This is a genomic window from Prevotella sp. P5-92 (assembly GCF_002251245.1).
GTDB lineage: Bacteria > Bacteroidota > Bacteroidia > Bacteroidales > Bacteroidaceae > Prevotella.
In genome coordinates this window covers 57,672-115,342 of sequence record NZ_NPJG01000068.1, presented here as the reverse complement: position 1 = coordinate 115,342, position 57,671 = coordinate 57,672, and the positions used below count along the sequence as shown (strand labels likewise).

39 protein-coding genes (2 of these 39 cut by a window edge) are annotated in these 57,671 nt (G+C 48.8%); 12 read left to right on the top strand and 27 right to left on the bottom strand.

The window, feature by feature from the left end; genetic code table 11:
- The 8 genes from ftsH to CIK99_RS07100 form a co-directional block, all read right to left on the bottom strand.
- A protein-coding gene (gene ftsH, locus CIK99_RS07135; RefSeq protein ID WP_094380845.1) for an ATP-dependent zinc metalloprotease FtsH crosses the window boundary here: on the bottom strand, nucleotides 1-1,019 show its 5' portion. Its footprint begins 1,009 nt before the window's first position; only the first 1,019 of its 2,028 coding nucleotides appear in the window; its start codon is at nucleotides 1,017-1,019; its stop codon lies off the left edge, out of view.
- A 39-nt stretch (nucleotides 1,020-1,058) separates the two neighbouring features.
- A complete protein-coding gene (rsfS, locus tag CIK99_RS07130) occupies nucleotides 1,059-1,418 on the bottom strand; it encodes a ribosome silencing factor (protein WP_094380844.1) in 360 nt (119 codons plus the stop codon).
- 161 nt (nucleotides 1,419-1,579) lie between these two features.
- Nucleotides 1,580-2,989 (bottom strand): chromosomal replication initiator protein DnaA, encoded by a 1,410-nt coding sequence (gene dnaA, locus CIK99_RS07125; protein WP_094380843.1) that lies wholly within the window; start codon nucleotides 2,987-2,989, stop codon nucleotides 1,580-1,582.
- 387 nt (nucleotides 2,990-3,376) lie between these two features.
- Entirely contained in the window at nucleotides 3,377-4,282 is a 906-nt protein-coding gene (locus tag CIK99_RS07120) for an MlaD family protein (protein WP_094380842.1), read from the bottom strand.
- A gap of 12 nt (nucleotides 4,283-4,294) precedes the next feature.
- The gene (locus CIK99_RS07115; RefSeq protein ID WP_094380841.1) at nucleotides 4,295-5,518 is read right to left on the bottom strand and encodes an N-acetylmuramoyl-L-alanine amidase; all 1,224 of its coding nucleotides are present in this window, start codon (nucleotides 5,516-5,518) and stop codon (nucleotides 4,295-4,297) included.
- A gap of 52 nt (nucleotides 5,519-5,570) precedes the next feature.
- A complete protein-coding gene (gene folB / locus CIK99_RS07110; protein ID WP_254047749.1) occupies nucleotides 5,571-5,936 on the bottom strand; it encodes a dihydroneopterin aldolase in 366 nt (121 codons plus the stop codon).
- A gap of 29 nt (nucleotides 5,937-5,965) precedes the next feature.
- Entirely contained in the window at nucleotides 5,966-8,524 is a 2,559-nt protein-coding gene (locus CIK99_RS07105; RefSeq protein ID WP_094380840.1) for an adenosylcobalamin-dependent ribonucleoside-diphosphate reductase, read from the bottom strand.
- A gap of 249 nt (nucleotides 8,525-8,773) precedes the next feature.
- Nucleotides 8,774-11,254 (bottom strand): YfhO family protein, encoded by a 2,481-nt coding sequence (locus CIK99_RS07100; protein WP_094380839.1) that lies wholly within the window; start codon nucleotides 11,252-11,254, stop codon nucleotides 8,774-8,776.
- Between the two features lie 127 nt (nucleotides 11,255-11,381).
- Between CIK99_RS07100 and CIK99_RS07095 the strand changes: the two genes are divergently transcribed.
- Both CIK99_RS07095 and CIK99_RS07090 read left to right on the top strand, forming a co-directional pair.
- A complete protein-coding gene (locus CIK99_RS07095; RefSeq protein ID WP_094380838.1) occupies nucleotides 11,382-12,074 on the top strand; it encodes a 5'-methylthioadenosine/adenosylhomocysteine nucleosidase in 693 nt (230 codons plus the stop codon).
- A gap of 62 nt (nucleotides 12,075-12,136) precedes the next feature.
- The gene (locus CIK99_RS07090; RefSeq protein WP_094380837.1) at nucleotides 12,137-12,619 is read left to right on the top strand and encodes an S-ribosylhomocysteine lyase; all 483 of its coding nucleotides are present in this window, start codon (nucleotides 12,137-12,139) and stop codon (nucleotides 12,617-12,619) included.
- Nucleotides 12,620-12,940: 321 nt separating this feature from the next.
- Here the strand turns inward: CIK99_RS07090 and CIK99_RS07085 are convergent, their stop codons facing one another.
- The 16 genes from CIK99_RS07085 to CIK99_RS07010 form a co-directional block, all read right to left on the bottom strand.
- The gene (locus CIK99_RS07085) at nucleotides 12,941-13,720 is read right to left on the bottom strand and encodes a porin family protein (protein WP_094380836.1); all 780 of its coding nucleotides are present in this window, start codon (nucleotides 13,718-13,720) and stop codon (nucleotides 12,941-12,943) included.
- A 28-nt stretch (nucleotides 13,721-13,748) separates the two neighbouring features.
- Complete coding sequence (gene typA / locus CIK99_RS07080; RefSeq protein WP_094380835.1) at nucleotides 13,749-15,548, bottom strand: translational GTPase TypA; 1,800 nt, start codon at nucleotides 15,546-15,548, stop codon at nucleotides 13,749-13,751.
- Nucleotides 15,549-15,644: 96 nt separating this feature from the next.
- Nucleotides 15,645-15,914 carry a 30S ribosomal protein S15 gene (gene rpsO, locus CIK99_RS07075; RefSeq protein WP_094380834.1) on the bottom strand — a complete coding sequence of 90 codons (270 nt, stop codon included), beginning with the start codon at nucleotides 15,912-15,914 and terminating at the stop codon, nucleotides 15,645-15,647.
- A gap of 273 nt (nucleotides 15,915-16,187) precedes the next feature.
- A complete protein-coding gene (locus tag CIK99_RS07070) occupies nucleotides 16,188-19,778 on the bottom strand; it encodes a leucine-rich repeat domain-containing protein (protein WP_144007929.1) in 3,591 nt (1,196 codons plus the stop codon).
- A 16-nt stretch (nucleotides 19,779-19,794) separates the two neighbouring features.
- Complete coding sequence (locus CIK99_RS07065) at nucleotides 19,795-22,134, bottom strand: S8 family peptidase (RefSeq protein ID WP_094380832.1); 2,340 nt, start codon at nucleotides 22,132-22,134, stop codon at nucleotides 19,795-19,797.
- A gap of 43 nt (nucleotides 22,135-22,177) precedes the next feature.
- Complete coding sequence (locus CIK99_RS07060; RefSeq protein ID WP_144007928.1) at nucleotides 22,178-24,037, bottom strand: hypothetical protein; 1,860 nt, start codon at nucleotides 24,035-24,037, stop codon at nucleotides 22,178-22,180.
- Nucleotides 24,038-24,235: 198 nt separating this feature from the next.
- Entirely contained in the window at nucleotides 24,236-25,531 is a 1,296-nt protein-coding gene (locus CIK99_RS07055) for a DUF4302 domain-containing protein (RefSeq protein ID WP_094380830.1), read from the bottom strand.
- A gap of 21 nt (nucleotides 25,532-25,552) precedes the next feature.
- A complete protein-coding gene (locus CIK99_RS07050; RefSeq protein ID WP_094380829.1) occupies nucleotides 25,553-26,431 on the bottom strand; it encodes a putative zinc-binding metallopeptidase in 879 nt (292 codons plus the stop codon).
- Between the two features lie 40 nt (nucleotides 26,432-26,471).
- On the bottom strand, nucleotides 26,472-28,049 hold the full coding sequence (locus CIK99_RS07045) for a RagB/SusD family nutrient uptake outer membrane protein (RefSeq protein ID WP_094380828.1): 1,578 nt from the start codon (nucleotides 28,047-28,049) through the stop codon (nucleotides 26,472-26,474).
- Between the two features lie 44 nt (nucleotides 28,050-28,093).
- Nucleotides 28,094-31,408 carry a SusC/RagA family TonB-linked outer membrane protein gene (locus CIK99_RS07040; RefSeq protein WP_094380827.1) on the bottom strand — a complete coding sequence of 1,105 codons (3,315 nt, stop codon included), beginning with the start codon at nucleotides 31,406-31,408 and terminating at the stop codon, nucleotides 28,094-28,096.
- Nucleotides 31,409-31,575: 167 nt separating this feature from the next.
- The gene (gene folK / locus CIK99_RS07035) at nucleotides 31,576-31,983 is read right to left on the bottom strand and encodes a 2-amino-4-hydroxy-6-hydroxymethyldihydropteridine diphosphokinase (RefSeq protein ID WP_254047748.1); all 408 of its coding nucleotides are present in this window, start codon (nucleotides 31,981-31,983) and stop codon (nucleotides 31,576-31,578) included.
- 187 nt (nucleotides 31,984-32,170) lie between these two features.
- Complete coding sequence (gene queA / locus CIK99_RS07030; RefSeq protein WP_094380861.1) at nucleotides 32,171-33,361, bottom strand: tRNA preQ1(34) S-adenosylmethionine ribosyltransferase-isomerase QueA; 1,191 nt, start codon at nucleotides 33,359-33,361, stop codon at nucleotides 32,171-32,173.
- A gap of 84 nt (nucleotides 33,362-33,445) precedes the next feature.
- A complete protein-coding gene (truB, locus tag CIK99_RS07025; RefSeq protein ID WP_094380825.1) occupies nucleotides 33,446-34,165 on the bottom strand; it encodes a tRNA pseudouridine(55) synthase TruB in 720 nt (239 codons plus the stop codon).
- A complete protein-coding gene (locus CIK99_RS07020; protein WP_094380824.1) occupies nucleotides 34,162-34,959 on the bottom strand; it encodes an undecaprenyl-diphosphate phosphatase in 798 nt (265 codons plus the stop codon). The genes truB and CIK99_RS07020 overlap by 4 nt, the downstream gene beginning before the upstream one ends.
- 3 nt (nucleotides 34,960-34,962) lie before the next feature.
- The gene (locus tag CIK99_RS07015; protein ID WP_094380823.1) at nucleotides 34,963-35,187 is read right to left on the bottom strand and encodes a DUF3098 domain-containing protein; all 225 of its coding nucleotides are present in this window, start codon (nucleotides 35,185-35,187) and stop codon (nucleotides 34,963-34,965) included.
- Nucleotides 35,188-35,245: 58 nt separating this feature from the next.
- Nucleotides 35,246-36,124, bottom strand: coding sequence for an ABC transporter permease (locus CIK99_RS07010; RefSeq protein WP_094380822.1), 879 nt, complete (start codon nucleotides 36,122-36,124; stop codon nucleotides 35,246-35,248).
- 143 nt (nucleotides 36,125-36,267) lie between these two features.
- Here CIK99_RS07010 and CIK99_RS07005 point away from each other — a divergent pair, with 143 nt between their 5' ends.
- The 3 genes from CIK99_RS07005 to aroB all read left to right on the top strand — a co-directional run bounded on the left by CIK99_RS07005 (nucleotide 36,268) and on the right by aroB (nucleotide 39,626).
- Entirely contained in the window at nucleotides 36,268-37,044 is a 777-nt protein-coding gene (locus tag CIK99_RS07005) for a radical SAM protein (protein WP_094380821.1), read from the top strand.
- A gap of 95 nt (nucleotides 37,045-37,139) precedes the next feature.
- Complete coding sequence (locus CIK99_RS07000) at nucleotides 37,140-38,558, top strand: amidophosphoribosyltransferase (protein ID WP_094380820.1); 1,419 nt, start codon at nucleotides 37,140-37,142, stop codon at nucleotides 38,556-38,558.
- Between the two features lie 18 nt (nucleotides 38,559-38,576).
- Nucleotides 38,577-39,626 carry a 3-dehydroquinate synthase gene (gene aroB / locus CIK99_RS06995; RefSeq protein ID WP_094380819.1) on the top strand — a complete coding sequence of 350 codons (1,050 nt, stop codon included), beginning with the start codon at nucleotides 38,577-38,579 and terminating at the stop codon, nucleotides 39,624-39,626.
- A 41-nt stretch (nucleotides 39,627-39,667) separates the two neighbouring features.
- Here aroB and CIK99_RS06990 read toward each other — a convergent pair whose 3' ends face one another.
- The 3 genes from CIK99_RS06990 to CIK99_RS06980 form a co-directional block, all read right to left on the bottom strand.
- Nucleotides 39,668-40,948, bottom strand: a complete 1,281-nt coding sequence (locus CIK99_RS06990) for a hypothetical protein (protein WP_144007927.1) — start codon at nucleotides 40,946-40,948, stop codon at nucleotides 39,668-39,670.
- A 773-nt stretch (nucleotides 40,949-41,721) separates the two neighbouring features.
- Nucleotides 41,722-42,783: a helix-hairpin-helix domain-containing protein gene (locus CIK99_RS06985; protein ID WP_094380817.1), complete on the bottom strand. Its 1,062-nt coding sequence runs from the start codon at nucleotides 42,781-42,783 to the stop codon at nucleotides 41,722-41,724.
- A gap of 67 nt (nucleotides 42,784-42,850) precedes the next feature.
- Nucleotides 42,851-44,320 (bottom strand): substrate-binding domain-containing protein, encoded by a 1,470-nt coding sequence (locus CIK99_RS06980; protein ID WP_094380816.1) that lies wholly within the window; start codon nucleotides 44,318-44,320, stop codon nucleotides 42,851-42,853.
- Between the two features lie 245 nt (nucleotides 44,321-44,565).
- On the opposite strand from CIK99_RS06980, the gene CIK99_RS06975 reads away from it, so the two are divergent.
- The 7 genes from CIK99_RS06975 to CIK99_RS06945 form a co-directional block, all read left to right on the top strand.
- The gene (locus tag CIK99_RS06975; protein WP_094380815.1) at nucleotides 44,566-47,085 is read left to right on the top strand and encodes a glycosyl hydrolase family 8; all 2,520 of its coding nucleotides are present in this window, start codon (nucleotides 44,566-44,568) and stop codon (nucleotides 47,083-47,085) included.
- A 503-nt stretch (nucleotides 47,086-47,588) separates the two neighbouring features.
- Nucleotides 47,589-50,690 carry a TonB-dependent receptor gene (locus CIK99_RS06970; protein ID WP_094380814.1) on the top strand — a complete coding sequence of 1,034 codons (3,102 nt, stop codon included), beginning with the start codon at nucleotides 47,589-47,591 and terminating at the stop codon, nucleotides 50,688-50,690.
- Nucleotides 50,691-50,697: 7 nt separating this feature from the next.
- The gene (locus CIK99_RS06965; protein ID WP_094380813.1) at nucleotides 50,698-52,431 is read left to right on the top strand and encodes a RagB/SusD family nutrient uptake outer membrane protein; all 1,734 of its coding nucleotides are present in this window, start codon (nucleotides 50,698-50,700) and stop codon (nucleotides 52,429-52,431) included.
- Nucleotides 52,432-52,447: 16 nt separating this feature from the next.
- Nucleotides 52,448-53,854, top strand: a complete 1,407-nt coding sequence (locus CIK99_RS06960; protein ID WP_094380812.1) for a DUF4960 domain-containing protein — start codon at nucleotides 52,448-52,450, stop codon at nucleotides 53,852-53,854.
- A gap of 21 nt (nucleotides 53,855-53,875) precedes the next feature.
- Nucleotides 53,876-55,438 (top strand): glycoside hydrolase family 32 protein, encoded by a 1,563-nt coding sequence (locus CIK99_RS06955; RefSeq protein WP_094380811.1) that lies wholly within the window; start codon nucleotides 53,876-53,878, stop codon nucleotides 55,436-55,438.
- An 18-nt stretch (nucleotides 55,439-55,456) separates the two neighbouring features.
- Complete coding sequence (locus CIK99_RS06950; RefSeq protein ID WP_254047747.1) at nucleotides 55,457-57,187, top strand: GH32 C-terminal domain-containing protein; 1,731 nt, start codon at nucleotides 55,457-55,459, stop codon at nucleotides 57,185-57,187.
- A gap of 350 nt (nucleotides 57,188-57,537) precedes the next feature.
- Nucleotides 57,538-57,671: the 5' end (the start) of an MFS transporter gene (locus tag CIK99_RS06945; protein WP_094380810.1), read on the top strand. Its footprint extends 1,027 nt past the window's final position; 134 of the gene's 1,161 nt are visible here — the first part of the coding sequence; the start codon lies at nucleotides 57,538-57,540; the stop codon falls past the right edge of the window.

Sequence of the window (57,671 nt, the reverse complement as noted above, 5' to 3'; positions counted from 1 at the left end):
TTAGTGGCAGCAAGGATGATAACGCCACTGTTTGTGCCGAAGCCGTCCATCTCTGTGAGGAGGGCATTAAGAGTATTCTCACGCTCGTCGTTTCCGCCCATGGCAGGATTCTTTGAACGGGCGCGTCCCACGGCATCGATCTCGTCGATGAAGATGATACACGGCGACTTCTCCTTTGCCTGACGGAACAGGTCGCGCACACGACTGGCTCCGACGCCGACAAACATCTCCACGAAGTCGCTTCCGCTCATGGAGAAGAAAGGCACACCAGCCTCGCCCGCCACTGCCTTGGCAAGCAGGGTCTTACCCGTTCCCGGAGGTCCAACAAGCAGTGCTCCCTTAGGAATTTTTCCTCCTAATTCGGTATATTTTCCAGGATTTTTCAGGAAATCGACAATCTCCTGTACCTCTTGCTTGGCGCCAGCCTGCCCTGCAACATCTTTGAACGTGACATTTGTAGGGTTTCCCTTCTCGTACATCTTCGCGCGGCTCTTGCCCACGTTAAAGATGCCAGAAGCACCGCCCATGCCTCCCCCGCCCATGCGTCTCATAATGAATATCCATATTCCTATGATAAAGACAAACGGCAAGACATTGTAAAGAATCATACCGAAGAAATCGTTGTCACGCGAGTTCTCGTAGCTGTAATCGCCCACAAACTGTTTCTTCTGTTTTGCATCATCAACAAACTTCTCCACCTGATCGACAGAACCGAACTGCACTTCCACAGACGGTTCCTTGCCGGTCTTGTCGATACCTTGTTGGAAGACGTCGCGCACATGTTCGGGCTTGACATACATGTGAAGAATATTCTTGTCCTTGTTGACCACGATTTTTGAGGCATAGCCTTTGACGACCATACTCTTAAACTGATCGTATGATGCCTCGGTGCGCAAACTCGAATTAGAGTTGCCACTTGTAAAATAAAGTACTCCGATTGTAAAAAGAGCGAGAATATATATCCAATTCATATTGAATTTTGGCATTCTCATCTCCGGTCCCTGTTGGGGATTACTCATAATCAATTATTAATTAAGAATTTGTAACTTCAAATAATATTATTCCTCGTCTGGCACACGCTCCATCTTGGCATCTTCCCAAAGATGTTCGAGATCATAATACTCGCGCACGTCGGGCAAGAAGATGTGTACCATGGCGTCGGTGTAGTCCATAGCCACCCATTGGGCATTCTCCAGGCCCACCACTTTAACAGGTTTCTCTCCAGCAAACACTCTCACCACGTCGGTGACCGAGTCGGCAATGGCCTCGACCTGTGTCGGCGACTGTCCTGTACAGATGACGAAATAGCGGCAGATGGCACCTTCGATATTACCCAGGTCGGCAACGACGATGTTGCTTCCCTTCTTTTCCTGTATTCCTTTTTTAATACTTTCTACTAATTGCTTTGTTTTTTCCATTAATATATAAACATTTATAGGGGAAAAGAAAGCACGTTTGTGTTCCCTCTTCCCATGATTTCGGTGCAAAGATACTACTTTTAATTAAGAATTAAGAATTAAGGAATAAGAAAATAACGTCCTCCAAACATTATTAACATTTTTCCTCAAAAAAAGTGATGTTATTTTTTCAGTTTAAACGTATTCTCTATCGACTCCACCTCAGCAACGAAGGCCTTATCCACCTTCAAGCGCTGCTCAATAGTCGTACAGCTATGGATGACGGTGGAATGGTCGCGTCCACCTATCAACTGTCCTATGCGCGAGGCTGGCATCTTGGTATATTTCTGTGCAAAGTACATGGACATCTGGCGTGCTGCCACAAAGTCACGTTTGCGGCTTCTGCTCAGCACCTGTTGTGTGGTGACGTTATAGTGATTGCACACTCGTTCGAGAATATCGTCGATGGTGAGCGGATGATTGTCGGTCTTCACGGCTCTTCTCATCACACGCTCCGCAAGATGCATGTCGATGTTGCAATCATAGACAACAGAATATGCCAAAAGGGAGTTTATCACACCCTGAAGGTCTCTTACGCTGCCATTGGCGGTTTCGGCTATATATCTGAGTACGTCTTGTGATATCTTTAGTCCGTCGCGACGACACTTGTTGTTAAGAATATCTACACAGAGATCCACATTGGGTTTCTCCAGTTCGGCTATAAGTCCACAGGAGAACCTGGTCAGCAATCGGTCCTTCATTCCCTGAAGATCAACGGGAGGACGGTCGCTTGCCAGAATGATCTGCTTGCCGTTGCGGAAAAGATGATTAAAGATATGGAAGAACGTGTCGATGGTCTTTCCTGCCGTTGCCCACTCCTGAATATCATCGACGATGAGCATGTCGATGGTGAGATAGAAGTTGATGAAGTCGTTGACCATATTACGTCTTGTAGCATCTGTAAACTGTACTTGAAACAGTCGTGCAGACACGTAAAGCACTCTTTTCTGAGGATACAACTCCTTGCATCTCACTCCGATGGCATTGATGAGATGGGTCTTTCCACAACCCGATGGTCCGTAGATGTAGAACGGATTGAACGTTGACTTTCCCGGATGCTCGGCAATGGACAAGCCCACTGTGCGTGGCAGCTTGTTGCTGTTGCCCTCTATATAATTAGAGAAGGTCTGTTTCGGATTCAGCTGGCTGTTGATATCCTGCGGTTTAGCCGCGTCGAGCATCGATGGCGAGCGGTTTACCCCGACCTGTCGTTGTGGCATTTCTATCTCAGCCTGTGGTGCAGACTCTATCTCCTGCGAGATATTGTTTGACTTGTCGGTCATGATACGATAAGCCAACCTGACGTTGGTGCCAAAACACTTTGCCAGCGCCTTACCCATGAGGCCAACAAAATTCTGCTCCAAGTATTCGTAAACGAACGGACTTGGAACCTGGACCAACAGCGTGCTCTTTTCTGGAGAGAAGCTCTCAAAGGCTATTGGCGAAAACCATGTTTCGAATTGCTGACTGGTAACGTTGCCCCTTATTATCTGGAGGCATTGTTCCCACGCAGCCTTATATTTGTTGACCATGCGGGTAATATAATTAATATTGTGTATCTTTTCGTTATTTTAGGGAGACTTTTTCGTTTCCGGGTGCAAATTTCGCACTTTTTTTTCAATTCTCCAAATCTGCTCATTTTATACCTCCGGAAACGTTTTTCCGTAAGTCCCTAATAATTTGGACGATACGTTGTTTTTTTGTTTTTTTAGTTATTGAGGCTATTGCAAATATCAAACGTTTTGATTATTAGCCTATTAGACGAAAAAAAGCCATTTCTCCGAAAAACGTGTCAGAGAAATGGTTTTTTCGACGGAACTATTGTTCTATCAGCGGTTTTCCGCTTTATCGGAGTCCATAAAAAGAGGCATGCCTTATATTTAGATAATTTTCAAATAAAGCGCAAGCCTGTATTTTTCTTATTTATCCTTCTTTCCGAAGATGGAGAAGTGAACATAACGCTTAGGATGTGCCTTCAGGTCGATGAGCAGTGAGTCGGCGCTGCGCATGGTATTGGAGAGGTTCCAATAGAGACTTGGATCACGCATCAACAGTCCTATTGTGCCTTCCTTGTCGTTGAGCGACTCTGTCATCTGATGCACATTGTCAAGTGTAGCGTTTACCTTTGCCATTGTCTCAGCTACATCGACATTGCTGAGATTGGAGGTGAGCTTCTCGGTATTGCCAAGGGTGGCGTCTGCCTTTGTCAGTATTGATGGCACCTTCTTGTTGACATCTGTCATAAGCGTATTGAGCTGTCGTGTGGTCACGGTGAGATCGTTGGTTATACGATCCACGTTGTGAAGCGTGTTGGCAAGTGCCGGGTCGCTTGTCACTGCGTTAAGGTTTGCCAATATGGAGTCAAGTTTTGGCAGTATCTTTTCTACCGCAGGCAGCATTGCGCCCACCTGTCCCATTAGTCCGGCTTCTTGTTTTCCGCTTATTGTGTCACCCGGTGCTATACGGTTGCCTGAATAAGGCGCGAGGACGATGTTCAGCTTTACGTTTCCGAGCATGTCGCTCTCTATCTCTGCCGTGGAGCCTGCCGGTATCTGCATTTTCTTATCCACTCCAAGCACGGCGATGATGTCCTTGTCACTTGCTCCATAACCAAACTGTATGTCCTGTACCACTCCTATTTTGAAGCCATTGGCATAGACAGCACAAGAAGGCGACAATCCACTGATATTCTTAAACGACACGTAGTATGTGTCGTCGTTTGAGTACAGGCTAAGTCCTTTGAGGAATTGCAGTCCTGCATAGAGCACCACAATACCGATGATAGCGACTAAGGCTATCTGAATCTCTTTGGAAATGCGTTTCATAAATATATTATTTTATCTGTTCTTGTTTCTCTTGAATTCTTTTATCGCCTCAACTACATCTGTCCGCTGCCCGCCTTTGAATGCTATGATGAAAGCCTGCGGGAATTTTCCCACCATGGTCTTGCGGAGTCGATATATCTCATTATAGTTTGCTGACGCGCCAATGGTGTATTTGTATATTCCCCCGTCCTTGTAATAATCGACACCGTCCAGGCCCTTGAGGCGCTTGTCGCCTTGCCTAATCAGCGTAGTCGAGGTGAGTACTTGTATCTTGAATATAGGCGCCTCGCTGTCTGTAGCAGGTTTCTGTTCTGGCACTTCGTTCACCATCTTTGATTCTGACCGTGGGACATTGTCTTTTTCCTGCTCTGCAGTCTGTGTTTTACCGCCTTCACTCTCTTTCTGCACCCTTTCTTGCGCCTGGTTTTCCATCACTTGTCTTTCAGGTGCCTCGAAAGGCACGATGATGGTCTTGTCGTACTTGTTCCGATAATCTACAAATGCCTGGAAGATGCCATATCCCAAGGCGTCGATACATTCCCTGGTATTCAGTTGTTGTTCTTCTTGCGGAGTGGTGATGAAGCCAAGCTCTATAAGACAGCTCGGCATCGATGTCTCGCGAAGTACCAAGAAGCCGGCTTGTTTCACTCCTTTATTCTGTCTGTTGGCAGACGAGCAGGCTCTTTTCTGAACCATCTTCGCGAGGTCAACGCTTTGCGCCATATTCTTGTCTTGCATAAACTCGAACATGATGTAGCTCTCCGATGAGTTGGGATCAAAGCCCTCATAGTGCTGCTCGTAGTCTTTCTCATAAAGGATAACGGCGTTTTCACGCTTTGCCACGTCGAAATTTTCGTTTGCCCTGTTCATTCCGAGCGTGTAGGTCTCCAAGCCTCTCGCTTGTTTGCCCGCGGGCAGCGCATTGGTATGAATAGACACGAAGAGGTCGGCCTTATGTCGATTGGCGATGTTTGCCCTCTCATGAAGAGTGACGAAGACATCGGTTTTCCTCGTATATACCACCTTGACATCCGGGCAGTTTCGCTCCACATAGTTTCCGAAGGCAAGTGCTACGTTGAGATTGATGTTCTTCTCCTTCGACGATGCGCCGAGCGCACCTGCATCATGGCCTCCATGACCTGCATCAATGACGAGTGTGAACTTCTTGTTTTGTGCAGCTACGACCAATCCTTGTGTTATCAAAAACAATACTGCTAAGACAATCTTTTTTCCCATATACTTTCAAATTTCGTGCAAATATAGCAATTATTATTCGTAAAACTAAACATTACAGCTGAGTTTTATCATTATTTAAGGAACTCCAGTGTATTTCCACCCCTGCCCCATCGCTGTCAGCCCCCATCGGAGGGTTTTCCTTGGTCAGGGAAAGTTCTACAGAACTGATGTCAGGGAAAGCTTTTTTTATGGCATTGACGATACGTCCAGCCACATGTTCAAGCAGTTTCGACGGCACTTGCATCTCTTGCTTTATCAGCTCATATACATCAGCATACGAGATGGTGTCGCTGACGTCGTCGGTGTTGATAGCCTTGCTGAAATCATAGCCTATCCTCACCGAAATGAGAAAATCCGCTCCTATCGCCTGCTCTTGGGGCATGACCCCATGGCAGGCGTGGAAACGGACATTTTTCATAAATATGAATTGATTCATTCTATCTGCTATTATCCACAACGGCTTGCGCCACAGTTCTTACAGATAAGACATCCCTCCTGATATACAAGAGTTTCCTGACCACATTGCGGACATTTCTGTCCCTTGGCCTCTGTTCCGTCTGTGATATACTTCTTCAGAGCTCGCTCAACACCGTTTTTCCATGTGTTAATGCTTTCACTCTTCAGTTGCAGCGACGAGACGAGTTTGATGACGTGGTCTATTGGCATCCTATAGCGCAGCACTCCGCTGATGAGTTTGGCGTAGTTCCAATATTCAGGGTTGAATTTCTCAGAAAGGCCCTCAACGGTGGTCTTGTATCCTCGCTTGTTTTCGAACTGAAAGTCGTAGCGTTTCTTGCCTGTCTCATCGCTCTGCTTGATGATCTTTCCCTTGGTCACCGACTTAGGGAGTGCTATTCCCTCTTCATCATCCTGAAGACCAGTGAAAATCTCATAAGGATATCCGTTAAGCAAACCGACGAACGCCACCCACTTTTCCTTATTGTTTTGGAATCTTACCACGTCACAGTCAAGCACTTGCGGACGAACTTCCGTCACCGTGGGCTGTTTGCATGGAGGCAGCTCTTGCTTCTTCTCTTCCTTCTCCTTGTCTTTCTTTGACACGGCAATCATGACTCCGCTCCTGCTTCCGTCGCGGTAAATGGTGCATCCCTTACATCCCGATTTCCATGCCTCGACATAGAGGCGGTTGACGAGCGACTCATCTACATCGTTAGGCAGGTTGACGGTGACGCTGATAGAGTGATCGACCCACTTTTGTATAGCTCCCTGCATCTTCACCTTCATCAGCCAGTCAACATCGTTGGCTGTGGCTTTATAATAAGGTGACTTCTCTACCAGGTTGTCAATCTCCTCCTGCGTATATCGCCTGGTAGCGTCGATGCCGTTAGCCTCCATCCATACCAGGAACTTGTTGTGATATACGATATATTCCTCAAACGAGTCACCCACCTCATCGACATAATCCACATGCACTGCCTCGTCGTTTGGATTGACCTTGCGGCGACGCTTATACACTGGCATAAATACAGGCTCTATACCGCTTGTGGTCTGTGTCATAAGCGATGTGGTGCCAGTAGGAGCTATGGTAAGGCAGGCGATATTTCTACGTCCATACTTCACCATGTCGGCATAAAGTTCTGAATCAGCTTCTTTTATTCTGTTGATAAATGGATTGTTCTTTTCTCTCTCAGCGTCGAAAATCTCAAACTTTCCACGTTCCTTAGCCATATTGACCGACGAGCGATATGCATTGAGAGCGAGGGTCTTATGAACCAACACTGAGAAGTCGGTAGCCTCTTGAGTGCCATAGCGCAAGCCCATGGCAGCGAGCATGTCGCCCTCAGCGGTTATTCCCACTCCCGTACGGCGTCCCATACCGCTCTTCCTCTTTATTTTCTCCCAAAGATGCATCTCGGCGCCCTTCACCTCAATGGTCTGCGGGTCGCTATTAATCTTCTCCATTATCATGTCTATCTTCTCCAATTCCAGGTCAACGATATCATCCATTATTCGTTGAGCGGCAGCTACATGCTGACGGAAGAGGTCGAAGTCGAACGTGGCCTCGGGTGTGAAAGGATTCTTGACGTATGAATAGAGGTTTATCGACAACAGACGGCAAGAGTCATAAGGACACAGTGGTATCTCTCCACACGGGTTAGTGGAAACGGTGCGGAATCCTAAGTCGGCATAGCAGTCTGGTATGCTCTCGCGCAGTATAGTATCCCAGAAGAGCACTCCTGGCTCGGCACTTTTCCATGCGTTGTGTACTATTTTGTCCCACAGTTCCTTTGCCGATATCTCCTTGTCCCATTCAGGGTTGTCGCTATTGATGGGGAAAGTCTGGTGATATGGTTTGTTTTCCACGGCAGCCCTCATGAACTCATCGTCGATCTTAACTGACACATTCGCGCCTGTAACCTTTCCTTCTGTCATCTTTGCATCGATGAAAGCCTCTGAGTCGGGATGCTTTATGCTGACTGAAAGCATAAGGGCTCCACGGCGACCGTCTTGTGCCACCTCGCGTGTGGAGTTGCTGTAACGCTCCATAAAAGGCACCAAACCAGTAGATGTAAGTGCCGAGTTGTTTACAGGCGAGCCCTTTGGTCGGACATGAGAAAGATCATGACCTACACCGCCGCGTCGTTTCATCAGCTGCACCTGCTCTTCGTCGATACGCATGATGGCGCCGTAAGAGTCGGCGTCGCCTTCAAGACCGATGACAAAGCAGTTGCTCAGCGAGGCAATCTGGTGATTATTGCCAATACCCGTCATAGGACTACCTGCAGGTATGATATATCGGAAGTGATCCAGCAGCTCGAATATTTGCTGGGCTGACATCGGATTCTCATACTTGTTTTCTATCCTTGCTATCTCATTGGCTATACGCCAGTGCATATCTTCGGGCGATACCTCATAGATGTTGCCGAAGCTATCTTTCATGGCATACTTGTTGACCCATACTCTTGCAGCCAACTCATCGCCATTGAAATATTTAAGGGAAGCCGCGATGGCTTCATCATGTGTGTAGGTTTTTTGGGGTTCCATTGTTAAATTGTTAATTACGGCGGCAAAGTTACGGAATATTTCTGGAATAAAAAAATATTTTTTGGAAAACTTTTCTTAAATTTTCGAGCCGAAAGTTTTCCTTTTTGAATAAGTTCATGATATTCAAAATCTTCAGTCTGTTTATCTAAAGAGGACTTTTTCTGACCGCACGAAAAAAGCAATCGCCTGCATTTCCCTTCCTCAGGTAGATGCAGACGATTGCCTCACATATGCTTAAATCTCTGGATATCAGGATTCTTTCTTTCTGAAGTAGAGGAATACCAACAGTAATATTGCAAGCAAGATGACGACATAAGCCGCATAAGCAATATATTCTGTAGTGTTTACTGTTTTGGGGAAGAACGACAATTCCACCTTATGACGTCCTGCCGTTACGCTGATGGCGCGCAACACATAGTTGACACGTCCTATCTCAACCTCTTTTCCATCCACGAGGGCTGTCCATCCCGGATAGTAGTTTTCGGCAAACACTATCACGCCACCTTTTGTGGTTGATACGTCATAGGTGAGACGGTTGGGAGCATAGGAGGTGAGTTTCACGATACTCTCCCCGTCTTGCTTCTTACTGTCGCCAAGAACGGCTTTGAAGAGTTTGTCGGCAACTGCCTCATGGCGCAAGTCTATCTTGCCCACTCGTGCGAGTTCGGCATTGGCATTGTCAACATATGTCACTTTGTCTATTATCCATGCGTTTCCGTAGGCGTACGGATTCTGTACCGGCACCGTCTGTCCGCCTTCGAGCGGGAGGATGAAGTACTTAGTATTAAGCATGTTCAGCACGGGGAAAATGCTGTCGCCCTTCACCTGGGTCATGTCTCCCTGCGACTCTGCTATTGCAGGATAGAGCCGTTGCATCTCTGGAGAGATGAAGGCATCAATCAGTTCCTGATATCTGCGCAACTTTGCGGGGTGATAACCGCCGATGCTCTTCAGATAGTATGAGGTCTCGTTCTCGTTAAACGTGTTTGTTGCAAGGTTGAGCACACGGTAGTCGAGCGAGGTGTCGTGAAGTATCTGGTCAACAGCGGCTGATTTTGGCATAGGCTGGTCGCGCTGTGTCTTGTCCACAAACATATCGTCGTTGAGGTATCGTTTGTTGACTATCCACAGGTCGCCAAGACACAACACGAAAAGTATTGCTGCCATCGGGGCGGTCTTCAACTTGCCGGCCTTGAACAGCAACAGCACAAATACACCTATTATAATAATAAACAGCGAGCGACGACAGTCGGCAGTAAACACTGCCTCGCGCATCTCGGTGAGATTATGCAACAAAGGCTGCAACTGATCGGCCGGGAACTGACTGAGGGCATGCATCTCGGAAGACGACACATAGTCGAACATTCCCGGGAAGAACAAGAACAGCAGACACGGACCGGCAGTAAGCGCAAGCGACACATAGACGAACTTTATCTTCTCTGTCAGCAATTCCCTCCGCTCAGCTATCTGCTTCAGCGCGAGCATGGCAAGAAGCGGAATGGTGAACTCAGCAATGACGAGTATCGACGCCACGGTACGGAACTTGGCATACATCGGTACATAATCGATAAAGAAATCGGTGAAAGGCATAAAGTTTCTGCCCCATGACAACAATACGGAAAGGATGGTGGCAGCGAGCAAAGCCCACTTTAGCGGTCCCTTTACGATAAAGAGGCCAAGAACGAAGAGGAACATGACAAAGGCTCCCACATAGACAGGGCCGCTGGTGCCAGGCTGTTCTCCCCAATACTGTCCTATTTGCTGATATAGAGGCAGGTAATTGTTATCGGCATGTTCCATTGCCGTCTCACTCATCACCATCGGCACCGAAGCGCCTCCCTTTGCATTAGGTATGAGCAGCGTGAGGGTCTCGTCAACGCCATAACTCCACTGTGTGATGTAGTCGCGGTCGAGACCGCTATTTGTCTGGTTTCCACTGTTTTTCTTCACCAGCTCGCTCTTTCCGCGCATCGACTCCTTACTATACTCCCATGTATGGTAAAGATTGGAAAGATTCAGGCTTACACCCACGAGGGCCGCCGCGGCGCATGTTGCCGTGGCCTTGGCGAAATGGGCAAGTCGCTTCTCTCTGATAGCGTCAACGAGATAGGCAATAACGATGAACGCTATCGGGAACAGGAAATAATATGTCATCTGCACATGATTTGCCTGCACCTCAAGGGCGGCAAAGATGGCAGTGACCACGAAAGCCCACAGATACTTCCCCTTATAAGCCAGCACCATACCGGCAATCATCGGCGGGAGATATGCCAACGCCATCACCTTCCAGTAGTGTCCAGCGGCGATGATGATGAGGAAATAGGTGCTGAATGCCCATACTATGGACCCCAGTGCGGCGAGATGCTGACGGAAGTCGAAGGCGCGCAACAGGATGTAAAACCCGAGGAGATAAGCAAACAGATACCAAACATAATCGGGCAGCCACAAGTGATATGCGTTTGCTACCTGGTCTAGCACCTTGCCACTGTTATAAGCCGGCGCTATCTGGTATGTCGGCATACCTCCGAAGAGGGAGTTTGTCCAACGCGAAGTCTCACCAGTCTGTTGGCGATATTCGCTTATTTCCTGCCCCATTCCTTTACCTGCGGCAGAGTCATGACGGTAGAGTATCCGTCCCTCAATGTCGGCTGGATAGAAATAGGCAAACGCCAACACTGCGAAAAGGGCCACGACAATGACGTCGGGCAGACATTTCTTTAATGTATTCATCGTGATAATTTATTGATTTCTCTGATTTTCGCGGCAAAGTTACAAATAAATATTAAGATTTAGGTAACAATATGCCTTTTTTCTGTTTTTTTATACTACCTTTGTAGCAAAAATACAAGAATTACGCATGAGAATAGGTATAATAATTGCGATGGACAAGGAATTTCGTCGCATCAGCGAACTGCTAAAAAACAGAGTAGAAAGAGAAGAGGACGGACGAAAATATGTGACAGGAGAGATTGGCTCTTGCGAGTTGGTGCTCCACCAGTGTGGAATAGGCAAGGTCAATGCCGCCATCGGAACGGCAGAGCTCATCCGCCGATTCTCGCCCACGCTTGTGATATCTACGGGATGTGCCGGGGGCGGAAGGACAGACATGGAGGTAATGGACGTGGTGGTGAGCACGGAGATAGCATACCACGACGTGTATTGTGGCGAAGCCATGGGGCATAGCGTCTATGGTCAAGTGCAGGGCATGCCGGTGAGATTCTCCTCGCCAAAACTTCTCGTGGAAAAAGCCATCGAGGTATCGCCACGTGTACATGCAGGACTAATCGTCACCGGCGACTGGTTTGTTGACACCAAAGAGAAGATGCGCGAGATTATGGGCCACTTCCCCGAAGCCGCCGCAGTGGATATGGAGTCTGCCGCCATTGCACAGACATGTCATATCTATGGCGTGGAGTTTATCTCGTTCAGGGTGATCAGCGACATACCGCTGAAAGACACTAAGGCATCGCAGTATCAGCATTTCTGGAGCGCCATTGCCGACAACTCGTTCGACACTACCCGCATCTTCCTCGAGAAGATTTGCCTTTAAGTTTTTTTGCTATCATCACTTAACTTCTATAAAAATCATCAACTAAGAATCAAGCACTTATTATGGAGAAAATAGCAAGCTTTACCATCGACCACGACAATCTGCTTCGTGGTATCTACGTTTCAAGAAAAGACAGGATTGGCGACGACACCGTGACCACATTCGACATCCGCATGAAGGAACCTAACCGCGAACCAGCACTGCACCAGGGAGCCATCCACACCATTGAACATCTTGCGGCCACATATCTCCGCAACGATCCCGAGTGGAAAGACCGCATCGTCTATTGGGGTCCTATGGGTTGTCTTACAGGCAATTATCTACTTATGCGCGGCGACCTTGAGAGTCGCGACATAGTCGATCTCATGCGCCACACCTTCCGCTTTGTGGCAGACTTTGATGGCGACATCCCAGGAGCTGCTCCCAATGACTGCGGCAACTATCTCCTCCACGATCTTCCTATGGCGAAATGGGAATCGAAGAAGTATCTCGAAGAAGTTCTCGAATGTATTAAAGACGAAAACTTGACATATCCTACCAAGTAACATCATTCATCTACACAAATACGAGCCTCCCTCGTCCTATCCCGTCATAAATTGACAGGAAAAGACGAGGGAGGCTCGTATTAACTCTTTATTGTCGAATCTTAGACCGTTCTGCCAACGTTCTTAGACCGTTTTAAAAACAATCTCAGACCGTTTGGCCAACAACCTTAGAGCGTTTTTAATACGACCTTAGACTGTTTTCAACGCAACGTTAGACTGATTTCAACACAACGTTAGACTGATTTCAACACAACGTTAGACTGATTTCAACACAACGTTAGACTGTTTTCAACGCAACGTTAGACTGTTTTTACAGCTACATCAGTTTCCTAACAGCGGGATTCTGTAGCCAATGGACAGCGAAAAGACCTGATTGCGCATCTTCTCCATTTCCTTAGAGATGTCGGTAAGTCCGATGTTATATCTAAGCGAGAGTATCACGTCATCCGTCTCGTAAGAGATGCCTACAGGAATGGAGAAATCGTTACGTTTGTAATTGTCGGTAGCCGTCTCCCTGTACTTGCGGTACTTGTCGTCGCCATCGGAGAGACTTTTAAGGCCTTCAGCAGTATAGTCATAATACCCTGTCACCTTATTGTTCTTGGTGTCGAGGTCGCAGATGACATAATTAAACGATTCCTTAGCCGAAATAAGGTATCCATATTGTATTCCCGCATCGATGGACAAGCCCTTGCAGGGATAGATATGCAGCATCAGCGGAACCTGGATATAGTGGAGGTCGGTAGCGGCGCGAGAGAAGTTGACAAACCTGTTGTGACCTTCTTTTAACGAAGGCAGATCAGTATATACCTTACTGAAATCCTTAAACTTTGCTCCCTGCAGCGAATACTTAGCTCCGGCAGTGATGCCAATGAAACTTGTGGCCATATACTCCACGTCAAATCCTCCCTCAACGGCAGGTTTAAGACGTTGGTCAACCTTTTCGAGGTCAGAAGCCACGATCTGGAGATAATCGTTGGAGAGTCTCGTAAGAGAGAAACCAACACGAGGAATCAACGACAGTTGTCCCGCTCTGCCCTGGGCATTTGCGCCCAAAGAGAAAAGGGACAATGCTAAAAGTAATATGCCACTAATCTTCATATGAATAAAATATTAGTTAATAATTGATTTATTTACTTGCCTTCTTGCGCTCATTATGGTCGAGGATAATCTTTCGCATACGCATGCTCTTAGGTGTCACCTCCACCAGTTCGTCCTCCTTGATATACTCGAGTGCCTCTTCGAGAGAGAGCACTGTGCGGGGAACGATGCGTGCCTTGTCGTCAGAGCCGCTGGCACGGGTGTTGGTGAGTTGCTTAGCCTTGCACACGTTGATGACGAGGTCGTTGTCGTGTACATGCTCGCCCACTACCTCGCCCATATACACTTCCTCTCCCGGCTCGATAAAGAATTTTCCGCGGTCCTGGAGCTTGTCGATGGCATAGGCATACGATGTGCCCGTCTCAAGTGCTATCATCGATCCAGCAAGACGGCGAGCTATGTCACCCTTGTAAGGCTGATACTCCTTAAAGCGGTGAGCCATGATAGCCTCACCTTGCGAGGCGGTGAGCACATTGGTGCGCAAGCCAATGATACCTCTTGAAGGCACGTCAAACTCGATGTTGACACGGTCGGCCTGACTTTCCATCGAGGTCATCTCTCCCTTACGGCGTGTCACCATGTCGATCATCTTGGAGGCAAATTCCTCTGGAACATTGATGGTGAGTTCCTCGATAGGCTCGCACTTCACTCCGTCGATCTCCTTGTATATCACCTGTGGCTGTCCTACCTGCAACTCGTATCCCTCACGGCGCATGGTCTCGATGAGCACCGACAGATGCAGCACTCCACGTCCGCTGACCACCCACTTGTCGGTGGAATCCTCAAACTGGCTCACCCTCAGGGCGAGGTTCTTTTCCAGTTCTTTCTGCAGACGGTCGTTAATATGTCGCGAGGTGACGAACTTACCTTCACGTCCGAAGAAAGGCGAGTCGTTGATAGTGAAGAGCATCGACATCGTGGGTTCGTCGATGGCGATGGGAGGAAGCGGATCAGGGTTTTCAAAGTCACATATAGTGTCGCCAATCTCAAACTTCTCCAATCCGATAATGGCGCAGATATCGCCACTCTGCACTTCCTGAGTCTTCTTGTGACCCATTCCCTCGAAAGTATGAAGTTCCTTAATACGTGTCTTTTCTATCGAACCATCCCTATGAGAGATACTGATATTCATGCCTTCGCGCAGAGAGCCACGATGAACACGACCCACGGCGATGCGTCCCGTATAGCTCGAATAGTCGAGCGAGGTGATAAGCATCTGTGGTGTGCCCTCAATGACTTTCGGTGCTGGTATGACCTCTACGATTTTGTCGAGAAGATAAGTGATATTGTCGGTGGGCTTGTTGAAGTCCTCGCTCATCCATCCGTTCTTAGCGGAACCATAAACGACGGGGAAGTCAAGCTGGTCTTCGGTAGCGTTAAGCGAGAACATAAGGTCGAATACCATCTCATACACCTCTTCCGGACGACAGTTAGGCTTATCTACCTTATTCACCACGACGATAGGTTTGAGTCCAATCTGCAGAGCCTTCTGCAACACGAACCTTGTCTGTGGCATAGGACCCTCAAAGGCATCGACGAGGAGCAGGCATCCGTCGGCCATATTAAGCACACGTTCCACTTCGCCTCCGAAGTCAGAGTGTCCCGGAGTGTCAATAATATTAATCTTTGTACCTTTCCAATTTATCGAGACGTTTTTTGAGAGAATCGTGATACCACGCTCACGCTCGAGGTCGTTGCTATCCAATACCTGTCCGCTCAGGTCCTGTCCCTCGCGGAAGAGATTACCTGCCAACATCATCTTATCGACAAGAGTTGTCTTGCCGTGGTCAACGTGAGCGATAATCGCAATGTTTCTTATATCTTGCATCTTTTTACCTTACTAATTGTATTTCTGTCTATCTAAAAATAATCCCGCAAGCCGATAAGGGTCTGCGGGATTACAATTCTTTTCGGCATCCGTATATTATTTACGGAGACCAAGAGCCTTGATGATGGCACGATAGCGATTGATGTCGCGGTCGTAGAGATAGTCGAGGAGCGCACGACGCTTACCTACGAGCTGTGTCAGGGCTCTTGCTGTGGTATAATCTTTACGGTTCTTCTTAAGATGTTCCGTCAAGTGGGAAATACGGTATGAGAACAAAGCAATCTGGCTCTCAGCAGAACCAGTATCAGTGTTAGACTTTCCGTACTGTCCAAAGATCTCTTGTTTTTTTGCCTGATCTAAATACATTGATTTAATGAATTAATTGTTTATTTATATATATGATTGCTAAAATGCGGCTGCAAAGGTACAAAGAAAAATTAAGAATTAAGAATTAAGATTTAAGAATTTATCATTGGCGGTTGGATTTTAACCTTGTTTAACCAATGGGGTTCTCATTTCTTAACTCTTAATCCTTAATTCCTTTTTTTCAAGCTGTATTACGCCTTATATGTATAATAAGGTGTGTGTCGCCCAAAGTTATCTAATTATTGCACTGCATTGTCTTATGATTGCACTGCGTTATTTGATGATTGTCTTGCGGACGTTCTTTCCCTGCTTGGTGATATACACTCCGTTGGCCTTCACCTTATCTACTTGCATACCGTTAATGTTAAACACCTTAACCGGTTCGTTGTTCTTTTCGGTTTCAACGCCGTTGATGCCAGCAGTCTCAACATTTATCGGGTTGGTGTAGATGGTGAGGTTCGGGAACTTCTCGTTGAGCATTGCGCAGACCACATTATTGATAGGAGCGAGGAAGTATGTCTTTCCGTCCTCAATACGACACTCGTCGTTGTAGTATAGTTCCTCTCCGGTGAGTTCGCCAGTGTTCTCATCGTAGTATGGCATATCCACAAACCATCGGTATGTGGTCGGTGTGCCGTCCACCTCTTTATCGGCAGAGAGGTCCACTACACCATCAACCACATTGACATCTACGTTTGCCTGTTCGCCATACTGGTATTCGTTGATTGTAGGAAGAGGCAGTGTGCTGAAGGTAAACTTATTCTTATAGATGTGCAGCACCTTGAGGTCAAAGTTGTTCTTCAGGTTGAGAGACGACAGCTGGTTGGCACCGAGGAAAGCCTGATGCAGTTTAGGCAGTTTCTTGAGGTTGATGCTTTCCAGTTTGTTGCCAGTAAGATCCAACTCCCACAGGTCGCTGTTGTTCAGCTTCACGTCTGAAAGTTCGTTGGCTGCCATGCGGAGCATCTGCAGTTTCTTCAATGGCGACGCGTCGAACGAGGTCAGCTTGTTTTCGTTCATCGAGAGGAGTACGAGCTGGTTGGCGTATCTTGTGAGGTCGATGCTTGTAAAGTTGTTCTTGTTAAGTATCAGCTCCTTCAGATTGTCGCTTTCCGGCAGTTTGATCTCCGATATACCAGCATCGCTTACATTAGCGAGCACGATGTTCTTCATATTTGTGAGATCCACGTCAGCCAGCTTAGCTCCTGTAATACTGAACACCGAGAGAGGCGCATTGGCGTCGTAAGCATACACCGCACATTCACGTCCTTTGTAGATTTTCGGGCTGAGTATCGTGAGGTTCTCATCCACGAAGTAAGTCTCCACAACATCTCCACCCTTCCAGTCTATACAGATAGTAGTTGCTTGTGTTCCTTCAGGTACTCTGAGGATGAGTGTTGCCGTTCCGTCTTCGGTAGTCTTGAATGTGGCGAGCTTGTTTGTAGGCATGTCGGCGGCCTCTACATCCGTAGTCTTCAGAACGAGTCCGGGGAATATGGGGTTAGTCATCTCGCAATAGACGTTCTTGCCGAATATTGGCGAGAGGAAACGAGTCTTGCCGTCGTTGATTCTGTAGTCAGTGTCTTTTGTCAGTGCCGCTCCAGTATCGCTCAGTTTCCATACGTATTCCGTATTGCCGTTCACGTTATGGTCTTCGAGGTCAATGCTAGGAGCGAGAGTAACAATTTTCACGTCTTTCTGAGGAGAGAACGTGAAGACGTCGATGCCCGTGAGCTGAGGCATTGATGAGAAGTTGAGGTTATTCTCCTCGCACTTGAACTCGGTGAGCGAGTTCTCGGCAGGCATGACACACTCTGCAATCTGGTTGTTAGAGATGTCACATTTTGTCATCAATGTCATATAGCTCAAGTTGACTGATGTCAGATAGTTGTTGCTGAGGTTAAGTGTCTGCATGTTGTCAGCATCCTTCAGCGACAGCTCAGTCAGCAGATTGTTGCTGAGGTTGAGATTACGGATACCGCCCATATCGTTGAGTGTGACAGATACCATGGCATTGTCGCTGAGGTCGATGTCTGTCAGATAGTTTTTCTGGAAATAGTCATTCACGCCACGGATGTTCAGGCTCTCAAAGAAGTTTCCGTTTAGCACGAGGCTCTTCAGCGCACGGTTGTATCCGAGGTCTATCTCAAACAGTTCGGTACCTTTCAGCGAGAGGTGAGCCAGCGACAAGAGGCTGCTAAGATTTATTGACGAGAGTTTCATTCCATCCACGCCAATAGCGGTAAGCACCTCGTCCTGTGGCACATACACGGTAAGAGTATTTCTTGTGCTGCTGATTACCACGTTAGGATTTTCAGGAACCTTATCCGTTGTAGTGGTGAACTCCTTCCGCTTGCCGTCGCCAAAATCGACGTAGAAAGACTTTGGATTGTCGGCTGTGGCGCCTTCCATACCTATATTCATTTTCACCTCTGGAGATGCGCTCTTTGTAGTGAGAGAGAAGGCGATGTCTGGTTTTCCGAAGTCTTCCACTGTTCTCACCCTGAACTGTGCCGTACGGAGAGGCATATAGTCGAGTTGCATTTCGGTGAACATTGAGTTGGCAAAAGCCAGATAAACGGGTTTCTCGGGTGCTTTGAGGAAGGTGACCTTTCCGTTCTCATATTTATAATAGCTCTCGTCAAGTTGGGTTGTCTCAAGTTCGATCTCATCAACCATAAACACAGCACATGTTGTCTCAGTACCTTCACGCAACACTCGGTCGGAGAAATCGAGCACGTCGCCAACCTGGACCGTCTTTGCTATTGCCATGTTGTTTTGGTAATAGTCATACTGTCCCCATTTATCCTGTGGAGCGGGCAGTGTGGCAAACGTAAAATAGTTGTTGCGAAGTATGACATTGACAAGTTCCCCATTCTTAGACAAGTCAATGTGTGTCAAATTATTGTTGGCGAGGTAGAGCTGTTGCAGATACTTGTTATTTGTCAGATCAACCTCAGTCAAGCCGTTACCGGCTGCAAAGAGATACACCAGGCTTCGGTTGGCAGAGACGTCAAGCTTCTTCAGTTTGGTCTGAGAGCCCTGTCGGTCGGCATAGAACTGTTGGAGAAACTCCAAGTCGCTCAGGTCTATCTCTTCGATATTCGTGTCGCTGATATTAAGGATTGTGAGAAAGTGGTTATTGCTGATGTCAAGAGAGCTTATGTTTGTACCATCAAGCGAGAGTCGCTGCAGTTCAAGACATCCCGATGGGTCAACACTCTTCAATCCCTTGCAGGCATAAGCATCGAAGATGATGAGCGAGGGATAGTTGGAGATGTTCAACTCGGGATCGACATTACCTGTCTGACCGATGGCGAGATGCTTGATGTTAGGCATGCTGGTGCTGAGCTTCATCGGGCTCTTGTTAAATGGATTGTCTGCCACGGTGAGATACTGCAGTGCGGTCTGTTGTGTAAGGTCAAGGGCCTCCAGTTCGTTATGGTCAAGATTGAGATAATAGAGATTCTCCATCTTTGCCATCTTGAGTTGTGAGATATAGCATCCATCGAAGTTGATGACGGCGATATTCGCGGGGTCACCGTAGATCTTCACCACTCCGTCCTCGCCGGGAGTACAAGTAAATTTCAAGCCTCCTGACCAGGTTTCATCTTCGGTGTTTAATACTGCTTGTTTGAGTTCCTGTTCTTCCAAGCCAGAGCCGCAATCGAAGTCGAGATAGTCGGTCTCCTCCTTAAATCCACCCAAGAAGACAGTAACAGAAGAGCCGCCGGCCTTTTCAGCAACTATCGTCTTAAACTCAATAATCGGTTCGTCGTCAGCTGCTGAAGCCGTCATTGGCAAGCATAACCAAGCGCACATGAAGGCCACTAAGCCGAACCATTTAGAAAAAAGTTGTTTCATATCACTAATCATTTTGTTATTTCACTAATATACATTTCGAATGTTTTCCGTTGACACGAATAAGGTAAGCGCCATTATTCTTTCCAGCGAGGTCGATAGTAAGCTCATCACCGTCGCCATGCTGACTCGTCACTTTCACGCCAGTCATGGTAAACACCTCGGCATTGATGTCGTTTGCACCTGCGAGGAACACGTTCACGGCGCGCTCACCGCACTGCGACACCACGAGGCGGCTATCGTCAGCCACTACCGAGCCTACACCCGATTCACCCTTTCGGCGAAGCACTTCCTTCAAGCCCTCATAGGCATCTATCTTTCCAGATCCCACCTTTGCGGGGTCAGCCTTCTTCATGGCATCGTCCATACGCGACGTCTTCTTGATGATGTCCCTGATATCCTCGATGGTCAGCGTTGGATCAGCCTCTAACCAAAGAGCCACAATACCCGTCACCATAGGACAAGCCATTGACGTGCCGGCCGCCCATGCATAAGGATAGTCGATACCGTCAACAGTGGCGACAGCCGACAACATGTCGTCGCCAAGAATGTGCTGGTCTTCGAGATAGTATCGGTTCATCGACGATACAAGATAAGCACCAGGCGCCAATACGTCGGGCAAGTTACGTCCGTCAATAAGTGTTCCGTAAGAAGAGAATGGAGTCACCTCGCCAAACTCTATGCCGGAGCCAGGCTGCTTGTAAGCCCATCCGTCAAGCTGAGCCCAAGCAGTAGTGGAGTTGTAAGAGCCCACGCTGAGAGTACTCTTTCCACAAGCCACGTCGCTTATCGAGCCATTGCTCGACCCATCGTCCCATCCTTCCATCTTGAGGTCGCTCATTCCATAGTAATAGCCTGCCATGAAGGCGTCGAGTCGTTGTCCTTCCTCTCCCTCGACGAAGACAGCCACCTGATACTTTCCTTCGGGATTGGTTTCTGGATTGTCAATCACCTCAAAATCGAGAGTACACAACGAGCGACCTACCACTTGGTCAGTGTCCCAGTACAATCCTAAATAACCGCTGAAATACCTGTCAAAGGTAGCATCGACTACGTCATTGTCGTATTCCTTATAGTTTTCAGAACAGAAATACAGTCCATTTCCTTTCGTATCTTCTGTGAGATTAAGTTCGAAAGTCTTACTGTTCCTTTTTCTTTCGGTATTATACACGACAACCTTAAACGACTTGAAAGGCTTGTCGGTGTCGCTATAGATTTGCAACTGTCCCGATCTCACGTAGATAGTACCTTCGCTCATCTTCACGCTGTCGCCGACAACGAAGGTCTTGAATTCCTTGTCGTCGGCAGTGAATGTCTTTGTCGCGGCAATCTTTTCATCTCCCTCGTTACCCGTGGCAAGGATTATCTTAGCGTTGAGTTTCTTTGCAAGCACATCGAAATATTGGCAAACAGTAGCCTTACCGTCGTGCGAACCCTGGTTAGAACCAAGCGAGAGATTGACGACGATAGGTTTATTGACATATTCCGCATAGTAAAGGAGGTCCTCAACAGCGATGGCTATCTGTATGTCGGTGAGTGCCGTACACGATGCGGCACAGATATCGGCATCGTATGCCACTCCGTAGTAAGGGTTAGCTATTCCTTCCTCCACCTTCGAGCCCGTCTGTCCATTGTTAGTCAAAGTTGCCACCTTAGCATTGCCGCGGTATCCGCCAGCCATGATGCCGGCGGTATGTGTGCCATGATAAGTTGATGCTGCGTCGGTCTTATACTCGTTGATTTTTTCAGGTGTGTTATATACCGTTCGCTTTATCATCTCCTCGATGGTCTGTCCTTGTTTTGTATCGACCACCTCAAAATATTTCAAGCGGGAATTGCCATTCTCGTCCTTGAAGTTCAAGTGGTTGACGTCAAAGCCATTATCAACGATACCACATACGATGCCCTTGCCAGTATAAGCCTGCGAGAGTCCTATTCCCTGGTGGATCTTATCTACTCCAGTATCCTCGCGAGCATACTTCAGCTTTTGCTCCATTGGTCTTTCCATTTGGAAATTGGTGATCGATTTCAGCGAGGCTACACGCTCCGCATCGTCGAGTGCAACCGAAATAAACGCAAAGCCAAAGCTTGTACGCAACACGTTGACGCCCTGTGCTTTCAGGTCGGCCTCCGTTGCTCCATCGGCCAGTTTCACTATTGCGAGCGCATGAGTCTGAGGCACTCCAAGCATCTCGTTCACCGTCTTTGGTGTCTGTCGTGTAAACTGGAATAACTCCGGTTTACGTTGTTCCATTTTCAGTTGGCGAATCCTTACCTTATCTGCTATTCCCAGATGCGACTGAGCAGTGGCAGAAAGCGCCATTATCAACAACGACGCTGTAAAAAACTTAAATTTCATTCTCGGTTATTTAATATTATTTCTATTTTTTCTTGGAAAAGAGCTATCGTATAGGGTTTACTACGACTTTCTTTCCGTTGACGATGTAAAGACCGCGAGACATGGTCTTCACCTCAACGCCCATAGCATTGAAGATCTTTCCGTCGCCAGCCTGTTCAGCCTCAACATCATTTATGGCAGTTTCGCCGACCTTGGTGACTTTCACTTCCACCGCCTCGTTGACGACGAAGACAAACTGTCCAGCCTCGTTGGCAGTTATTTCATTGCCATCGACAGCGACCTTAATCTTTACTGAAGGTATAGGCATCACTACCACCTCAGCACCCGGCAGCACGTAGAATCCATCTTCCTTGTCCTCCTTGTCGGCTTCCTTCACCTTGTCGTAAACGACAGAGAACTCGTTCACCTCTATATCTTCGAGTACGAAGTCAACACTCACCACGCTCTTGTCGCCGGTAGAGTAAATCTTCAGCACATCATTGTTTCTTGGAATCACCTGATTGCCAGGCTGCAGTGAATTGTTGACATACATAAATGCCGGTTCTTCCGCCAAATTGGCAAAGCTGACATGGAACACTTCGCCTTCGTAGAACTTCACCTCGTTATATCCATTCCCTACCCTGACGTCGCGATAGTTGTCGTAGTCACCCGAGCGGAAGCTGTAATAGTTTACATTTGAAATATCGTCAACATATACGATGAGAGTCTGGTCGCGCACATATTTCTTTGTCCTTACGACAATGGTCATTCCGTCTTTCACGTCAATAGAATAGCCAGCGCCCGGCGACGCCTCTGACTGCGCCACTCCGTTGGCAGTAACCGATACTACAGTACCGTACTGCGAGCCCTTGATAGTTATCGTTGACTGTTTCTCAGACAGCTCTATCGTATTTCTTCCGCTTGACAAGCCCTCAAGAGGAATCTCTGAATAGCTCTGCGTGTCAAACTGTGTCACTAGCACATTGTTCACATCGTCAATAGTCAGCGTGGCATTGATTTCAGCATATAATTCGGCGTCGATGACCATTGTCATGTCGTCGATAGCATTGAATGAGTAATGTCCTGCGAAATAATCTGTCTGCCCTCCATTAACAGTCATCTTATTGAACTTGTATTTCTGAATGTTGCCATAAACGGTAACCATGGAACCCCAAGGCACATCGAATCCGGCTGCTGCAAGATACTTTTCCTTAGCCACATCCTCGCCTTCCACCTTCACGGCTGTGATAAATCCCTCGGCAGCAGCGGGATCAGCATACGAAAGCATCACCTTTCTTGTCAGTCCGGCAGGAGCGTTCACCTTAACGTCAACGTTGACACTCGCCTCGTTGAGCGAAACATAGAATGTGTTATAGGTTCTATTCAGCATATTGCCGTCAACACTTACCGAATACAGCACCTTTCCCGACACTGCATGCTTGAACTGGATTTGGTCAAAGCCAGGGATATACCTTATTTCCGTTGTCTGCTGTGAGAAGGTATAGCTCTGGTTAGATGTGCCGTGTGCGTCAGCCTTCAGTAAAGCAGGATCGTCAACGGTCACCCGGCACACGCCGGTACGGTCAGCCTCGGTACGTGAGATGACATCATATACGGCGGCTTCCTCTCCTTTCTTCACGGAGATAGATGAGCTTGTCTCTGTTGTCGCTCCATTAAGAGTTTTTGTCACCTTTAGATAACAACCATCATTTGGGGAGATGCTAATAGACTGATAGAAACCTGTATTGAATGGATCACTTACAGAGAAGATGTTTTCTCCATTGTGAATAGAAACGACCTCGTTATTGACCTTTACGGTTACGTTAGCCGCATTGTCGATGTTTACTTTCACATCGAGAGCATTAGCAGTCAGTCCCATCATACAAAGCACGATGGTGACCAACGAGTAGTAAATTTTTCTCATAAGCTTTTTCAAATTGTGATATTTTTCTCTTTTCTAAAGTTATTGTTTGTTACATTTTGCTTGCAAAGGTAACAAAATAATTCTTCTTGTCAAAAGAAAAAAGACGAAATATCCTATTTTTACTTTTTTTAGTCACATTTTAACACAATGCCCCGTACAGAACTCGTGAAAAGCTCCATACAGGGCATTTTGTTTATCTTATTCCTCAAGGAAAGGGAAAGAGACCACAGAATAGCTCAGCTTTATGACATTTGTCTTGTCGTTGTCGTCGCTGAGGATGAGATAGCTTGGCATCTTCGGGTTGTCGGTAGTGATGGTAAACGTCTTTTCCTTTGAATATCCGAAAGGATACAACGCGTAGTCCATCTTTGCATTCTGGTAATACCATGCTCCGCTTCCGTATCCGTTCTCGGCAAACTGCATCCTTATCTTGTTGTCGCCGACGAGCGTGTATTTGTAGTTCAGTCCGCCACTATAGTGGTTTCCGTCAGTAGTGGAATACGACACGAAATGGAAGCCAAAACGATCGTTATAAGTGCCAAAAAAGGCATAGAGCAGAATGTCGCCGAGTTCATTAAGTCCGCGTCCGAAATACGCCCATGCTTTCTTTCCGAAAGTGCCCATGTCAGAATAGTCACAGAACCACTGGTAGTCGATGAGCAACTGGTTGAGAGGAATTACCTTTTGGTCGAGAGTGACGTTTGCTCCCGACATTTCCTTGTAGCTGCCACCTTCAGAATAGGTAAATCCGGTAATATCCACGCCTTCAATATTTACGGGTTGATAAGCCTTCATGCCATTCTCGCTATACACATACGGTAAGGTGACAGTTATCGGGTTGCCCTGCTCGTCATCCACCTGGAATTTCAGAGTGCGTCGGTAAGGCGAGCCAGGAATTTCCTTTCCGTTAACCTTCAGCGTGTAGTTAAGCGACTGCATCTCATACCTCACCTCCTTCACGTTGTTGAGATATTCGGTCCACGACTTTCCCTGCTGCATCGGGGTGAGAATGGCATAAGTGCCTTGGCGGCGTCCCTTGAGCACCACTTGGTCAGCCTCTGCCTTCATCACGCTGAAGTCGTAGTCGCCCGACATGCCTTCTCCCTGATCTCCCGAGAGAGGAGCCGAAGGGTCGCTGAAAACATGGAACACCTGGTTGTAGGTGTCGAACGAGAGCATGATACCAGCCGACTGTTTCACGCTGTAGTAGCTGGTCTCCGTATATTCAGATGCGGCGAGTTCGTTGGCCACGGTCACCTGTCCGTCCTTTTCAAACTTTATTATCATGTTATATCCGCCGTAGGTGGCGGGATCGCCAGGGAAATACTGCATTATCCATCCGTTGTCAGCTCCTGAGAGCACCTCGATGGTATTCTTCACCTGAGCATTAGCCCTGTTAGCCGACGAGTCGCTGAAGAAGTCTTCCTGTTCGTTGCTGCACGATGCGGCGATGAGAGCCACCGCCATGCACAGTAAATAATGTATCTTTTTCATATCTTCTGTCTGGTAAAAATGTTAATTGAGAGATTTCAAGTCAAGTTCATCGATATGTTCCTGACGTTCAAGCACCTCCTCGCGCAGGGCGTCGATATCCATTCCCCACGTCTCTTCCATATAGCCACGCAGGATGTCGAGCTTTGAAGCTATCGCCGCCTTTCCTGAGTCTGATGCCTTAGCCACGGTATCGTCCCAATACTTCTGTGTATGTGTGACATAGGTAGAGAGCATCTCGCAGAGGTCCTCGTCAGTATTCATCGACGCGTATGGGGTGATGAATCCGCGGTCGAGTGCCTGCTGGTTGGAAAGGTTCACCCAGCTCTGCGACGTGTATCCTGTCGGTGTCACCTCTTTATATACAGTAGGATAGTCTTTTGTCTGATGCAGGATATGCGTAAACTCATGGTGCATGGTATGGAAATACCAGTAGTTGAGGAAATCGGGGTCGAGGTTTTCGAAGTCGAGGCTGTTGATGTTCAGCAACGATATTTTCATACCGCCTTCAGCCACACCTATCGACACCGATCCGTCGGTATTATATTGTGGCGAACCGACGAGATGAATCAGTTTCGGGCAGTAAGTGCGAATAAACGTGTTGCCCATCACCTTTGCATAAGCGTCAAGCCACAGGTACTTGGTGAGTTTGGCGATAGCCACAGCCTTGTCATATTCGGCAGGCACGAGGTTATATCCCTTGTCGCTTTCGTTAAATTCAAACCTGTACTTCACCTGTATATTATATTCATCGACATAGTTGGTCTTGAGCCAACGGTCGAAATCATTTTCTGGCATTGTCTCGTTACTCTCGAAGATGCTTTCGGGATTGAGTTCGTCTTCGCTGCATGATGTCATGCCCAGGCACATTGCAGCAGCCATAAACATATATTTCAGTTTCATCTTACATTGTCATTTATGATATTGTCATTCATTAACACTCTCATCTCGGATTAGCCTCAAGTCCAGCAGAGATCACGTCGTCAGGCAGCTGGAACGCCTTGCGCGGATCGTCTTTCTGCAGATATACGGGAGTCTGTCCTGCTCGGTTGTGTGCTATCTCAATACCGAATCGTTTGATATCCTGCCAGCGCAGTCCGTCTTGCATGGTTTCGCAGCGGCGCATATGCAGAATACAATGGAACAAAGCCTCTTGTGTCTCGTCGTTGATGGTAAATCCAGCTGGGTTGAGGCGTTTCTTCGGCGTGTTGTTGGCAGAGGCAGGCATTGGCTTGCCCTCGGCATCCTCGCTATAGTCCATGTCGATGTAGATATTCTCCACGTCCTCCAGCGCGATATTCAACTTTGCGCGACAGTTATATTGCATCCAAGTGTTGATGTCCTCAACGGCCTTGTCATACTGATTCAGATGGACATAAGCCTCAGCGCGGCACAGCAGTGTCTCGGGTCCCGAAAGCATCACTGTGACCACCTCTGGATAACCGATGCCATTCACCTTGTCCACATACTGCATGTCCTGGCGATATTTCGAGTAGCATATTTTCTGTTCTATGCCCCAACAAGAGTTAGCCATATAGAGGTCGTTGCTCTTTCCGTATTCGCCCCAGAGTCCGCCGGCGCGGTAAGTCTCTATGTTACAGATATATGTAGCATTATGTCCGTATCGTGTACCGATATTGTATGGACCGAGCCAGAAAGGCATCTGCGATGTAGCCGTCTGCAACAGGAGGTTGGCAGCCGATTTCGACGACACATACTCGTTACATCTTGAAGTGAAGTCGGCAGCCATATTGTAGATGGCCTGCCAGTCGCGCATCACCTTTCCTGGATTAGAGCCCAGCACCTTGTTGGCACATTCTATTACCTTGTCCCATTTCTGGTAATAGAGATAGAAGCGGGCGGCAAAGGCATAGGCTGCTGCACGTGTGAAGTGGTATTTCGGCACGGTATAGATCTGGTCGTCGATAAGAGGCAGGCCTTCTTCGATGTCCTTTTCCATATTAGCGTAGAGTTCAGCAAGTGTTCCTCGTGTGTATTCAGGTTTCACCGTTGTCTCTGGCTCCACGGCATAAGGCAGTCCGAGGTAGGTGTTGGCCGTCTCCGGCGCATAAGCCATGCAGAAGACGTTGGCGAGCTGGAAATGTCCCCATGCCCTACACATGAGAGCCTCTCCGCGCTGAGCTTTCATCGTCTCCCGTCCGTTCATCTCGTCGATAGAGGCAAGTGCCTGGTTGGCGGCTGCGATGGCGATATAGGTGTTGTTCCAGAAACTTCGTGGCGAGTCGTTGCCCGTTCCTGTGATTTTCTCCCAGAGGTATGCTTCCTGTTGCTGTCGTTCGCCGATGGTGTAGGTGGCGCCGTTGTCCATGGCATTGTCTGAAGCCATCTCGCAGAGATAGTTGAAATTGCTCTCAGGATAAGCCGAGACGAGTAGTTTCGTCACCTTCTCTATGCTGTTTATTTCCGTACGGTTGTCGGGCATCTTGTCGAGGAAGTCGTCGCAAGAGGTAAGTGTCATCACCGTTCCGACAGCCATATATATGATATTACGTATTTTCATTTCTTTAAGTCTTCTTTTTCGAAAAATATGGTGTTTATTACGCTTTATAATCCGAGTCTTACGGTCAGAGTAAACTGCTTTGGCATTGGCGATGCCACACCGCCGCTGTTAAAGAATTCTGGATCTTGTCCGTTGAGTTTCTTGTCTGAGTAGATGAGGAAGAGGTTTGTTGCCTGCAGCTTCAGCGACAAGTTGGTGAGCTTCAGCGGCTGGATGAGTTTAGCCGGGAAGTCGTAGCTCAGCGATATTTCTTTCATGCGTATGAAGTCTCCCTTTGCCACTCGCTCGGTAGAATAGTTGTATGCGTTGTAAGCATAGCTGAGATAGTTGTCGTTGTTGAGCAGTCGTGCGTCGGCAATGACGGGCACATTGGTTATTGCCTCGTCGCCCTGTACGGTCCATCGGTTCTTAAACTCCTTTGGCATAGCCGTAAGGTCGCTGTATGAACTCTTGAACACTGGGTCGAGACGTATCACATTGCCGAAGGCGTAGGTCATAAACACATTGAGTTTGAAGTTCTTGTATGTGAAGACGTTGCCAAACGAGCCGGTTATTGTCGGGTCGATAGAGCCTTCATAAACGAGGTGGCTCTTCTCGTTATACTCCTGGAAGTAGATGTCGCTGGTGGTCACCTGTCCATTCTCGTTGACGAACGTGGGCAAGCCGTCTTCGTTAAGGCCTTGGAAGTCGAAGGAGAACAACGAGCGCACTGGATATCCTTCCATGGTGAATCCCGTACCTGTCACCATATCTATTACGCGCACATTAGAGTCGAAATCGGTGACGGTATTCTTTGTCTTCGAGAAGATGAAGTCGGTGTTCCACTTGAAGTCTTTTGTCACAATATTCTTTGTGGAGAGCGACAGTTCGATACCGTGTGAGCGCATACTTGCCACGTTGGCATATTTCGTTACGCGTCCGCCAACGCCCGTGGTGGTGATGGCACCGATGAGGTCGTAGTTATTTCGTCTGTACCAGTCGATTTCGACGTTGATGCGGTTGTCGAGGAATCCCATGTTAGCTCCGATGTTGAACTCATGTTTTTTCTCGTAAGTCAACTCGCTGTTTTCCACGTCGTTGATGCCGAGCCCAGTCTCTGAGTCGCCTGTTGATGGTCGCCATGGGTTGTAGCTGGTGATCACCACCTTCGAGTTTGTGATGCTCGACGGTCCTCTGTCGGCCGTGAGCGAGTATGATGCTCTCAGTGTAAAGTTGGAGAGTGCTGGGCGCAACGTCTCGAACCAAGGTTCCTCGTGCATGTTCCATGCTCCCGACACGTTCCATGTTGGCAGCCATCGTGCTGAGCGACTTCGTCCGAGTTTGTTTGTTCCTTCGTAGCGCACTGTTCCATTGACGCTGTAACGTCCTTTCCACGAGTAGTTTGCGGTGCCGAAGAAAGCGGCAGAACGCGTGTAGCTATCTACTACAGAGAAATACTGCGTGCCCTCTTCCTGTCCTTGTTTGAAATACTGGTAGTCGTAAGAAGGCAGCATGCCCATATCATACTGGATGCCGACGCCGTGGAAGAAAGTACGACGGCGTTCGAGGTTGTTCACCTCCATACCACCGAAGAAGTTCACGATATGGTCGTCGTTATACACGTCGTTGTAGTTGGCTGTGGCGCGGAAGTCCCAGCTGTTCATCCTGTATTTTGTCTCACGATAGAAACCGCCGACGGGCAGCACGCTCACTGGCAGCGAGTTGACCTTGTCGGGGTCGGTATAAAGCCATGGGTTTGCATTTCTCACGGTGGCATCGTCCATAGCTCGGTAAGCCCATGCCTGGTTGGCATAGTCGTGTATTTCGTGCTCCTGTGTTGTGGTAGAGAACTTGTATGCTCCGAGCACAGATATTTCCACCTTTGTTATTGGTTTGTATTTCAGTTCGCCCTGGAGTTTGGTATCTACCACGTTGAAGTTCATGAAGTTGTTGTTCAGTTCATGGAAGATATTGAACGGTGAGTAGTTTCTCACGTAGTATTCATTAGGGTCGAGTGTGCGCGAGGTGTTGAGCGCATACGAATAAGGGTTGATGTCGAAGTCGCGTCTCACCTCTCCCGACACGGGGTCGAGGCTCTGTCCGAGTGTACCTGGTGCGCGCTGCTTACGGTAGGCGGCATTACCTATCACATTGAATGTCACCTTCTTCGAGATGTTGTAGAGGGCGTTGATATTTCCTGTATATCGCTGTACGCTGCTCTGTCGGTACCATCCCGGATCGTCCATGATACTGAACGAGGTATAGTACTGTGCCTTGTCGGTTCCTGATGCCATGCTTATGGAATGGTTTTGCGAGATGGCGTTGCTAAAGAGCAGGTCAAACCAGTCGGTGTTTCTGTACTCAGCCTCTCTCAGATAGGCGTTGCGTGCAGCCTCGGTGTTGGCGAGTCCAAACTTCCCGCTTGTCTCGTCGTATGAGTTGATGAGATGATACATCTTGCCATACACGCCACTGTCAGAGGCGCGATAGGTGGAGGCGAAATTGATAATACCGCCTTTTTCCATCTCGCGATACACTCCCATCTGCTCCTGCGAGTTCATGATGTTGAAGTTGTTGTAGCTTGGTTTCAGACGCATGGTAAACTCGCCTGTATAGCTGATCTTGTTGCTGCCTGAATGTCCTTTCTTTGTTGTCACGACAATCACACCAGCCATAGCTCGCGCGCCATAGATAGATGTGGCGGAACCGTCTTTCAGTATCTGGAACGACTCGATGTCGTCGGCGTTCAGTCCAGCAATGGCAGAAGAGATAAGCGTGGCGGCATCGCCTGACGAGAGTGCGTCGGCATCGACCTCAGTCACGTCTTCCATTATCACTCCATCGACTACCCACAACGGTTTGGAGCTGCCGTAGATTGACGTTGCTCCGCGGACGCGTATGCGTGGTGCCGTACCGAATGTTCCGCTGACGTTCTGTACCGACACACCTGCCGCCTTTCCTTCGAGGGCGCGGCTGACGTCAGCCACACCGTCGAGCTTCACCTTTTCTCCCGTCACCTTTGTCGTGGCTCCGGTGAAGAGTCGTTTGTCCATTTTCTGCATACCTGTCACTACGACGTCGTTAAGAGTCTGTGCGTCAGGTGCGAGGATGACAGTCATACCATTGTGGGCTTTTACTGTCTGAGTCACCATACCGATATAGCTGATGACAAGTTTCTTGCCATTTGGCACTTCAATGGTGAATTGCCCGTCTATATCTGTTATGGAACCTGTCTTGGTTCCTTCTACCATTACCGACGCTCCAATCACTGGTTCGCCGTCATCTTGGGAAAAGACCTTTCCCGACACTTTCGTCTGCGCTACTGCCATGGTCACAAAAAGACATAGCACGGACAAGAGCGTTCCTATTCGTTTTTCCATAAAATTTTTTAGCGATTATAATAATTTATTAGAAACTGAGTGCAAAATTACAAAAAAAAAACATAACTTGCAAAGTATTCGTATAAATTATCAATATTATTGGGGAAAAACGGAGAAATTTAACATTTGTAGTTAAAGTATCTCCATTATGAATTTAACATTTACAGTTAAAGTATCTCTCTCAACGGTTTCATGACGAAATCGCGCTCGTGCATCAGTGGATGAGGCAGCGTGAGCTCGTCGGTGGCGATGTGGAGATCGTCGTATGTCAAAATGTCGATGTCTATTATCCGGTCGCGATAGCACCCAGCGACCGACTTTTCCGTTCGTCCCATGTCGCGTTCTATCTGTTGCGTGGCATGCAGCAACTGCAGCGGCTGCATGTCTGTGACAACCATTATCGCCGCATTGACAAAAGTGTTTTCAGACTCAAAGCCCCATGGTTGGGTTACTAAAAGAGTTGACTGACGCTCCACGTCGCCAATCAACTCTCTTATTCTGCTTATAGCCTCAATGACATTGCCTTCCTTGTTGCCAAGATTGCTTCCGAGGCTGAGAAATACTCTGTGTTTCAAGCTCTTGTAATTAATTCAATTTCTAAAGAAATATCTGACGATTATCCGCCTCTGTAGGGTCTTACTTCATGTAAGACCGCAATCCGATTCGTAACGAATGAGCGATGTCATTAGGCGGGCGGTCTTACATGAAGTAAGACCCAACAACGGCGGTCATCAGCGCAATCAACTCGTCAACTTAAAACAATCAGTCATCGAGCAAGAGCAGTGCGTCGCCGTAGCAGCCGAAGCGGTAGCCATGTTTCAGCGCTGTCTCGTAGGCTTCCATCGTGAGGTCGTATCCTCCGAAGGCAGCCGTCGCCATGAGCATGGTCGATTCGGGATGATAGAAGTTGCTTATCATGCTGTTGGCCAGTCCGAACTCGTATGGCGGGAAGAGGAACTTGTTGGTCCAGCCGTCGTATTCCTTGAGTTGTCCGTCGGTGCTCACGGCGGTCTCTGTGGCTCGTGCCGTCGTCACGCCGACCACGCAGACACGTCGCTCGTTGGCCTTGGCGTCGTTGACGAGGTCACACGCCTCACGTCCGATGATGATCTGTTCGGAGTTCATCTTGTGTTTTGTGAGGTCTTCCACTTCGATTGGCTCAAAGCTTCCCAGTCCGCAGTGTGCCGTGATATACGCCTTCTGTATGCCTCTTATCTCCATGATTTTCATCACCTCGCGACTGAAATGCAGTCCCGACGTAGGTGCTGTGACAGCTCCCTCATTCTTGGCGTAGATGGTCTGGAAGTTGTCCATATCGTCGAGCGTAGCGGGACGGCGGTCGATGATATAGCGTGGCAGCGGTGCCTCGCCGAGGCTGAAGAGTTCTTTCTTAAACTCGTCGTGCGGACAGTCATAGAGGAATCTGAGTGTACGTCCTCGGCTGGTGGTGTTGTCGATGACCTCTGCCACCATCGGTCCGTCTTCCTCAAAGAAGAGTTTGTTGCCAATCCTTATCTTTCTTGCTGGTTCCACGAGCACGTCCCAGAGACGTTGCTCCTTGTTGAGTTCCCTGAGCAGGAATACCTCAATCTTTGCATCGGTCTTCTCCTTAGTGCCATAGAGACGTGCTGGAAAGACCTTGGTGTCGTTAAAGACGAAGACATCGCCCTCGTCGAAATAGTTGACCACGTCACGGAAGGTGAGGTAAGCGGGATGTTCGTCGATGACCTTTCCTCTTTCGTCCCTTACCTTTTCAATTATCTCGTCGCCGTCACTGTCTTTCTTGTAGAGTTCTATCTTTTGGCTTTTCTTGTGTAATACCATCAACCTACACTCGTCACGATGGTACACTTTCTCCACTACATTCCCGTCATCGTCGGTAAACTCGATGCATGGGGGTTCGAGAGCGACTTGGCTTTCAGGTAATTTGAATTTGAATTGGGACAGTTTCATATCGTATTTCATTTGTTTACTTATTTGTGTTACGCATGTATCAAGCTCTTTGAAGTTTTTTTCCCCTTTTCGCAAGAGTTGAGTTTATTTACTTTCTTGTTGACCACATTCCACGTCTTGGTTTTCAAGCCATTGCGGGAAGTCGTCGAGTGTTATGCAATCTTCTATCCTCACGTCGCCGAGGCGTGTGCGGCAGAGTGCCGTGAGGTAGGCGCCGCTGTCGAGAGCCTGCCCTATGTCGCGTGCCAGGGCGCGTATGTATGTTCCTTTTCCGCAGACCACGCGTATCTTCGCCTGCATCGTCGCAGGGTCGAAGTCGGTGAGTTCTATTTCGTCTATCTGCAGCGTCTTCGGCTTGAGTTCCACTTCAGCGCCTTTCCGCTTCAGCTTATAGGCGCGGTGGCCATCCACCTTGCATGCAGAGTAAGCGGGCGGCACTTGTTGTATCTCGCCTACGAAGAGCTTGAGTTTCTCTTCTATCAGTTCACGGGTGATGTGCGCTGTCGGGTAAGTGGCGTCCTCGGGATGCTCCATGTCGTAGCTCGGTGTGGTGGCTCCTAACTGCAGCGTGGCAGTATATTCCTTGGTGTGATACTGTAGTCGTTCTATCTCCTTGGTCTTCTTTCCCGTACAGAGTATCAGCACTCCTGTGGCGAGCGGGTCGAGCGTGCCGGCATGACCAGTCTTCACCCTTTTCACTCCCACCTTTTTCGATATCAGGTAGCGTATGTGTGCCAGTGCCCCGAAGCTCGACATCCTGTAGGGCTTGTTAATATACAGTATCTCTCCTTCTACGAAATTCATATCAACGAACAGATCAGTGTTACTACTCCCGCTATGGCGCAATAGATGCCGAAATAGATGAGTTTGCCTTTCTTCACGATGTTGATCATCCACTTACATGCCAGACAGCCAGAGACGAAGGCAGCCAAGAAGCCAACTGTCAACGGCAGAACGTCGATGCCGCCGAATGCCTCCTCGCCCTTAACGGCTTTAATCACGTCGAGCAGTGCCTCGCCGAGGATGGGCGGTATCACCATGAGGAACGAGAACTGCGCCAACGTCTCTTTCTTGTTGCCGAGGAGCAGACCGGTGGCGATGGTCGAGCCAGAGCGCGAGAGTCCGGGCATCACGGCACATGCCTGTGCAATGCCGATGATCAGCGCGTCGCGCCATCCGATGGTGGATTTCTGTCGTGGCTTGGCGAAATACGAGAAGGTGAGCAGAGCTGCCGTGACGAGCAGCATACAGCCTACTATTACCAGTCCCGAACCGAAGATTTCCTCCACGGTGTCCTTGAAAAACACGCCCACGATGCCTACCGGTATCATCGAGATGATGATGTTAATCACATAGCGGGTCTCGTCGTTCATCTCACATTTGAAGAGTCCGCGGAATATCCAGTCTATCTCTTTCCAGAGTATGACGAGCGTGCTCAGCACCGTCGCAACGTGTACGGCAACGGTGAAGGCGAGGTTTTCTTCTCCTTCCAATCCGAAGAGGTATGAGCCGATGGCCAAATGACCGCTACTGCTCACGGGCAGATATTCTGTCAGTCCCTGCACGAGACCGAGTATGAGTGCTTGTATCCAGTCCATATCTTAGTCTTTTGGTTTTCTTATCACTGCGTATATCATCGAAACGAATCCCAAGAGGCACACGGCCGGAGCCACCTTTATGCGGCGGGCGCTGAAGATGTCGGGATTATATGCTTCTTCTGTCGAGCCTCCTCCGCTCATCAGAATAAATCCCACCACTACTATTGCCATGCCGATGGCAAGCAGTATGTAGTTCATACGGTCAAAAGCGAAATTTTTCTTGTCCATTATTGTCTTTGTTTTTTTTTATTATCCATCGTTATTTCTTTGTCTCTCTCCCCTACCGTCAGTTGCGGTAGAGCTCGCCTGCCGTCATCTTAAGATAGCGGTTGAGCGAGAGGTAAGAGCACATGGCGGTGATGACCAGTCCGAAGCAGAACACCGCGGTTGCCACTATGGCGAGGTCAACCCATGTGATGACATTGAGCACTCCTGGCTCGAATATCATCAGCCAATAGAATCCTCCTCCCAAAGCGCCACACGCCAAGAAGGCGGCAATAAGACCCACGCCCATCATGTTGCGCATAAACGGGCGGCGGATAAAGCTCCACGAGGCTCCTACGAGCTTCATGGTGTGGATGAGGAAACGGCGGGAATAGATGCTAAGGCGCACCGTGTTGTTTATCAGCGAGAACGACACGCACGTGAGCAACACTGCCAATACTAATAGTATGATGTTTATCTTGTGGAGATTGGAGTTCACCTTGTCCATGAGGTCGTCCTGATAAGCCACGTCAGTCACCTCCTTGCGCTTCTTCAGCTCGCGCGAGATGAGCTTCAGCGAGTCGCGGTTGACGTAGTCGGCCTTCAGCCTCACCTCAAGCGTGGCGGAAAAGGGATTGAACCCGAGGAATTCCGACGGGTCAGAGCCCATGGCTTCGGTCTGCTCTTTCTGTGCCTGCTCCCTGCTGATATAGTCAATGTCGCGCGAATAGGGGCGATGATAGAGGTCACGACATAGCAGCTTTGCGCTATTCGTGCTCACATTGTCGTTCAACATCACTGTCACCGTGAGGTTTTCTTTCACGTATGCCGAGAGGTTTCTTGCCATCAGCACCGAAAGGACCACCATTCCCAAAAGTATTAGCACCATCGTAGTGCTTATGCATAAAGTAACTACCTGCAAACCGGTGCGTCTGCGGGTCGTTTTACGTCGTTTTGCCATTCTTTTATGATGTAATACACCTATTTCAAAAAAAATTTTTGCAAAGATAGTGTAAATTGGGCGAAAAACAAAATATTTTCAGTGTTTTTTGTTACCTTTGCACCAAATTTGACATTTATCACTCAATATAAACTGTTAAACTCATGAGTACAATCATATATCCATCGCCCATCTTCGGACCGGTAAAAAGCCGACGATTAGGCATCTCGCTTGGCATCAACCTCATGCCTGCCGACGGCAAGGTGTGCACTTTCGACTGCATCTACTGCGAATGTGGATTCAACGCCGACAGACGGCCGCGGCAGAAACGTCCGTCACGACAAGAGGTGGCAGAGGCTCTCGAAGCCCAGCTGAAGAAGATGCACGACGAGGGCGTCCACCCCGACGTGCTCACCTTTGCTGGCAACGGCGAACCTACCTCACATCCTGACTTCGCCGACATCATCGACGACACCATAGCGCTCCGCGACAGCTATTGCCCCGAGGCAAAGGTGTCGGTGCTGAGCAACTCCACGTTCATCCTCCGCCCAGACATCCACGGCGCCCTCATGCGGGTGGATAACAATATACTGAAACTCGACACCGTCGATCCTCTATATATAAATAAGGTGGACAAGCCTACGGGACACTACGACGTGAACCGTATCATCGACGCCATGAAGCGCTTTGAAGGACACGTTATCATACAGACCATGTTCATGAAGGGCAACTACGGAGGCGAAAGCGTTGACAACACCACCGACGACTATGTCTCACCGTGGCTCGAAGCTGTGAAAAGCATCCAGCCAATGGAGGTGATGGTTTACACCATCGACCGCGAGACGCCCGCCGAAGACCTTCAAAAAGCCACACACGACGAGCTCAACTCCATTCGCGACCGCGTCATTGCGGCAGGCATACCATGCACGGCATCATACTGACAAAGAAAATTTTCTGTATTTTTCTTGTATATTTCATAAAAATGAAGTAATTTTGCAGCCAAATCTTTAAAAACAGAAAACATAAACAAACAACAATGGGCGGTATTTTTGGAACAATATCAAAAAAAGACTGCGTCAACGACTTGTTCTACGGCACAGACTACAACTCTCACCTCGGGACAAAACGCGCCGGAATGGTCACCTTCGACCCAGAGAAAGGATTCTCAAGGTCGATACACAGTCTTGAACGCGACTATTTCAGATCTAAATTCGAAGATGAGTTGGATAGCTTCATAGGATGCCAGGGACTGGGTGTCATCAGCGACACCGACCCGCAACCTATCATCGTCAACTCTCACCTCGGACGCTATGCCGTGGTCACAGTGGCAAAAATAAACAACCAACGCGAGATTGCCGACGAACTGCTCGCTCAGGGCATGCACTTCAGCGAGATGTCGGCCAACAAGATCAACCAGACTGAGCTCGTCGCACTGCTCATCAACATGGGCAAGGACTTCACCGACGGCATCAACAGGGTGTTTGAAAAAATCGACGGGTCGTGCACCATGCTCGTACTCACCGAAGACGGCATCATCGCCGCACGCGACTATGCCGGACGCACAACGCTCGTCATCGGAAAGAAGGAAGACGCCTACGCCGTGACAAGCGAGACCACAGCATTCCCCAACCTCGACTACGAGACAGTTCGCGACGTGGCTCCTGGCGAGATAGTACGCCTCAGGGCCGACGGCATGAAGGTGATGCAGGGACCGTCAGGATGCAGCCAGATATGTTCTTTCCTCTGGGTCTATTACGGATTCCCAGCCAGCGACTACGAGGGCATCAACACCGAATACGTGCGCGAACGATGCGGAAAGATGCTCGGCGAAGAAGACGACACCGAGGCCGACCTCGTATGCGGAATACCCGACTCGGGTGTGGGCTTCGCCTTGGGATATGCCGAAGGTCATAAAATACCTTACAAACGTGCCGTATTGAAATACACGCCCACATGGCCACGAAGCTTCACTCCGGGCAACCAGTCGAGACGCGACCTCGTGGCAAAGATGAAGCTCATACCCAACCGCGCCATAATGAAAGACCAGCGAGTGGTGTTCTGCGACGACTCTATCGTCAGAGGCACACAGCTGCGCGACAACGTGCGCACGTTCTTCGACTGCGGAGCCAAAGAGGTGCATGCACGCATCTCATGCCCGCCACTGGTGTATGGATGTCCGTTCATCGGATTCACCTCGTCGAAGAGCGACCTCGAACTCATCACACGCCGCATCATACGCGACTTCGAGGGCGATGAGAACGCAAAACTCGAACAGTATGCCACCACCGACTCGCCCGAATACCGACGCATGGTGGACGAAATAGCCCGACAACTCGGACTCTCATCGCTAAGATTCAACAAGATAGAGACTCTTATCGAGTCTATCGGACTGCCTAAATGCAAGGTCTGCACTCACTGCTTCGACGGCAGTAGCTGCAATATGAAAAAGAAATAAAAAACAAAAACGCTTTCAATGGAAAAACAGAAAGTCATCATCTCTGACGATATAGTGGCTGAACTGTCTAACGCTATAAAAGCCTGTCAACACGACAGGCTTTTTGTGCTTTGCGACACCACCACACAACAGCTCTGTCTGCCTCTCGTCAACAGCATCGACGAAGTGGCAAAGGCACAGGTGATAGCCATCGGACCGACCGACTCCAACAAAACGCTCGACACCGTGGCACAAGTATGGCAACAATTAGGCGAAGGAGGCGGCACACGCCATTCGCTCGTCATAAACATCGGCGGAGGAATGGTCACCGACCTCGGCGGTTTTGCCGCGTCAACATTCAAGAGAGGTGTGAAATTTATCAACATCCCCACCACCCTACTCTCTATGGTTGACGCCTCGGTGGGAGGAAAAACGGGATTTAACTTCAACGGATTGAAAAACGAAATCGGTGTCTTCAATAATGCCGACTACGTCATCCTCGACACCGTATTCCTGAAGACCATGGATGAAGAAAACCTCTGTTCGGGCTACGCCGAGATGCTCAAACACGGACTTATCAGCAACGACACGCTATGGAGCGAACTCATCAATTTCGACATCCATCAGCCCGACCTCGACCAGCTGAGACGCATGGTTGCCGACTCAGTGGCGGTAAAAGAACGCATCGTACTGGCCGACCCGCTCGAACATGGCATACGCAAGGCTCTCAACTGCGGACATACCGTAGGACACGCCTTCGAGTCGTTTGCACTGAAACGCAAACCCATACTGCACGGACACGCCGTGGCTTACGGCATAGTATGCGAACTGTATCTCGCCGCTCGCAAGACGGGATTCCCTACCGATAAGATGCATGCCACTGTGAGATACATAAAACAACACTACGGCACGATGCACATCACATGTGACGACTATCCCGAGCTACTCGAACTGATGACCCACGACAAGAAAAACACGGCGGGCATCATCAACTTCACACTGCTCGGCAACGTAGGCGACATTCGCATCAACCAAACTGCCACAAAAGAGGAAATAGCCGAAGCACTCGACTTCTACCGGGAGGCCTAACCTACCATTATTTCCTTTCTTCCCATACTTGCGAATCAGCGTTAAATATCCAACTGCACACCGACGTTAAAGTCAAAGATGCCGTTAAACTTGCCGCCTGTGGCACCCGACCACGACACACCTTCGAAGAACTCGCTCGTGATGCCTTCGTAGGCTGTGTCGGCGTATATCGACCAGCGACGGTCGATACGGTATGTTGCGCCAATGCCCGCTCCCACCACCGGCGACAACGAGTCGATCGACCTGTTCTTGCCCAGACCCATACGTCCAAAGCAGTACATGTCCCAACGCTCACGTTCGCAATAGCCTGTGAGCAGATGCTTGACACTGAGCATCATGTCGAAATATGCCATGACGCAACCGCCGCCGTCGTAGTTGCTCACATGCTTCTCCTCGTCGTAAGGCAGCCATTCGAGCTTCTTGTTTTCGAAGAGGAAATTCTCCAAGTTGAGCTTTCCCCTGCAACCAATCTCGGGCGAGAACCATTTTCCCAAAGCCACGTCAAGACCCGTAGTCACGCCCTTGGGAAACACGTCGCTGAAGTTTTTCTCGCATGGGTTATACAGTGTCATGTCGGCACCGAACTGCAAGAACCAGTTCTTCCAGAAGCTTTTGTCGCTAAGTGAGTTTTTCGCCACATCGTCCTTCAGCTTGTGTTTCTCGCCCCCAATGTTATATGTCAAGCCCACATCGATGGTAAAATACATATTACTGCCCGAGCCTGTTCCAGTGGCAGTGGAAGGATCCATCGTGAAACCGCTCGAAATGCCGTTGTATGCTACGTCAGCATAGACGCCCCACGTGTCTGACAGCCGGAAGGCATTCGTCCATCCTAAACCTATCAGCGGCGAACCCTTGTTGACACCGAAGTTATATACGCCGCCGCCACGCAAAAACACTCCCGTGTTCCACATTCTGTCGGCCTTATATCCGCTGACGATGTTATGAAGGTCGAACACGATGTCGCCCTGCACGCTCAGGAATCCTCCCTTGCGGTGATTCTCGCCAGGTTGGTCGAACGGGGCAAGCCAGTTGGCACGCGAGTCGATGATGCCATTGCCCCAGCTCGCCTTTACCCTCAGTCCCATCTCGTGGGTAAAATGCTTACCAATGGCCACATCCACACCCACCGACGAGCCATTTTGTATCATCTCGCTGAAGGGATGGCCATAAGGCTTTTGCAAAGTCCAGTCGGCGCCGAACTGCAGAAACCAGCCGTCGTCAACAGGCACGGCTCTTTGCCTCACCTCGACGCTATCGCTTTGCGCGTCAACATGCAGCAACGCCATCATACCCAATATAAAAAATAAAATTCTTTTCATCTCTGCAATTCGTAATTTATCTCCTTTTCGTAAATATTTGTCCTACCTAAATTCCGCCTAACTCCTATTCATTTTTCAGCTGCGAAGTTACTACTTTTTTTTCAAATATGCAAGCAATTCTCTATTTTTTTTCGTTAAAAAACGTATAGTGGGTTTTTGCGTAAATTGGTGAGAAAACCAAGTTTTAATCAAAAAAAAACAGTTAAACAGTTAAACAGTTATTTTTTAGGTCATCACCCTTTTTCCTCATTTTTTATTTATATTATATATATATATAAATATATATATATAATATAAGTATTTTTTTGAAAAATAGGGGTACTTTAAAATAAAACTGTTTAACTGTTTAACTGTTTAAGTGTATGTTCTTGGTTTAAACAGTTAAACACTTAAACAGTATGATTTCAGACTATGAAATATTTCTCTACCTAAAGAGATTTTTCTGGGTAGTTGGAGAAATTAGAACACGGTAGATTATTAAAAATATATTTAGGGAAAAAATCATAATATAAGGCACTTATTTTTGCGAAATATTTTTACTACCTTTATATAAAAAGCTGTGTCTCACCCGCCCCGAAACGCCTACACATTGCAGTGCTGCCGTCCCCCAAAAAGAGAAAGGGCGCATGTGTCCAGCACTTGTTCTTGCTTCATCTTTTGTGAGTTTACTCTTATAGATGTCCCTGACCTTACAGCGACCATCGATGGTATCAACTTGTCAATTTGTCAACTTATCTACTTCTCAACTCGTCAACTTGTCAACTTACAAAAAATTAATACTCAATGTATGGAGCTATTCTCTTCAGGTCTCTTTCGGTGAAATCGCTGCATGTGGCAAGGACATTGATGTCGGTGATCTTGCCATACAGGCGGCGATAGTCGGTGATAGCCTTCGCCTGATAATAGTTGATATAGGGATGCTTACGCAGTTCGGCAAGCGAGGCACTGTTGACGTTGAGTTTACGCGGCGTCGCCTTTCCGAGTTTGATATAAGGCAGTGCGTCGGCAGGAAAGTCTTCTATCTCCATGAGCTGATCTACGCTGACATATCCGCCAAGACGCTCGCCATACCTCACTATGCTTCGTGCATACCATCTGCCGATGCCCGGCACACGCATCAGTGCCGTGGTGTCGGCGCCATTGAGCGAGACGTGCTCTCCTGGCGACAGTTTTCTGTTGCGTGGGCTGACACTCGACGGCGCGGTGCCATATATTTTGTCAGTAGCAGCGGAAGTCGTCTTAGAGGAAGAGGAAGCGATGGCTTTCTCTTGTTGCCATGCGTCGGAAGTCGTCTGACGCGCTGGAGAGTTTCGACTGACGTATTCAGCTGCTGTCATAGAGTATTCAGGAGCGATGCGGATATACGGCAGCAGTTGTTTGTATTTGTGCGCCGATAGGCCGTAGAGACGGGCGAAGTCTTGCGGACGGCGATAAACGCCTCCTGCCGCACGGTATCGGTAGATATTCCTCACCTGCCACGGCTGCAAGCCAAGAGCGAGGAGCTGCGTGCTGTCGGCAGTGTTAGGGTCGAAGTGCGAGAGTTTAACCGACGGTTGCTGAGCGGCATAGTAATGCCGTTGCTTTCCATCGCCGTCCCTATCGGTCATGCTGTCATCAGCAGCCGAGCCATTTCTTCCAGCCATGCTTCCCTCAGCAGCCGAGCCTCTTCTTCCAGCAGTATTTTCCGCAGCAGCCGTACCATCGTCTCCAGCCGTGATGTCTGCACGGTTTGCGAGATAGAGCAGCGCGGCGCATGTCGTCACGAAGATGACGAGAAGCGAGGCGACGACTTTGATGTCGTTCTTGTTGATGGAAAATTTCTCGTCTTTAATCACGTTATTATTCTTTTAAATTTATGAAGTGAATAGCTGCTGCAACCCGCTTCTTTATTTCTTTGCGCCCTTAGCTCCTCACTTCTCCCGGACTGATGCCATACTCGTCTTTGAAGCACTTGGTGAAATATGACGGGGCGCTGAAACCGGTGTCGTAGGCTATCTCGGAGATGGAGCTATCGGTGGTTTCAAGCAGTTGGCGACCGCGGGCAAGGCGCGACTTGCGCAGCAGTTCGACGGGAGTCATGCCGGTGAGCTGCTTCACCTTGCGGTAGAGCTGCACTCGGCTCATGCCCATCTCTTCGCCAATGCGCTCCACATTGAAGTCGGCGTCGTGAAGGTTTTGCTGGAGGATTGAGCGGAAACGCTCAAGGAACGGGCTCTCGGCTTTGGGTGTGTCGGCAGGAACAACCACGTCTTTCGTCACTTCCTCGTTGACTATGAGTTTCTGCAGATAGAATCGGTAAGCTATGACGGCAAGTGTCATGATGATGATGAGCACGATGACAAACGCCACGATCACCTTCTGCTGGAAGTTGACCTGCGAGAAATAATCGTCGAGCTTACCCTTCACCACTTCGAGGTCGTCGCTCACTCGCTGCTGCTCGATGTTTTGCGAGAGAAGGATATCGACGTTGTTGCGGTCAACGATGGTCGAGGTGAGGATATTTTCCTTGTCGTACTTATTGCCGTCGAGGATGTTGGTGGCGAGTTTCATCAGCTGCAGGCCGCGCGTGGGATAGATGCAGGTGGCTTCCATCAGTCCTTTCTGTACCAGTTCCATACCGCCGCCCGGCGTAGGCAGCGCGTCGATACCGAAATATTTTATGCCTTTCTTCCCGTGTGCCTCAGCCACGCCGCGCGCTCCCATGGCAAGGCGGTCGTTGTGGCCATACACGGCGGCGATCTCGCCGTCGTATGTGCGGAGAATCTCGTTCATGGCTTTCTCGCCGCTCTTGGCTGTCCAGTCTGCACCGCCTTCAGACGAGATCACCCTGATGTCGGGATAGTCGGCCATGGCTTCCACAAATCCGCGATGGCGTCCTACCGATGGCGACGAGGCTTGGAGTCCTTGTATCTCCACCACCACGCCCTTGCCACCGATGCAGCGTGCTATGTAATGTCCGAGCATCTTTCCGAGCTGAATGTTGTCGGTGCCCATGAAGGCGGTGTATTTGTCGCCGTTGGTTTTACGGTCGAAGAGCACCACAGGAATGCCTTTGTCGTATGCCTTGCTGACGATGTCGGTGAGGTTGACGGCTGAGTTGGGCGAGACGATGAGCAAGTCAACCTTCTCGTCGATGAAGTGGCTGATTTGCTTTATCTGCTGTTCGTCGCTGTCGTCGGCCGAGGTTATCTCGAGCTGTATGCGTGTGTCGGCATACTGGCTGAGGCGCAACTCGTTGTTCTGCTTGAAGCGCCACGAGTCCTCGGAGCATTGCGACACTCCGATACGGTATTTCATCGGTTGTTCGCCACACGAGAGGCACAACACCGCTATTATCGCCAACAAGGGCAAAAAGAGAAAAGAATGTTTCATTTCATAAAAAAAGATAGTTATCGGCGCAAAATTACATATTTTTTTTCTATCCACCAAATTTTTCCACCTTATTTATATATTAAAGCATTAAATATTGTCTCATGCAGCATTAACATACAAAGCAATGATACATTTAACACTTGAAATGTTACATTTCTGCATGTTTATGATACATATCATCTTTCATGTCTGAAATAAATGTCGTAACTTTGCGGCCAATTAATTCATTTACCTCAAAATATTGTATGAGAAAAACCTTATTAACACTGCTGACTATCACCTCAGTCGCCGTGGGGGCACAGAACCCCATCATACGCGACCAGTACACTGCCGACCCAACGGCACGCGTCTTCAACGGACGCATGTATCTCTATCCCTCACACGACATAGTGAGCCCTGTGGAACCCGAGAAAAAATGGTTCTCGATGGAAGACTATCACGTGTTCTCGTCAGACAACCTCACCGACTGGACCGACCACGGCGTCATCGTGACACAAAACAAAGTGCCGTGGGTGCAGCGCGACTCCTACGCCATGTGGGCGCCCGACTGCGTGGAGAAAGACGGACGCTACTATTTCTATTTCCCTGCCGCACCGCGAGGAAAAGAGCGTAAGGGCTTCGGCGTGGGCGTGGCCGTGGCACAGCATCCCGAAGGTCCGTTCATGCCTATGTGGCGGCCTATTGAAGGACTTCACGGCATCGACCCTTGTGTGCTCATCGACCCGAAAGACGGCAAGGCATATATCTATTGGGCTGGCATGGGAATGTGGATGGCCCGACTCAAAGACAACATGATGGAGCTCGACTCCGAGCCACAGCAAGTACAAAAGCTGCCCGAGGGTTTCAAGGAAGGCCCGTTTGTCTTCTCGCATGGCGGCAAATACTACTACACGTTCCCTTGGGTGCGCGACTCCACTGAGACTCTCGCCTACGCCATGGGCGACTCGCCGATGGGACCGTTTGAGTTCAAGGGCGTCATCATGGACGAATCGCCAGTGGCCTGCTGGACCAATCACCACTCCATAGTGGAATACTGCGGACAGTGGTATCTCTTCTATCACCACAACGACTATTCTCCGAATTTCGACAAGCTGCGCTCAGCTCGTTGCGACCGCCTTTACTTCAATGCCGACGGCACCATACAGAAGGTGACGCCGACGCTGAGAGGTGTGGGCGTGAGCCAGGCACGCAGCCGCCTGCAGATAGACCGCTACAGCCGCATCGCTGGCGGAGCCGACATCGCCTTCCTCGACACCACCAACTATTTCCTCGGATGGAAGACCGTCTTCCCGAAGCGTGGCGCCGCCGTGGAATACGACGACGTGGATTTCGGCACCGAGGCAGTGAAGGAGGCCGTCGTGCGTGTCAACACTACGCGCCCTGCCACCATAAGGCTCTCAGCGCAGCTCGCCGGAGCAACCAAACAGTCGTGGACCGCCGACCTGAAGATTCCCGCCACACGCGGATGGCAGGTGGTGCGCCTCAAGCTCAAAAACGCTCCCATGGGCATCAACAATATCAAGTCCGAACTCATTAAAGGAACGAACGTGGAAATAGACTACATAGGATTCGACATGCTGCCATGGGAACAAGGCGCATTCGTCACAGGACAATACCGCAACCTCTTCGCCGAGATGGGATATGCACAGGCTGACATCGACGCCAAACTGCAATCGGCGTTCGACGGTCTCTTCTTCGGGCCCAACAAAGTGTATTTCGAGGTGGGCGACGACATGGCTTACATCTCTGACATCAAAAACCACGACGTGCGCACCGAGGGCATGTCTTACGGCATGATGATCGCCGTGCAGTGGGACAAGAAAGACATCTTCGACCGCCTCTGGCGCTGGGCAAAACGCTACATGCAACACCAGCAAGGACCGCGCAAGGGCTACTTCCGGTGGAGCTGCAAGACCGACGGCACGCCAAACTCACAAGGTGCTGCATCTGACGGCGAGCTGTATTTCGTCACCTCGCTCATCTTCGCCTCTAACCTCTGGGGCAACGACACGGGCATCAACTATCTCGCCGAGGCACAGAACATTCTCGACTGTTCGATGCAGAAGACAGGAATGACTGACGTGGCGCCGCTCATCAATATCGAGCACAAACTCATCACCTTCACTCCCGATCCTCACGGCGGACAGTTTACCGACCCTTCGTATCATATTCCCGCCTTCTACGAGGTGTGGGCTAAGTATGCCGACGACGGGCGTAGCCAGTTCTGGCGCGACTGTGCCAAGGCCTCGCGCGAATATCTGCACAAGAGCATTCATCCCGTCACCGGTCTCAATCCCGACTACAACAACTACGACGGCTCGCTAATGCGCCGCGGCGGAGTGCTCGGCGACGCCTTCCGATACGACTCGTGGCGAGTGCCTATGAATATCGCCCTCGACTACAGCTGGTCGTGTGCCGACCGCCAGTGGCAGCAGCAGTATGCCAACCGCATACAGGCGTTCCTCTATTCACAAGGCATCGACTCGTTTGTGGATCAGTATAACATCGACGGTTCACAACCTGCCGACATCCTCGAAGCGGGCGGATACAAGAAACTGCGCCACTCCGTAGGTTTTGTCGCCACCTCTGCAGCGGCATCGCTCGCCGCCACCGACGTTAAGGCTCATGAGTTTATCGACCGCCTGTGGAACTCGCGCCACGAGCCCTACGAGGACGGATATTTCGACGCTTACTACGATGGTCTCGTCCGTCTCTTCGCCATGATGCATCTCAGCGGACGTTATCGAGTCATTGAGAAGAAGTGATAATTTCAGTTGAAGAGTTGATTGCGCATCCCACGCCGAAAAACAGTCTTTACTTTATATAAGACCGCAACCCGATTTATGGCATCGGAAAATTATGATTACGGATTCATCTGATTGAACTGAAAAAAGAGAATCAGAAAAATCAGAAAATCCGTAATCAATAATAATATAGCAAATCGCTGTATAGACACCAATTCCACCAAATTAGCTAAATATTGTTATAATTTTGCGGAATAAGCACCTCTTTATTCCGCCAAATCGATTCTTTTTTGTACCTTAGTGGCGGAATTAAATCATTTATCAGACTTATGGCGAAACCATAATAACGGTATCACCTGATGATCTGCTTAATAAACGACACTAATAAATATCGTGCATTCTCTATCAAATATGTTACATTGTATCATTTTTGCGATGGAATGCACGATTTTTTAATGTCTCGGTTGTGAAATCGCCGTACTTTTGCGGCAAAATTTCACATTAACAACTAAAAACATTCAGAAATGAAACATTTAAAACGTATGATTGCAAGCGCGCTCATGCTCATGGTGACAGCCATAATGTACGCGCAAACGATTGAAGCTACGGGTACGGTGGTTGACCAAACAGGAGAAGCCATCATCGGAGCTACAGTCATGGAGAAAGGTACCTCGAATGGTGCCATCACTGATTTCGACGGAAACTTCAAAATCAGTTTAAAGAAAGGTGCAACGCTCGTTGTGAGCTACATCGGCTTCAACAACCAGGAGCTTCCCGCCGCACAGGGAATGAAAATCACACTAAAGGAAGATGCACAGAGTCTTCAGGAGGTTGTGGTGACTGGTTACACCACACAGCGCAAGGCTGACCTTACCGGTGCCGTATCGGTGGTGAGCGTTGACGAGCTGCAGAAGCAAAACGAGAACAACCCCATCAAGGCTCTTCAAGGTCGTGTCCCTGGCATGAATATCTCTGCAGACGGTACTCCCTCAGGTGCTGCCACTGTGCGCATACGTGGTATTGGTACTCTTAACAACAACGACCCTCTTTATATTATTGACGGAGTGCCGACAAAGTCGGGTATGCATGAGCTTAACGGCAACGACATCGAGTCAATACAGGTATTGAAGGATGCCGCATCAGCAAGCATCTACGGTTCGCGTGCCGCTAACGGTGTTATTATCATCACCACCAAGAAGGGCAAGGACGGCAAGGTAAAGGTTGACTTCGACGCAAGCATAGCGGCCTCGTTCTACGCCAACAAGTTGGAAGTATTAAATGCCGAGCAATGGGGACAGGCTTATTGGCAAGCCAACGTCAACGACGGACTAAATCCAAACAACAACAATCTTGGCTACCACTTCGACTGGGGATATGACGCACAGGGCAATCCGCAATTATACAATGTTACAATGCAGAAATATCTCGATGACGGAAACACTGTTCCTTCCGCCGACACCGATTGGGTTAAGGAGACAACACGCACTGGTGTTATCCAAAACTACAATGTAAGCGTAAGCAATGGTAACGAGAAAGGCTCAAGCTATCTTTCGCTCGGATATTACAAGAACCTTGGTATCATCAAGCACTCTGACTTTGAACGTCTCTCGGCACGTCTCAACACTGATTACAAGTTGATAGGTAATGTACTGACCATCGGCGAGCACTTTACTCTGAACCGCACTTCTGAGGTGAGTGCGCCAGGAGGATTTCTTGAGAATGTCTTGCAGTTCAACCCATCCTTCCCGGTATATAACACAAAGGGTGAATACGCCAACCTCACCGGTGGATATGCTGACCGTGAGAATCCTCTGGGACGCTTGGAGCGCAACAAGGACAACCGCTACACCTATTGGCGTGCCTTCGGCGATGTATATCTTAACCTTGCACTCTTCAAGGGCTTCAACCTCCGCACTACTGCCGGCATCGATTATTCGCAGAAGCAGCAGCGCATATTCACCATGCCAATATCAAACGGCAACGTGGCTAACCCTGAGAATGCCGTCGAGGCTAAGCAGGAACACTGGATGAAATGGATGTGGAACGCCGTGGCAACATATAACATGGAAATAGGCAAGCACCGTGCCGACTATATGCTCGGTGTGGAGGTCAATCGTCAGGATGACGTATGGTTCTCAGGCAAGCGTTATGATTACGAAACTCTCAATACCGACTATATGTGGCCTGATGCAGGAACAGGAGTCGAGAAAGCATACGGTTCAGGCAGTGGTTACTCGCTTGTCTCTTTCTTTGGAAAGGCAAACTACACCTACGCTGACAAATATCTTGCATCGGTGACAATACGACGTGACGGTTCTAGCCGTTTCGGTAAAAATAACAAATACGGTACATTCCCTTCTGTCAGTTTGGGATGGCGTGTGACACAAGAGAATTTCATGAAGGATACAAGTTCATGGCTCTACGACCTTAAACTCCGTGCTTCATGGGGTCAGACCGGTAACCAGGAAATATCCAACACTGCCCGTTACACGCTTTACCAGGCAGTCTATGGTGACTCAAACTTCGGTGGCAATAGCTTTGGTACATCCTACGACATCGCAGGCACCAATGGAGGACAAATTCTTCAGTCGGGATTCAAGCGAGTACAGATTGGCAACGACGACATTAAGTGGGAAACGACAACACAGACCAACATCGGTGTAGATTTCTCGTTCTTCAACAACACCCTTTATGGTAGTTTCGACTACTATCACAAGAATACTAAGGACATACTTCTCTATATGGCAGGAATAGCTGCTATGGGCGAGGGTTGTTCAATGTGGATTAATGCAGGTGAGATGAAGAATAACGGAGTAGAGCTAAACCTTGGCTACCGCAACAGCATAGGCGATTTCAGTTACGACATAACCGCCAACCTCGGAACCTATCGCAATGAGATAACCAAACTGCCCGAGACGGTGGCTGCCAATGGCGATTTCGGAGGTAATGGTGTGAAGAGTGTCATTGGTCACCCTATGGGAGCACAGGTGGGATATGTATTCGATGGTATCTTCAAGAGTCAAGAAGAGGTGGATAACCATGCCACTCAACCTGGTGCCGGAGTGGGCAGAATGCGCTTTAAGGACCTCAACGGCGACGGAATGATAACAGAGGCCGACCAGGATTGGATTTACTCTCCAGTGCCAGACTTCAGTTATGGTTTCAATATCTATCTTCAATATAAGAACTGGGACTTGACAATGTTCTGGCAGGGAGTGCAGGGAGTTGATGTCATCTCCGACCTGAAAAAGGAAACCGACCTGTGGGCAGGTGTCAATGTTGCAAACCTTAACAAGGGACAGCGTCTGCTCGACGCATGGTCGCCTACAAACCCCGATTCAACAATCCCCGCCTTGTCAACATATAACAACAACAACGAGACACGCGTGTCAAGTTATTATGTTGAGAACGGCTCGTTCCTCAAGCTGCGCAACATACAGATTGGATACAACGTGCCCAAGGCTATTACTAACAAACTCTATATGGAACGCCTGAGATTCTATCTGTCTGCACAAAACCTTCTCACGGTCAAGAGCAGCAGCTTCACAGGAGTAGATCCTGAGAACGCAAATTTCGGCTATCCAATACCAGTGAATATGACATTTGGTCTAAACGTAACATTTTAATTGAGATATGAAAAAGATTTTCAACTACATATTGGCTGCCTCTTTTGGATTGATGGCAGCAAGCTGCTCCGACTTCCTCGACGAGCAGGTGCCACAGGGCACACTTGACGAGAACCAGGTGAAGGACCCTTCGCTCGTTGAGAGTACCATAATATCGGCATACGCCGGATTCACTCAGGGTGAGGACATTAACGGCTCGTTCTCAATGTGGAACTACGACGTGCGCTCTGACGATGCCTATAAGGGTGGTAGTTCTGTGAACGATGGTGACGTCTTCCACCAGCTTGAGGTGCAGAAGGGCGTGCTGACAACCAACTGGAATATCAGCGACATGTGGAACCGTCTGTACATAACCATATCGCGCGTCAATTCTGCCATCAGCGTGCTTGAGAAGTGTGACGACAGCTATGCCCTCAAGGACCAGCGTATGGCCGAGATGAAGTTCCTGCGCGCCTACAGCCACTTCCTCCTAAAGCGCCTCTTCAAGAACATTCCGTTTATTATGAACGCAAACCTCCAATACGAGGAATACAACACCCTCTCCAACACCGAATACACCAACGATGAGGCTTGGGGCATTATTGCCAAGGAACTGGAGGAGGCTTATGAGGTATTGCCGGTGAAGCAGACGGAGAAGGGGCGTCCCACAAAGGCTGCCTGTGCGGCATTCCTGGCAAAGGTATATCTCTACAAGGCTTATCGCCAGGATGATGCAATGAGCCATAAGGTGACAAGCATAAATACCGACGACCTTGACAAAGTCATCAAATACACCGACCCTGCAATATACGCTGCCGGAGGATATGCCCTTGAGGCCGACATACACAATAACTTCCGCCCTGAGGAGCAGTACGAGAACGGATGCGAGTCGATATGGGCAATACAATACTCACGCAACGACGGTTCGACATACGGCAATCTCAACTGGTCGAACGGCCTGATTTGCCCAAATATAGCAGACGTGACCGACGGAGGATGCGACTTCTATAAGCCATCGCAGAACCTTGTCAATGCTTTCCGTACCGATAACAGCGGTCTGCCTCTTATCGACAACTTCAACCAGAAGGACTACGACATGACAGCCGACAATGCCGACCCGCGCCTTTTCCTCACAGTGGGAATGCCAGGCTTGCCATATATGTTCAACCAGGACTATATCATGAACCGCACTTCCAACTGGAGCCGTTCAGGCGGATTATATGGCTACTATGTCACGCTAAAGCAGAACGTCGATCCGGCCCTAATCGGCCAGTATCTCATCAAAGGCTCTTTCTGGGCAACCAGCATGAACCGCATCGTGTTCCGCTATGCCGACGTGCTGCTTGAGCGCGCTGAGGCTTTGGCACAGCTTGGAAAGACTACGGAAGCAATAGCTCTCGTAAACCAGATACGCTCTCGTGCCGCAAGCAGTACACAGATGATAGGCAACTATCCGTCAAAGTATGGCGTGAAGTTCTATTGCAAGAATTACACCGGTTCCTACGATAAGGAAAAGGCAATAAAGATTGTGAAGATGGAGCGCCGGTTGGAGCTTGCAATGGAGTCGGAGCGTTTCTTCGACCTCGTGAGATGGGGCGAGGCTGCACAAACCCTCAATAGCTACTATGCGGCAGAGAAGACTAAATGCACCGTCTATGGCGAGGCTGAGTTCACCGCCGACAAGGGCGAATACCTGCCTATACCATTTGCACAGGTGGCTGCCTCTAACGGATATTACACTCAGAACATTGGTAACTGGTAAAACGAACAATATTATTATGAAGACAAGAATAAACAATATCATATCTGCATCATTCATCTTCCTGATGATGATGTGCATGGTTGCCTGTACAGATGACAATGTCAGCGGGCTCCAACTTTCGGGCGACTGCACGATTGAGGCTTTGACTCTCGATAACTATGAGGGCAAGGTGGATTTTAACTCACGTACCGTAACCGTGAACTTGCCAGAAACATACGACACAAGGGCAATGATTGTGACCGAACTTCGCCTTTCAGAGGGCGCAAGCGCTAATGTTCAGAAGGGACAGACCGTGAACATGGAAGGCGCACAGAACATACACGTGACAAACGGCGACTTGTTTCTCGACTGGAAACTGGTGGCAAAGCGCGATGAGGCCAAAATCTATTCGTTCATTGTAAATGAGGTGTATAATGGCATCATCGACCAGAGTGCCAAGACCATCACCGTTTATGTTCCCGGCGGTGTAGATATAACTGCTCTCGTTCCTTCCGTCGAGTTCAGTGAAGAAGCAGTGTGCCAGCCGCTCAGCGGTGTGCCCCAGGATTTCACAAATCCAGTTGTCTATACCGTTACCAACGGAACAGCTCAGGCACAATATACGGTAAATGTCTTTGCCATCGACAAGCCAAGAGCAGTGTTTGTAGGTAATGTGCCGACTATGAATGAACTTGACCCCGAAGCAAAAGAAGCTTGTTCATGGATGTTGGCAAACGTAGAGAAGTCTTTATACGCTTCATTCGCCGACATACAGATGGAGACCGTAGATCTCTCTGAATGTAAGGTGATATGGTGGCACTTCCACTACGATGGTGGTGTTGACGGACATGACCAGTTTGTGACTAAGGCCCCGTACGCCATCGACGCCAAGAACCAGTTGCGCACGTATTATGAAAACGGAGGCGCTTTCTTCCTTACTCGTTATGCCACCAATCTCCCGTCGTTCATCGGTGTCACGGGCGACGACGAATGGACTACTCCTAACAACTGTTGGGGACAGAACGAGGCTGATGCAGAACTTTGCGGAGGACCTTGGGACTTTAAGATGTACAACGGACAGACAGGCCATCCTCTATGGCAAGGACTTGTGACTGGAGATGACCCTAACGCGGTATATACAACGGATGCAGGCTACCATATAACCAACTCCACGGCACAGTATCATATCGGCAACGACTGGGGAGGATATGACAACCATGCAGCATGGGAGGCACGCACAGGCGGTAAGATTCTCGGTGTCGGCGGCGACGGTTCTGTTGTGGCATGGGAATATCCTGCACACGACGGAAAGGGCGGTATCGTCTGCATCGGTTCAGGATGCTACGACTGGTATTCCTACACATTCGAGGCTGGCTATACTGAGAAATTCCATAAGAATGTCTCTATCATCACCCAGAACGCTTTCAACTATCTTACAAAGTAATATCTTAAACGATTAATATATATGAAACCAATGATAATTTCAACAATAATGATTGCTGCACTTACAATGACAGCTTGCAGCGATGACAGTTTTGCTGGCGACCCTGCAAAGGACTGGTCGGCAACAACCGAATGCTTCACTCCGACAGAGGAAAGCGGCTACAACACATACTGGAAGCCTGCCATTGGCAGGGTGGGCGACCCTATGCCTTTCTACGACAAGAAGGCGGGCGACTTCAAGGTGCTCTATCTGCAGGAGTTTGACAACAATGATGCCTGGTGCTATCATCCCATCTATGGCGTATCGACAACAGACGGTGCCAACTATCAAGGCTTGGGGGAGATTCTCCCTATGGGAAAGTCGAAGGATGAACTTGACGCAGCCTTGGGAACAGGATGCGCCGTGTATAACGAAAGCGACGGACTGTACTACATATATTATACTGGCCACACCACACGCGAGGTGGTGATGCGTGCCACGTCGCCCGACTTCAAGACATGGACCAAGGACAGGGAGTGGATACTGCGCGGTTCTGACAACGGTTATTCCGACGTTGACTTCCGCGACCCGCAGGTGTTCCAGGACGACAACGGACTGTGGCACATGATCATTGCAAGCAACCTGAAGTTCGCCGAATATACATCGGAGAACCTGCGCGACTGGAAATACGACGGACAGTTCTCGTGTATGATCTGGGATCGTATGCTTGAGTGCCCCGACATCTTCAAGATGGGCGACTGGTGGTATATGGTATATAGCGAGGCATACCGCAGTGACTGGAGCCGCAAGGTGAAATATATGATGGCGCGCTCGTTGGACGAACTGAAGAAGTGCTTCAACGAAGGACCGAAATGGCCTGCCGACGACAAGGAGGGAGTGCTCGACACTCGCGCTTTCTATGCCGGCAAGACTGCCTCTAACGGCACCGACCGCTTTATATGGGGATGGACTCCTTATCGCACCGGTACCACCATACACGACAAGAATATTGCAGTGGGGGCTGAAAGCGAACCAAACTGGTCGGGTGCATTAGTGTGCCACAAACTCATACAACATGCCGATGGTACTCTCTCTGTCGGTGAGGTGCCGGCAATGGCTGACAAATATGGCGTTCAGACCGAAGCGAAGGTAATGGCATCGGAGAACTATTCTTCTGGCACTATCAACGGCAACGGATATGTACTTTACAGTCGCCTTGGCTATCATAATCACATCTCCTTTGTGGTGACGGCAGGAGAGGCTGACAAATGGGGCGTTTCGTTTGTGCGTGGCACCGACGCTACGAAATACTATTCTCTCGTGGTCAATCCGGAATGGGAAAACGGCCGGCGCAAAGTAAACTTCGAGCAGGAAGGCGCTGAAGGCAAGGGATTCATCGTAGGAGCCGACGGATACATCTTCCCACGTCCTGCCGACAATACATACAAGGTTGACATCTACACTGACAACTCTGTCGTGGTGATGTATATCAATGGTGAATACGGCACTACGCAGCGCATCTACGGCTTGCAGAAAAACTGCTGGTCTGTGAACGGCTACGGAGGCAATGTCACTGTCAGTGATGTTAAGGTAAGCAGTTATTAATTTGAAATTAAGAACAGAATGAACAAAAGCACCCGTATAACCGCAATGATGTTTTGGGCTTTATCGCTCTTTGGTAGTGTCACGCTCGAAGCCCAGACGTTCACTGCGCAAGCATTGGAGCAAACCATTGTCACTCCTGCACAAGAGGGGAGATATTTATGGTTGCCTATACAGGAGTCTGCCCCGGAAGGCAAGCTTCAGGTCATCGTGTCTAATGTGGCACAAATGGAGCAAAACGTACGCTTTGCCCGCGAGAAAGTCGATTACTATGTGGCACTCGACATGCAACCATGGCTTGGTGCTAAAGGCTTGTCGGTTGTCATCCAGAATGTGCCAAAGGGTTCTGTATGCTTCAGTAAGATAAAGCAGAACGACGACAAGCAGTATATGCTCATCCCTGAGAAATACAGACCATCATACCACCACGCTCCCGAGCGTGGATGGATGAACGACCCCAACGGACTGTTCTTTAAGGATGGTGTATGGCATCTGTATTATCAATATAATCCGTATGGCTCCATGTGGGGCAATATGCATTGGGCACACAGTACATCGACGGATTTGGTGCATTGGCAGCAACAGCCTGTCGCACTTGCTCCCGACGCCTGGGGGACGATGTTCAGCGGCTCGTGTGTCGTTGACCACAATAATACTGCCGGTTTCGGCAAGGATGCCATTATATCCATGTACACGTCAAGCCGTCCCACTCCTTTTGGAGGCGATGTCCAGGCTCAGTGTATTGCCTATTCCAACGACGGAGGCAAGACTTTCACAAAGTACGTTGGCAATCCGGTCATAACCGATGAAAAGAAAGATTTCCGCGACCCTCACGTCTTTTGGAACGAGGAGGCAGGATTCTGGAACATGATTCTCGCCGCAGGTCAGGAGATGCAGATATATTCTTCTGCAAACTTGAAGGACTGGAAGTATGAAAGTTCTTTCGGGCATGAGTATGGCAACCACGGTGGTGTGTGGGAGTGTCCCGACCTTATGAAAATGAAGGTTCGCGGCACCGACAAGGAGAAATGGATGCTTATCTGCAACATCAACCCTGGTGGACCTTTCGGCGGTTCTGCTACACAATATTTTATCGGCGATTTTGACGGACATAAGTTCACCTGCGAGGATGACCCCTCTGAGACAAAGTGGATGGATTATGGCAAGGATCACTATGCTACCATTACATTCGACAACGCTCCCGAGGGCAGACATGTAGGTATCGCTTGGATGAGCAACTGGCAGTATGCCAACCAGGTACCTACAAAGCAGTATCGTTCTGCCAATTCTATCGTTCGCGATTTTGGACTCTTTGAATATAAGGGTGAGACCTATTGCAGTATCACTCCAGCCAAGGAGATGCTGGCAGCGCGTGGTGCCCGTGTGAGTCAGCCTACCGAGGCTTGCGAGATTGTCGTTACCGTCAAGGGTGATGCCCAGATTACCTTGAGCAATGCCAAGGGCGAGAGTGTAGTGATGACCTACGACGACGAGGAAGAGACATTCGACATGGACCGTCGCCGCAGTGGCAATATTTCATTCAGCGACGCTTTCCCTGTTGCGACGTCTTCTCCCACCTATGGCAAGGTGCGTCAGCTTCGCATTTTCGTTGACCGTTGCAGTGTTGAGGCCTTCGATGGCGACGGAAAGATGTGCATGACCAACCTTGTTTTCCCGAGCACTCCTTATGACAAAATCACAGTGAAAGGCAAGGCGAAGGCTGCAATATATAAGATTAAGACCCAAAATTGATACAAAATATCAGAAATATGTTGCATTGAACGAATTTTATACGTCTCTGCAACATATTTTAAAGCCTACATAATTAAATGACTGTAATTTTGCGCTCGGAAAACAGAAACAGACAAGAGAGTCTTGAAAATAGTTTTTGCATAAGCTCAATATTAGTAAGTTTTTTAGTTATTGATTTAGGTTTTATTTTAGGTTTTATTTTAGGTTTTATTTAGGTTTTGGTTAGATTTATTTCGGTTTTTGATTTGATTAATTTATGATTTGGTCTTTTGGGGTAGAGAGATTGTTTTTCAGGATAACATATCAAAAAGAGTGAACAATAATAAAATAGAATAAATAACATTGTAATAATGAGTAATACAAATAAGATGGCAATCGTACCCGTGATGCTTTGCTTCTTCGCCATGGGTTTCGTCGATTTGGTCGGCATTGCCTCTAACTACGTCAAAGAAGACCTTCAACTAAGCGACTCCGTAGCGAATGT

Excerpts from the sequence above, each read along its gene's own strand:
- CIK99_RS06960 (WP_094380812.1), top strand. The coding sequence starts at position 52,448 with ATGAAGACAAGAATAAACAATATCATATCTGCATCATTCATCTTCCTG.
- CIK99_RS06970 (WP_094380814.1), top strand. The coding sequence starts at position 47,589 with ATGAAACATTTAAAACGTATGATTGCAAGCGCGCTCATGCTCATGGTG.
- CIK99_RS07010 (WP_094380822.1), bottom strand. The coding sequence starts at position 36,124 with ATGGCAAAACGACGTAAAACGACCCGCAGACGCACCGGTTTGCAGGTA.
- CIK99_RS07105 (WP_094380840.1), bottom strand. The coding sequence starts at position 8,524 with ATGGAACCCCAAAAAACCTACACACATGATGAAGCCATCGCGGCTTCC.
- CIK99_RS07070 (WP_144007929.1), bottom strand. The coding sequence starts at position 19,778 with ATGAAACAACTTTTTTCTAAATGGTTCGGCTTAGTGGCCTTCATGTGC.
- CIK99_RS07055 (WP_094380830.1), bottom strand. The coding sequence starts at position 25,531 with ATGAAAAAGATACATTATTTACTGTGCATGGCGGTGGCTCTCATCGCC.
- CIK99_RS07095 (WP_094380838.1), top strand. The coding sequence starts at position 11,382 with ATGAGAATAGGTATAATAATTGCGATGGACAAGGAATTTCGTCGCATC.
- CIK99_RS07000 (WP_094380820.1), top strand. The coding sequence starts at position 37,140 with ATGGGCGGTATTTTTGGAACAATATCAAAAAAAGACTGCGTCAACGAC.
- CIK99_RS07040 (WP_094380827.1), bottom strand. The coding sequence starts at position 31,408 with ATGGAAAAACGAATAGGAACGCTCTTGTCCGTGCTATGTCTTTTTGTG.
- CIK99_RS07065 (WP_094380832.1), bottom strand. The coding sequence starts at position 22,134 with ATGAAATTTAAGTTTTTTACAGCGTCGTTGTTGATAATGGCGCTTTCT.
- CIK99_RS07115 (WP_094380841.1), bottom strand. The coding sequence starts at position 5,518 with ATGGGAAAAAAGATTGTCTTAGCAGTATTGTTTTTGATAACACAAGGA.
- CIK99_RS06975 (WP_094380815.1), top strand. The coding sequence starts at position 44,566 with ATGAGAAAAACCTTATTAACACTGCTGACTATCACCTCAGTCGCCGTG.
- rsfS (WP_094380844.1), bottom strand. The coding sequence starts at position 1,418 with ATGGAAAAAACAAAGCAATTAGTAGAAAGTATTAAAAAAGGAATACAG.
- truB (WP_094380825.1), bottom strand. The coding sequence starts at position 34,165 with ATGAATTTCGTAGAAGGAGAGATACTGTATATTAACAAGCCCTACAGG.
- CIK99_RS06955 (WP_094380811.1), top strand. The coding sequence starts at position 53,876 with ATGAAACCAATGATAATTTCAACAATAATGATTGCTGCACTTACAATG.
- CIK99_RS07090 (WP_094380837.1), top strand. The coding sequence starts at position 12,137 with ATGGAGAAAATAGCAAGCTTTACCATCGACCACGACAATCTGCTTCGT.
- CIK99_RS06965 (WP_094380813.1), top strand. The coding sequence starts at position 50,698 with ATGAAAAAGATTTTCAACTACATATTGGCTGCCTCTTTTGGATTGATG.
- CIK99_RS07045 (WP_094380828.1), bottom strand. The coding sequence starts at position 28,049 with ATGAAAATACGTAATATCATATATATGGCTGTCGGAACGGTGATGACA.
- CIK99_RS07100 (WP_094380839.1), bottom strand. The coding sequence starts at position 11,254 with ATGAATACATTAAAGAAATGTCTGCCCGACGTCATTGTCGTGGCCCTT.
- CIK99_RS06950 (WP_254047747.1), top strand. The coding sequence starts at position 55,457 with ATGAACAAAAGCACCCGTATAACCGCAATGATGTTTTGGGCTTTATCG.
- folB (WP_254047749.1), bottom strand. The coding sequence starts at position 5,936 with ATGAAAAATGTCCGTTTCCACGCCTGCCATGGGGTCATGCCCCAAGAG.
- rpsO (WP_094380834.1), bottom strand. The coding sequence starts at position 15,914 with ATGTATTTAGATCAGGCAAAAAAACAAGAGATCTTTGGACAGTACGGA.
- CIK99_RS06990 (WP_144007927.1), bottom strand. The coding sequence starts at position 40,948 with ATGAAAAGAATTTTATTTTTTATATTGGGTATGATGGCGTTGCTGCAT.
- queA (WP_094380861.1), bottom strand. The coding sequence starts at position 33,361 with ATGAAACTGTCCCAATTCAAATTCAAATTACCTGAAAGCCAAGTCGCT.
- CIK99_RS07005 (WP_094380821.1), top strand. The coding sequence starts at position 36,268 with ATGAGTACAATCATATATCCATCGCCCATCTTCGGACCGGTAAAAAGC.
- CIK99_RS07120 (WP_094380842.1), bottom strand. The coding sequence starts at position 4,282 with ATGAAACGCATTTCCAAAGAGATTCAGATAGCCTTAGTCGCTATCATC.
- CIK99_RS07015 (WP_094380823.1), bottom strand. The coding sequence starts at position 35,187 with ATGGACAAGAAAAATTTCGCTTTTGACCGTATGAACTACATACTGCTT.
- CIK99_RS06980 (WP_094380816.1), bottom strand. The coding sequence starts at position 44,320 with ATGAAACATTCTTTTCTCTTTTTGCCCTTGTTGGCGATAATAGCGGTG.
- typA (WP_094380835.1), bottom strand. The coding sequence starts at position 15,548 with ATGCAAGATATAAGAAACATTGCGATTATCGCTCACGTTGACCACGGC.
- CIK99_RS07085 (WP_094380836.1), bottom strand. The coding sequence starts at position 13,720 with ATGAAGATTAGTGGCATATTACTTTTAGCATTGTCCCTTTTCTCTTTG.
- aroB (WP_094380819.1), top strand. The coding sequence starts at position 38,577 with ATGGAAAAACAGAAAGTCATCATCTCTGACGATATAGTGGCTGAACTG.
- CIK99_RS07050 (WP_094380829.1), bottom strand. The coding sequence starts at position 26,431 with ATGAAACTGAAATATATGTTTATGGCTGCTGCAATGTGCCTGGGCATG.
- dnaA (WP_094380843.1), bottom strand. The coding sequence starts at position 2,989 with ATGGTCAACAAATATAAGGCTGCGTGGGAACAATGCCTCCAGATAATA.
- CIK99_RS07020 (WP_094380824.1), bottom strand. The coding sequence starts at position 34,959 with ATGGACTGGATACAAGCACTCATACTCGGTCTCGTGCAGGGACTGACA.
- CIK99_RS07060 (WP_144007928.1), bottom strand. The coding sequence starts at position 24,037 with ATGAGAAAAATTTACTACTCGTTGGTCACCATCGTGCTTTGTATGATG.